General features: G+C 39.5%; 42 protein-coding genes, 1 tRNA gene and 3 pseudogenes. 34 read left to right on the top strand and 12 right to left on the bottom strand.

The features are described 5' to 3' along the window. Positions 1–218: 218 nt before the first annotated feature. Both ACFINR_RS07760 and ACFINR_RS07755 read right to left on the bottom strand, forming a co-directional pair. Positions 219–524, bottom strand: coding sequence for a BrnA antitoxin family protein (locus ACFINR_RS07760; RefSeq protein ID WP_375632570.1), 306 nt, complete (start codon positions 522–524; stop codon positions 219–221). Continuing rightward, positions 502–801, bottom strand: a pseudogene (locus tag ACFINR_RS07755) (BrnT family toxin). Before ACFINR_RS07755 ends, ACFINR_RS07760 begins: the two are co-directional and overlap by 23 nt. A 194-nt stretch (positions 802–995) precedes the next feature. Between ACFINR_RS07755 and ssb the strand changes: the two are divergent. From ssb to ACFINR_RS07735, 4 genes are all read left to right on the top strand, one after another. Next, on the top strand, positions 996–1,436 hold the full coding sequence (ssb, locus tag ACFINR_RS07750; RefSeq protein WP_375653833.1) for a single-stranded DNA-binding protein: 441 nt from the start codon (positions 996–998) through the stop codon (positions 1,434–1,436). Next, positions 1,436–1,687 carry a hypothetical protein gene (locus ACFINR_RS07745; protein WP_375653830.1) on the top strand — a complete coding sequence of 84 codons (252 nt, stop codon included), beginning with the start codon at positions 1,436–1,438 and terminating at the stop codon, positions 1,685–1,687. The genes ssb and ACFINR_RS07745 overlap by 1 nt, the downstream gene beginning before the upstream one ends. A gap of 48 nt (positions 1,688–1,735) precedes the next feature. After that, the gene (locus tag ACFINR_RS07740) at positions 1,736–2,239 is read left to right on the top strand and encodes a hypothetical protein (RefSeq protein WP_375653827.1); all 504 of its coding nucleotides are present in this window, start codon (positions 1,736–1,738) and stop codon (positions 2,237–2,239) included. A gap of 69 nt (positions 2,240–2,308) precedes the next feature. After that, entirely contained in the window at positions 2,309–2,566 is a 258-nt protein-coding gene (locus ACFINR_RS07735; RefSeq protein WP_375653824.1) for an AbrB/MazE/SpoVT family DNA-binding domain-containing protein, read from the top strand. Between the two features lie 154 nt (positions 2,567–2,720). On the opposite strand, the pseudogene ACFINR_RS07730 reads toward ACFINR_RS07735, so the two are convergent. Both ACFINR_RS07730 and ACFINR_RS07725 read right to left on the bottom strand, forming a co-directional pair. Next, positions 2,721–3,157, bottom strand: a pseudogene (locus ACFINR_RS07730) (hypothetical protein). 71 nt (positions 3,158–3,228) lie between these two features. Further along, the gene (locus tag ACFINR_RS07725) at positions 3,229–3,714 is read right to left on the bottom strand and encodes a hypothetical protein (RefSeq protein ID WP_375653821.1); all 486 of its coding nucleotides are present in this window, start codon (positions 3,712–3,714) and stop codon (positions 3,229–3,231) included. Between the two features lie 308 nt (positions 3,715–4,022). Here ACFINR_RS07725 and ACFINR_RS07720 point away from each other — a divergent pair, with 308 nt between their 5' ends. The 20 genes from ACFINR_RS07720 (at position 4,023) to ACFINR_RS07625 (ending at position 23,196) form a co-directional block, all read left to right on the top strand. After that, a complete protein-coding gene (locus ACFINR_RS07720) occupies positions 4,023–4,337 on the top strand; it encodes a hypothetical protein (protein ID WP_273724397.1) in 315 nt (104 codons plus the stop codon). Next, the gene (locus ACFINR_RS07715) at positions 4,318–5,643 is read left to right on the top strand and encodes a PBSX family phage terminase large subunit (RefSeq protein WP_375653817.1); all 1,326 of its coding nucleotides are present in this window, start codon (positions 4,318–4,320) and stop codon (positions 5,641–5,643) included. The genes ACFINR_RS07720 and ACFINR_RS07715 overlap by 20 nt, the downstream gene beginning before the upstream one ends. Next, positions 5,628–7,682: a portal protein gene (locus ACFINR_RS07710; RefSeq protein ID WP_375653814.1), complete on the top strand. Its 2,055-nt coding sequence runs from the start codon at positions 5,628–5,630 to the stop codon at positions 7,680–7,682. Before ACFINR_RS07715 ends, ACFINR_RS07710 begins: the two co-directional genes overlap by 16 nt. Positions 7,683–7,693: 11 nt before the next feature. Then, positions 7,694–8,605, top strand: a complete 912-nt coding sequence (locus tag ACFINR_RS07705; RefSeq protein WP_375613685.1) for a hypothetical protein — start codon at positions 7,694–7,696, stop codon at positions 8,603–8,605. Positions 8,606–8,702: 97 nt separating this feature from the next. Continuing rightward, positions 8,703–9,845, top strand: coding sequence for a N4-gp56 family major capsid protein (locus ACFINR_RS07700; RefSeq protein WP_375613686.1), 1,143 nt, complete (start codon positions 8,703–8,705; stop codon positions 9,843–9,845). A gap of 19 nt (positions 9,846–9,864) precedes the next feature. Then, complete coding sequence (locus ACFINR_RS07695) at positions 9,865–10,314, top strand: hypothetical protein (protein ID WP_375613687.1); 450 nt, start codon at positions 9,865–9,867, stop codon at positions 10,312–10,314. A gap of 72 nt (positions 10,315–10,386) precedes the next feature. Then, positions 10,387–11,085 (top strand): hypothetical protein, encoded by a 699-nt coding sequence (locus ACFINR_RS07690; RefSeq protein WP_375613688.1) that lies wholly within the window; start codon positions 10,387–10,389, stop codon positions 11,083–11,085. Next, the gene (locus ACFINR_RS07685) at positions 11,085–12,542 is read left to right on the top strand and encodes a hypothetical protein (protein ID WP_375613689.1); all 1,458 of its coding nucleotides are present in this window, start codon (positions 11,085–11,087) and stop codon (positions 12,540–12,542) included. Before ACFINR_RS07690 ends, ACFINR_RS07685 begins: the two co-directional genes overlap by 1 nt. A gap of 41 nt (positions 12,543–12,583) precedes the next feature. Beyond that, positions 12,584–12,967 (top strand): hypothetical protein, encoded by a 384-nt coding sequence (locus ACFINR_RS07680; RefSeq protein ID WP_375613690.1) that lies wholly within the window; start codon positions 12,584–12,586, stop codon positions 12,965–12,967. Position 12,968: 1 nt separating this feature from the next. After that, on the top strand, positions 12,969–14,024 hold the full coding sequence (locus ACFINR_RS07675) for a tail fiber domain-containing protein (RefSeq protein WP_375637033.1): 1,056 nt from the start codon (positions 12,969–12,971) through the stop codon (positions 14,022–14,024). Beyond that, positions 14,024–15,787 (top strand): hypothetical protein, encoded by a 1,764-nt coding sequence (locus ACFINR_RS07670; RefSeq protein ID WP_375637032.1) that lies wholly within the window; start codon positions 14,024–14,026, stop codon positions 15,785–15,787. Before ACFINR_RS07675 ends, ACFINR_RS07670 begins: the two co-directional genes overlap by 1 nt. Continuing rightward, positions 15,780–17,993, top strand: coding sequence for a hypothetical protein (locus ACFINR_RS07665; protein WP_375653811.1), 2,214 nt, complete (start codon positions 15,780–15,782; stop codon positions 17,991–17,993). Before ACFINR_RS07670 ends, ACFINR_RS07665 begins: the two co-directional genes overlap by 8 nt. Next, positions 17,993–18,985 (top strand): transglycosylase SLT domain-containing protein, encoded by a 993-nt coding sequence (locus ACFINR_RS07660; protein WP_375653810.1) that lies wholly within the window; start codon positions 17,993–17,995, stop codon positions 18,983–18,985. Before ACFINR_RS07665 ends, ACFINR_RS07660 begins: the two co-directional genes overlap by 1 nt. Continuing rightward, entirely contained in the window at positions 18,978–19,955 is a 978-nt protein-coding gene (locus tag ACFINR_RS07655) for a tail fiber protein (protein ID WP_375653807.1), read from the top strand. Before ACFINR_RS07660 ends, ACFINR_RS07655 begins: the two co-directional genes overlap by 8 nt. A gap of 9 nt (positions 19,956–19,964) precedes the next feature. Next, positions 19,965–20,216 carry a hypothetical protein gene (locus ACFINR_RS07650; protein ID WP_375610781.1) on the top strand — a complete coding sequence of 84 codons (252 nt, stop codon included), beginning with the start codon at positions 19,965–19,967 and terminating at the stop codon, positions 20,214–20,216. Between the two features lie 17 nt (positions 20,217–20,233). Continuing rightward, positions 20,234–21,943 (top strand): alanine-zipper protein, encoded by a 1,710-nt coding sequence (locus ACFINR_RS07645; protein WP_375613696.1) that lies wholly within the window; start codon positions 20,234–20,236, stop codon positions 21,941–21,943. A 13-nt stretch (positions 21,944–21,956) separates the two neighbouring features. After that, positions 21,957–22,622, top strand: a complete 666-nt coding sequence (locus ACFINR_RS07640; protein WP_375612619.1) for a lysozyme — start codon at positions 21,957–21,959, stop codon at positions 22,620–22,622. Further along, entirely contained in the window at positions 22,619–22,846 is a 228-nt protein-coding gene (locus tag ACFINR_RS07635; protein ID WP_375612620.1) for a hypothetical protein, read from the top strand. The genes ACFINR_RS07640 and ACFINR_RS07635 overlap by 4 nt, the downstream gene beginning before the upstream one ends. Then, a complete protein-coding gene (locus ACFINR_RS07630; RefSeq protein WP_375632560.1) occupies positions 22,779–22,985 on the top strand; it encodes a hypothetical protein in 207 nt (68 codons plus the stop codon). The genes ACFINR_RS07635 and ACFINR_RS07630 overlap by 68 nt, the downstream gene beginning before the upstream one ends. Beyond that, positions 22,978–23,196: a hypothetical protein gene (locus ACFINR_RS07625; RefSeq protein WP_375630254.1), complete on the top strand. Its 219-nt coding sequence runs from the start codon at positions 22,978–22,980 to the stop codon at positions 23,194–23,196. Before ACFINR_RS07630 ends, ACFINR_RS07625 begins: the two co-directional genes overlap by 8 nt. Before the next feature lie 61 nt (positions 23,197–23,257). Here the strand turns inward: ACFINR_RS07625 and ACFINR_RS07620 are convergent, their stop codons facing one another. After that, positions 23,258–23,539 carry a type II toxin-antitoxin system YafQ family toxin gene (locus ACFINR_RS07620; RefSeq protein WP_273787998.1) on the bottom strand — a complete coding sequence of 94 codons (282 nt, stop codon included), beginning with the start codon at positions 23,537–23,539 and terminating at the stop codon, positions 23,258–23,260. A gap of 7 nt (positions 23,540–23,546) precedes the next feature. Continuing rightward, a complete protein-coding gene (locus tag ACFINR_RS07615; RefSeq protein ID WP_015856349.1) occupies positions 23,547–23,828 on the bottom strand; it encodes a type II toxin-antitoxin system RelB/DinJ family antitoxin in 282 nt (93 codons plus the stop codon). Between the two features lie 190 nt (positions 23,829–24,018). Here ACFINR_RS07615 and ACFINR_RS07610 point away from each other — a divergent pair, with 190 nt between their 5' ends. Continuing rightward, complete coding sequence (locus ACFINR_RS07610; protein WP_273787997.1) at positions 24,019–24,387, top strand: helix-turn-helix domain-containing protein; 369 nt, start codon at positions 24,019–24,021, stop codon at positions 24,385–24,387. A gap of 101 nt (positions 24,388–24,488) precedes the next feature. Here the strand turns inward: ACFINR_RS07610 and ACFINR_RS07605 are convergent. From ACFINR_RS07605 to ACFINR_RS07590, 4 genes and pseudogenes are all read right to left on the bottom strand, one after another. Then, positions 24,489–24,578, bottom strand: a tRNA-Ser gene (locus tag ACFINR_RS07605). 936 nt (positions 24,579–25,514) lie between these two features. Next, positions 25,515–26,400 (bottom strand): annotated as a pseudogene (locus ACFINR_RS07600) (tyrosine-type recombinase/integrase). 7 nt (positions 26,401–26,407) lie between these two features. Continuing rightward, on the bottom strand, positions 26,408–26,626 hold the full coding sequence (locus ACFINR_RS07595; protein ID WP_375632587.1) for a hypothetical protein: 219 nt from the start codon (positions 26,624–26,626) through the stop codon (positions 26,408–26,410). A 77-nt stretch (positions 26,627–26,703) separates the two neighbouring features. After that, on the bottom strand, positions 26,704–27,057 hold the full coding sequence (locus ACFINR_RS07590) for a hypothetical protein (RefSeq protein WP_375632588.1): 354 nt from the start codon (positions 27,055–27,057) through the stop codon (positions 26,704–26,706). 385 nt (positions 27,058–27,442) lie between these two features. On the opposite strand from ACFINR_RS07590, the gene ACFINR_RS07585 reads away from it, so the two are divergent. The 3 genes from ACFINR_RS07585 (at position 27,443) to ACFINR_RS07575 (ending at position 33,068) form a co-directional block, all read left to right on the top strand. Next, the gene (locus ACFINR_RS07585; protein ID WP_375653803.1) at positions 27,443–29,233 is read left to right on the top strand and encodes an outer membrane beta-barrel protein; all 1,791 of its coding nucleotides are present in this window, start codon (positions 27,443–27,445) and stop codon (positions 29,231–29,233) included. A 249-nt stretch (positions 29,234–29,482) separates the two neighbouring features. Beyond that, complete coding sequence (gene ileS / locus ACFINR_RS07580) at positions 29,483–32,398, top strand: isoleucine--tRNA ligase (protein ID WP_375653800.1); 2,916 nt, start codon at positions 29,483–29,485, stop codon at positions 32,396–32,398. A gap of 178 nt (positions 32,399–32,576) precedes the next feature. Further along, on the top strand, positions 32,577–33,068 hold the full coding sequence (locus ACFINR_RS07575; protein ID WP_375612104.1) for a hypothetical protein: 492 nt from the start codon (positions 32,577–32,579) through the stop codon (positions 33,066–33,068). 658 nt (positions 33,069–33,726) lie between these two features. On the opposite strand, the gene ACFINR_RS07570 is transcribed toward ACFINR_RS07575, so the two are convergent. Then, positions 33,727–34,173, bottom strand: a complete 447-nt coding sequence (locus ACFINR_RS07570) for a nucleoside deaminase (protein ID WP_375632591.1) — start codon at positions 34,171–34,173, stop codon at positions 33,727–33,729. Between the two features lie 269 nt (positions 34,174–34,442). Here ACFINR_RS07570 and ACFINR_RS07565 point away from each other — a divergent pair, with 269 nt between their 5' ends. The 6 genes from ACFINR_RS07565 to ACFINR_RS07540 all read left to right on the top strand — a co-directional run bounded on the left by ACFINR_RS07565 (position 34,443) and on the right by ACFINR_RS07540 (position 41,516). After that, complete coding sequence (locus ACFINR_RS07565) at positions 34,443–35,843, top strand: pseudouridine synthase (protein ID WP_375632592.1); 1,401 nt, start codon at positions 34,443–34,445, stop codon at positions 35,841–35,843. Next, the gene (gene rsmD, locus ACFINR_RS07560; protein ID WP_375632593.1) at positions 35,824–36,390 is read left to right on the top strand and encodes a 16S rRNA (guanine(966)-N(2))-methyltransferase RsmD; all 567 of its coding nucleotides are present in this window, start codon (positions 35,824–35,826) and stop codon (positions 36,388–36,390) included. The genes ACFINR_RS07565 and rsmD overlap by 20 nt, the downstream gene beginning before the upstream one ends. A 544-nt stretch (positions 36,391–36,934) precedes the next feature. After that, positions 36,935–37,384 (top strand): hypothetical protein, encoded by a 450-nt coding sequence (locus ACFINR_RS07555; protein WP_375632594.1) that lies wholly within the window; start codon positions 36,935–36,937, stop codon positions 37,382–37,384. A gap of 1,715 nt (positions 37,385–39,099) precedes the next feature. Continuing rightward, entirely contained in the window at positions 39,100–40,431 is a 1,332-nt protein-coding gene (locus ACFINR_RS07550; protein WP_375612375.1) for a TldD/PmbA family protein, read from the top strand. After that, positions 40,418–41,224 (top strand): 3'(2'),5'-bisphosphate nucleotidase CysQ, encoded by an 807-nt coding sequence (locus tag ACFINR_RS07545; RefSeq protein WP_375612376.1) that lies wholly within the window; start codon positions 40,418–40,420, stop codon positions 41,222–41,224. The genes ACFINR_RS07550 and ACFINR_RS07545 overlap by 14 nt, the downstream gene beginning before the upstream one ends. Positions 41,225–41,270: 46 nt before the next feature. Beyond that, a complete protein-coding gene (locus ACFINR_RS07540) occupies positions 41,271–41,516 on the top strand; it encodes a DUF4170 domain-containing protein (protein ID WP_375612377.1) in 246 nt (81 codons plus the stop codon). 277 nt (positions 41,517–41,793) lie between these two features. On the opposite strand, the gene ACFINR_RS07535 is transcribed toward ACFINR_RS07540, so the two are convergent. After that, on the bottom strand, positions 41,794–42,018 hold a 225-nt coding region (locus tag ACFINR_RS07535; protein ID WP_375653796.1), incomplete at its 5' end, for a tyrosine-type recombinase/integrase.

The following is a 42,018-nucleotide window of genomic DNA, read 5'->3' as shown; positions in this document are numbered from 1 at the left end:
TTTTTAGTTTGTGTATTGTTTCTTATGTTACATACACGCAGTTTAATAAATATATCTATTTACACACTACAGTGCTCTGTTAAAAAGCTATAGTAAAATTTCCGATTTTATAAAACTGTTCAGATTACGTTGTTTCTTCTCAACGTTCATAGATGAGATCAACAAGGAGATAAAAAACTATCGAAAGCAGTTTGATACTCTTTGTAGCAGGAAAGAGATCAACGCATTGAACGAAGCATGGCGTCACGTAAAATTGCGTTAATCCGTGTTTGATATCCTTTCCCTTGACTTTTAAGCCACGCTAGAACGTCTGAATCCACACGTACTGTTGTGACAGTTTTGGTTGGTTTATAGAATGGATTGCGAACGGCGTTTTTCCAGAATGCATCATTGAGTGACGGAATATCACTATGATCAATTGCACTGTCCGGCATTGCAGCCAGCTTATCAACTTCAACTCTCTGTTTATCTGTCAAAGGTGATAAGTTACCTACATCAATTTCATAACGAACTTTCTTCTTCATAACGTTTCCTTTCTTTTGAGTTGGCTCGCCGCGCTGAAATAATACGGATTACTTCTATACCATCTTTATCATCATGGACAGTATGCGCCACGAGCAGCAGTAAAAAACCATCCACAAGACCCAAAGTTTGCCAACGATATTCTCCGTTTTCAATACGGTCTTGTTTAACCATGGCGAACGGGTCTGCAAAAACACGAGCAGCAATTTCAAAACTGACACGGTGCTTTCTAAGATTACTTTTCGCTTTAGCTTCATCTCATTCAAATCTTATTTTCATGCCTTATGTTAATACATTTATGTATGTATATCAAGAGTTTTAAATGAACACTGAACTATTTATGTTTTTTTGCATATTAAATATAATTTTATATGTTAAAAAACAATAATATCATTTTGAAATAATTGAAAAAATAAGCAAATCATGCTAAGATTTTCTATGTATTAAAGTACAAGTTTAAGGTAAGAAAAAACATGCTAAATAAAGTGACATTAATCGGGCGTTTAGGTGCTGATCCCGAAAGCAAAACAATGAATTCTGGAGCAGAAATAGTCAATTTTAGTATAGCGACTTCTGAGAGCTATACAGATAAAAAAACCAATCAAAAAGTAGAGAAAACTGAATGGCATTCAGTTGTGATTTTTAATCCACATTTGGCAAAAATTGCACTTCAATATCTCAACAAAGGTTCAAAAGTTTACGTAGAAGGAAAATTACAGACACGCAAATGGCAAGATAAAAATGGGCATGACCGTTACACAACAGAGATTATTTTACCGCAATTCAAAGGCGAGTTAAAGCTCTTAGACGGAAAAAATAACGATAATCAAGAGCCATTATCTTCTTATGACAGAAGTTTCCAGCAACCTCTTGATACGCCTTATACTGTTATAAATGATGAGGTTCCTTTTTGATGTTAATGAGTCAATCCAATTCTTTGCAAATAATTATACAGAATAATATGCTTATGCAACAAGCGTTGTTAGGGAATAAGGGTAATGATGTACCTGCTACTGGTTTTGAAATAGCGATCATTGTAGTTATGTTGACATTGGTTGTATTCGTTTGGGGGCTGGCTAATGATAAAATAAAGATAAGTATACTAACTATAATTATAGGTCTCTCTTTATCCACGTGGTTATTTATTTTGGATAAAGAAACATAGCATCAGATAAAACTGGGAAAGATATTAGATAGACATTTGGGGGCATAAGTGAAAAAAAATAAAAAGAAAGATGCTTACATTTCACAAGTGAAAGTACGTCAAGATCCTGTTAATCAATTGGCAATTGAAATGCGTGCTAAACGCTTTGGTTTGACGATTGAAGAGGCTAAAAATCCGCTTGCTGGTACTTATGTTGGGCGGCTTTGTTTGCAAGGTGTGCTTACTCAAGACCAGTATGATGCTGCGCAAAAATATATTGAAGTGAAAAATGACTATTTGTGTGCAAAAGGTTTACCAAGCGCTGTTTATGACGAAATACCATCATCTTCTGATGACAAAGCAAGAGAGAAATGGGTTGAATTTGCAACAGTACAGTTTTCTAATATGCAAGAGGCGATAAAAGAAACACAACATCTCTATAGACAGTATAATCTTTATGCAGCAATACAATATATTATTGTCGAAGACCAAACATTACCACATCTTGTGAATTCATTGCGGGTCGCTCTTAACGCGCTTCATAAATATTTTGACAGAAAAACTAAATGGTAAATGTTTTATTGTTCTTTTTCCATACAATATGGAAAGTTATTGAAGGATAAGTTCTAGAGAGAGCATTTTATGTATATAACAAAATTACGTAAAGTTAGAGGGTCAGTTATTCTCTCTATACCGCCGGCATTGCTTGATGTTCTTCATCTTTCTGAAAACACGCAAGTGGGTTTGGTTGTTGACAATGGACGCTTAATTGTAAAGCCACAGGTATCGCCAAATGACACTCTTGAAGAATTGTTAGCACAATGTAACCCTTCAGATGATTTTGCGGATGATGATATGGAGTGGTTTGATGCCAAGCCTGTTGACAGAGAGCTCTTGTAATGAAGAGCGGGAAAGAGAATTGCGTTATGACGATATCTATTCGATTGCCTAGTGAACCCTATGATAAGGAGCTTGTCGTGTTAGTTTTGGCTGTTGGACATAGAAAAAATATATGTAAAGGCTAAGGAAAATCTTTTATAAAATATTTTGATTCTTAATCAAGGATTAAAAGGAGTAATACCGCGAACTAATTAGAGCAGTTGTTAATAAAAAGAAATAAGCAGGAATTTTCAATTTAAAGCGCCAAAGTAAGTTAATGATGATGGACATTATACTAATAAATATGAATATTCCTGTTATAATGATGAAATCATCAAATGTTATGCGCCTCTGAGGTTTTTCATAATCAGAAACAGTGGAAAACGAAATGTTATATTGATTAATTCCACTATCTGATAAAATCTTTTTTGGGTGCTGTGCTACTATGTATTCCTTTTGCACAACTTTAAATTTTTTCATGTAAATTTTCATCAGTATTAGAAGACTGATAATGAGTAAAAATCTGTTCACTTTTGGCATAATCAGAAAGAAAAAGCACACTGATCATTACGACTAATAAGTAACTTATTTTTTTGCTGATAAATAATTCATTATTTCTTTTATGGTTGGAGTTTAAGTATATATTAAAGATTAGGGAAAACGCTTAATAAATATTTTGATCGTTAGACAATTTTCCAAATAAATTTGATCAACGCTACCAGCGCTATAAGACAAATTAATATCAATGCTATAATCGCTACGATTCCTACAATTTCATCTAAATTTTCTATTATAGTAATAAAAATACCAATAAAAATTAACACTCCTAAAAATGCTATTCCTATTACAGGATAAAATACAAAAGCTGCTGCCATAGCTGTATAGCATCCTGTTTGGAATTGGAGGGACAAGAGCTCATAAAATGTGCTGTCAATATTTTCATCTTTTAAACTTAGCTTTTCTTCTCTTGCACATGCACTTAGTATCAAAAGATACGATACAAATGCTACAAATATTGGTACAATTAATTTATCTTGTTGTTGATTGTCTAATCCGAAGGGATTAAAAGCAAGTATCATAAGACTAATTATAGCAAAGAACGGTAAAAACAAAATTAGTGTAAATGTCTTTTTAATTCTGCATAAAGCAGCTTTTTTGAAAAATAACATTAATTCCCCCCACTTTTTGCTAATCAATAACTTTGTGCTTCCGTATAATTGATTCGTTTAGAAGATACAATTGTGAGTGGTTGGTTGTTAAAGACACTAGATTTAGGTGAAAAAAATAAAAAATACACAATATAGTGATTTTTTTGTTGACAGGATATGAAAAATAGTGTTTTATGGCGTTGCTGTACTAGTCGAATTGCGTCTAGAATTACGGTAAAGGTATAACCTTTCTTATAAGTTTATATGATTGTTCAGAGCCCTGCTTTTGCGGGGTTTTTTTATTGTCTTGTTTACAAAAAGAAACACACATGAAAACCACTGAAAAACTTGCAAAAAGAACGCCCCCAAAGGCAGGTCAAGGGCGGGTAAAAGGTGTGCCAAATAAAACGACACGTATTTTGAAAGAAGCAGTGCTTAAGGCAGCAGAGCGCGCTGGTAAGAAATATGGTGATGATGGTTTGGTCTCTTATCTAGAAAAACAGGCAATCAAATGCCCCGCTGCTTATTTGGCATTGTTGGGGAAGATTTTGCCTCTTCAAGTGACAGGGGAAGATGGCGGGGCGATTAAGATGATAACGCGTGTGGAAATCGCGCCTTTAGTTCATGACAACACGACAGATTAATATTGTTCCAAAGCTTATACCGATTTTTACAGATAAGGCTTTGGTACGTGCGGCTTGGGGTGGAAGAGGGTCTGGAAAGACAAGATCATTTGCCTTGATGGCTGCTTTAAAAGGCTATCAATTTGGTAGGGAAGGGATATCAGGCACTATACTTTGTGCACGGCAGTTTCAAAACTCGCTAGCAGAAAGTTCATTAGAGGAGATTAAACGCGCCATTGAAGCGCATGACTTTTTAAAGGACTATTACAAGGTTGGGGAGTCGTCGATTAAGTCAATTGATGGTCGTATAGCCTTTCAGTTTTCTGGTCTTGACCGGAATATTGCAAGTATCAAATCTATGGGGCGTATTTTGCTTTGTTGGGTTGATGAGGCAGAGCCCGTTACAGAGACGGCTTGGCAAACGCTTATTCCAACGTTGCGAGAAGAAGGCGAGGGGTGGCGAGCAGAGTTATGGGTGACATGGAACCCGTTGCGAGAGAATGCACCCGTTGAGAAGCGGTTTCGCTTTTCAGACAATGAAGCCATTAAGCGTGTAGAGATCAATTGGTCAGACAATCCGAAGTTTCCTAAGATCTTGAATGAAGCGCGGCTTGATGATCTGAGAAACCGTCCCGAGACCTATAAGCATATATGGGAGGGGGCTTATCTTACAGCAGTTCAAGGTGCTTACTATCAGAGGGAAATGTTGGCAGCCGAGCAGGAGGGGCGGATAGGGCGTGTTGCTCGTGACCCCTTGATGCAAATACGTGCTTTTTGGGACATTGGGGGTACGGGCGCCAAGGCAGATGCAACAGCGATATGGATAGCGCAATTTGTTGGTAGAGAGATCAGAGTGCTTAATTATTACGAAGCACAGGGGCAGCCTTTATCGGAGCATATCGGTTGGTTGCGTCAAAATGGTTATGAGAAGGCGTTGATGGTTCTCCCCCATGACGGTGCGACCAGAGACCGTGTGCACAATGTGAGTTTTGAGAGTGCTTTAAATGATGCGGGCTTTGAAACACAGGTTGTTCCTAATCAAGGGGCAGGGGCGGTTAAGATGCGTATAGAGGCGGTGCGGCGTATTTTGCCGTCTGTTTGGTTTAATGAAGAGATGACGGTAGCAGGGCGCAAAGCACTGAATTGGTATCATGAGAAATGGGATGAGAAGCGCGGCATTGGTTTGGGTGCAGAGCATGATTGGTCGAGCCATGGGGCGGATGCCTTTGGTTTAATGTGCATTGTCTATGAAGCACCCAGTGTCAAACCCAAGCAAGAGCGTTATTGCACTATGGAAAGAGAAGCGGCATCATGGATGGCATTCTAGATCAAGACTTTCAAAAAACGACAATCCTTGATGAATATGAACTCTATAAGCGTTTAAAGTCTTGGTACGCAGAAGATGTTGAACATGTTAATGAATGGCGTGAACAGGCGCGTGAAGATTTTGATTTTTATAATGGTCGTCAATGGGCAGAGGAAGATCTTGCGGTTTTAAAAGAGCAACGCCGTCCTGTCATGACTTTTAACCGCATTGCACCCCTTGTGAATGCTATTGTTGGGGCGGAGCGTAATAATAAGCGCGAAGTACAGTTTCAACCACGGCAAATGGGAGCGGCAATACCCAATGAATTGCTTACTGGAGCAGCAGAATGGTTTCGTGATGAGGCGGAGGCGGAATATGCCGATACCGATGCTTTTCAGGATATGGTTATTTGCGGTATGGGCTGGACAGATACGCGGCTTGATTATGATACAGATCCCGAAGGGATACCTGCTGTTCAACGTTTAGATCCCTTAAAAATGGTTTGGGATGCCAATGCTGTAAGACCAAATCTCATTGACGCACAGCGTATGTGGTATGTTGATCGCAAATCCGTTGAGGATGCTAAAAGTCTTTTTCCTGATGTTGCTGTTGAAGATCTTAACGCCGATTGGGCTATCGATAGTACAACCGCTTCTGAGGATTCTCATGTGTCGCTTGATGCGTATCAAGATGACTCCAATGCGACTTCTCTCTCAGATCCGTATTCTGGGAAACGCTATGTTACGCTGGTTGAATGCCGTTGGTTTGAATATGAGACCACTTACAAGGCGCCTGATCTTCAAACCGGACAGATGCGCAACTATAGCAAACAGGAGTTTGAACAGCTTCAAAGGGTAATGCCACAATTACAAGGGGTGTGTTTTAATAAAAAAGTGGTGAGACGCGCTTTTCTGGGACGACGTCTTTTAGCAAAGCCCGATAAGCCATTAGCACCTGATGGGCAACTTGGGTGGGAGTGTATCACGGGCACGCTGGATAAGCTTAAAAACCAGTTTTACGGGATTGTTCGCCCCGCAAAAGATCCACAAAAATGGTCGAATAAATATTTTAGCCAAGTGATGTATATCCTTAATAGCCAGTCTAAGGGCGGCTTGATGGCAGAACGAGGCGCTTTCGATGATGATCGCCAAGCCATGGAAAGCTGGGCGCGAACGGATACGATTACTTGGGTTAAAAATGGCGCGCTTACAGGAGGGAAAATTCAACCAAAGCCAAGTGCACAATTTCCCAATGGATTTTTCCAGCTGTTTAATGAATCGCGTGAAGCGATAACGCATGTAACAGGGTTATCGGCTGAGTTTATCGGAACACGGGAGGTCAACCAAGCCAATGTGCTGGAAAATACACGCCGGCAATCAACGCTTAATTTGCTTGCGGGGCTGTTTGATAATCTCAAGCTTTATCGGTGTAGGCAGGGAAAGATTATCCTTTATCTCATTCAGAATTATCTCTCTGATGGGCGTCTGGTACGTATTTCTGGACAAGAAAATGCGCAGTATGTTCCATTAACACGTGAAGCTGTCACAACGCTTGAATACGACATTATTGTTGATGATTCACCGACAAGCCCCAATGAAAAAGAGAAAACTTTTGCGACAATTACGCAGATGTTGCCATTGCTTGGTGGGTTCTTAACACCGGAGATGATTCCAGATCTTTTAAAGCTTTCCCCACTACCGGCAACATTGGTAGCAAATTTAACGGCAAAAGCACAGCAGGCACAACAAGAACAACAGCAACAGCAGATGATGCAACAAAGCCAAGGGGCGCAATTAACTCCAGAGCAACAAGCAAAGATTGCTGTTTTACAGCAAGAAGCGCAAGCAAAGAGCACACTCTATCAACTTGATGCGCAGCAGAAACAAGCGGCATTGCAGCAGAAAAATATCGAACTTTTCTTGAAACAAGAACAAGCGCGCATGCAGCTCGAACTTCAACAGGCAAAAAATGAGATAGCGCAGCGTGATTTAGAACGCAAAGCTTTACAGACACAGTTGGAACACTATCGAGTTTTGACAAAAAATATAATAGCACATTGAAGGGACAGAATATGGAAGAAGAGTTTACGCCAGAAGAACAAGCAATCTATGATGAACATTTTGCCAGTGATAATGTTGTTGAGTTGGTCGAGCCAGAACAAGTTGAGGAAGTTTTTGATGCAGAGGAAAGTTCTGAACAGCCAGCTGTAGAACCACTTCAAGAGCAGCCAAATTCTGATGTAATAGAATCTGATAAACTAGAGCAAGAGCGGCAAGCACGACAAAAGGCAGAACAAAGCGCCATTGAAGCGCGTGAATTGGCTATTGAACTTGCGCAAAAATATGCCGCAATGCAGGAAGAAATCACGCGCCGCCGTGAGGAAAATATTCCCTCCCTAGAAGACGACCCAAAAGCACATTTTGCATGGCTTAGTCATAAGGTACAAGAACAACAGAAATTGCTTGATGAGTTTTCTCATATGAGAGAGAGCCAAGAGCGCATGAGTCAAGAGGAATATGAACGCCAAAAGTTGGGGGATTATTTCGAGGAAGCCAAAGCGCAAGTACAAGATAAATATCCAGATTTAGACAGTATCACGGACTATCTCTATGAAAGAGCAGACAGTGTTTTACAAGCGCAAGCAAGCCTTTATCCGCAATGGAAAGACCCAGAGGCACGGCAACAACAAATTGGTGCTGAATTGCGCCAAATATGCCAGCAGTGTCAGAAAGCTGGTATAAACCCAATTGAGGTGCTGGTGCAAAAAGCAAAAGCTTTTGGGTATAGTGGCGCGCCCGTTAAGGACGAAGTAGGAGCTCTTCAAGAGCGTTCTCAAGCAGCGCGGACGCTTACAGCGCGCGGCGGACAAGTTCCAACAGGCGGTATGGATGTGAGAACGCTCTTTTCCATGCCAGAAGCCGAATTTGCTGTATGGGTTGAGAAAAATCCCGAAAAATTTGAACAAATTATGAGCAGAGCGTGAGATGTGCGTGGTGACGCAACAGAGAGAACCAAGTGATTTTTATCGTTTGGTTATGCCGCAAGGCGAGTTTTAAAAACCAAGAAAGGCATTGATTGAAATGGCAGTAACACAGGTAAATCTTAATGACCCATTAGCCGTTGGCGTTTGGGCTAAGATGCTAAACACAGAAACTTCAAAAGCGTTGCCCATTGCACCGCTGATGGGAAAAGGAAAAAACAGCATTATTCAAGTATTGGATATGCTAGGAAAATCCGCTGGTGACTCTGTGACGAGCGGATTAAGAGTCCAACTTATGGGGGATGGCGTTAGCGAGGGACAAACGCTAGAAGGCAATGAAGAAGCACTCCAATTTATGAATGAAACGGTGCGTATTAACGAGCTTTCTCATGCTGTACGCGTAAAATATGAAGGCACCATTGATCAACAACGTGTTTTATTTAATTTACGAACAGAAGCAAAAGATGGGCTTGTTGATTGGTATGCAGATCGCTTAAGTTTGATGTTCTTCATTCAGGCAGCAGGTTATACAGCACCATGGATTCACTTCGAGGGACGCACCATAACCCTTAAACCCGTACACTATGGTTTTAATGCTCCATTAGAGCCAAGCAAATTGCGTATTATTCGTGCCAATAAGAAAAAGACTGATGAAGAACTTACAAAAGACGATGTTTTTACATTAGATCTTATAGATCAGGCTGTTGAACGCGCAAAACTTGCTAATCCACGTTTGCGCCCTGTTCGTGTTGATGGAAAATCGGCATATGTGATGTATCTCCACCCAACACAGGTGACCCAATTGCGTACCAATACAAAGAGCGGGCAATGGTTAGACATTACCAAGGCAGCTTATGATGGCTCTGGAGCTAAGAACCCAATTTTTAATGGTTCTTTGGGGATGTATAACGGTGTCATTTTGCGTGAAGCTGAACATGTCCCCAATGGTATCAATTCAAAGACACAAGAGCCTGTAACATCTGTTCGCCGTGCTGTGTTGCTTGGTGCGCAAAGTGTTATCATGGCTTATGGGCGCGTTGGCAATGGAGCAACAGGAGGCGATGGGAAAGGGGGAACACGCTATAAACTTGTTGAAGAACTGTTTGATTATCAACGTGAATTTGGGGTTGCAGCTAAAACCATTATCGGCATGAAAAAATCACGCTATACCTTGCCGCATTCTGATCAAGGGGGGCAGGATTTTGGTACGATTGTTATCCCTTCTTTTGCCGAAGCAAGCTAATTATTAAAGGATGACAATTATGGCAGAAAAATCGCTAATTACACAGGAACCTGTTGAGACCGTTGAGACTGTTGAAACCGTTGGCATAATAGATGAGGGATTGCCACCTGTTTTGCAAGGACGCAACAACTCTACGCAGCAGGTTAGTTTTTTACGGGCGCGTGTTAAATGTACAGATCAAGGGTTGATAACAAAAATTGGCGTTCTACCCCGAGGGGCTTTTATAAAAAGTATTACAGCTTATACCATGGAGGATTTTGAAGATGTAACAGCTACATTTGGAAAAGAGCCTCATGGTAATGATTATGGAGATGTAGGGCTTCGGCAATCTACCGATGGCAATCTGTACCTCCCTATGGAGGAACGAGATGTTCCATTAGAAGCTGAAAGTACGATTTACATGACACGAGACAAGAAAAGCACCAAAGGTGATGCTGAGGTGATTGTTGAGTTTTACACTAATCGTTAAAGGCAAGGGGGCGTTTATTGCTTGCGTCCCCCTCCTATACAAGATGCCCCAAGACATTTGGAAGAGGCTGATATGACAATAATAGTACAGACAGGTGGTCCGATTGGAGACAAACAGACCATTGCTCCTTGGGATAAAAATTTTATCCAGATGTTAAATGATATTCAGGATGAAATAGATGATCAAACAGATGAGTATGTTGATCAAGTGCAAAGGGCGATATTTTCGGCTATTCGCTTTTGTGAACGATTGCCTTTTTATTTCAATGAAAGCCGCGAAGTTGTTTTTACCACTCTAAAGGGCAAAAGCCGTTATGGCGCCGAGGCACATCCCTCTATAACAGGGGCTGTTCGCATTGTTGATGCTTATATTTATGAAGATAATCACAGCAAAGCAAAGCTTTTGCAGGTAGATCCGCTTGTTATTGAGAGCCTTGAGGATGATTGTAGCCATGGCATGCCTACACGCTATGCTTATTTTGAACAAAAGCTTGTCTTGTATCCAACACCAGAGCGCGTTTATTCTATCAGGCTTATTCTTGACCCTGTAAGAATAAAAGATATTGAGAGTGCACAAGAAGCGTCCATATGGTTTTTAGAAGCCTATGAACTGATCAAAACGCGTGCAAAATATGAAATTTATACCAATATTATTAAAGAACCACAGATGGCAGCGGCAGCTTTTGCCATGTTTCAAGAACAACTCGATGCGCTTCAAATTGAAACATCACGGCGCAAGAATTTGTTAAAAATTCAACACACGGATTTCTGATGACCTTTATTCCTATTGCTGAGTATAGACCAGATGTTGCATTTATTAATAGTGGTTATTCTAGTGAGATCGTGAACGTTTTACCTGCACCAAATTCGTATATTCCGTTTCCCATTGTGGCGCCGGTCTCAGATCCTTTTCCGGATGTGATTTTGGGGGTCTATGCGGTGCGCTCATTGGGTGGTGTGCGCATCATTGTGGGGGCACCAACAAAACTTTATGAATATGACAACAGCACGCGCGGCTGGAAAGACATTAGCAAACCTCACACACAATATCACGCCAATGAGACTGCACTTTGGTCTTTTGCCTCCTTTGGTGATCATATCATTGCTGTTAATAGCAATGACCCACCACAAATGCTTTCGTTAAAAACGGATGAAAGGTTTTGTGATTTGAGCGGTAATCCCCCGCGTGCTGGACTTGTGCGTGTGTGGGGTGATTTTGTTTGCCTGATGCAATTAACAGATAAGCCAAACCGTGTTCAGTGGTCCGGTTTGAATGATGCGACACATTGGACGGTTGGGGAGAAAAGTTGCGATTATCAAGATTTTCCCGATGGAGAATATGTTCAAGGGTCTACGGAATCAACAAATCCACTTATTTTTATGCGCTCCGCCATTTATCACGCAACCTTTGTACCAGGCTCTAAAATTATATTCAGTTTTGCAAAAATAAAAGACAAAATAGGGGCGAAAAGCAGCACAGCAATTGCAAGCCGTGGAGACTGTACTTTCTTTGTCTCTGATGATGGTTTTTATCAAATCAACAGTGCTGGTGAAATGCTCCCTATAGGCTTTGGTAAAGTCGATAAAACCATCTTCACACTTTACAATAATTTTGCCATTGATGAGATGAGAGCATGTATTGATCCGGTCTATTCTCGTGTTTATTTTTCTATCAATGATAACACTGAAGGGATGCATATTTATGTTTATGATTGGCTTTTGCAAATATGGAGTGTCATTAAGGGGCAAAACCTTCTCTTATTTCCCCTTTTTGCAGCCGGTTATACATTAGAAGGCTTAGACGAAGTACAAGAGAGCTTGAAAGATTTACCAGCTTCTCTTGATAGTAAAATGTGGCAAAATGGTGCGCCTGTTTTGGGAGCTTTTACGCCAGACAACACATTTGGTTTTTTTGCGGGTCCTCCGATGGAAGCAGTTATTGCTTCACAAATTGTGGGGGATACGGGCAGGCAAATCAACCTGATGAGTGAGGCTTTTGTTCAAGCGGATACAACAAAAGGTTTTTTAAGTGTTGGGGCGGCATTTATCATTGATAACAAGAACCAATTAAATTGGGCTAAAGAGCGTTATGCCGGCTATAATATTGGGATGTATAATATCCGCTCACGGGCGCGTTATCACGCTTTGCGTCTGAGAATACCAGAAGGCACGCCATGGACACATATAACAGGCTTTGATGTAACGCTGAAACCCGCGGGCGTAAGATGAGTTTTAAGATCTATAATACAGAAAAATGGAGCGCTGAACAAATGGCGCCCTATTTTGACAATGTCATAAAATCGATAGCTTATTTTAATCAAAAATTCCCTGATGATTATAATACAGAGACCATTTTAAACGATATTTTGAAGGGAGAAAAAGTTCTTTGGATTATCGTTGATGCGCATGAAAACTTTATGGCGCATGTCACAACACAGTTACAAGAACTCGTCACTGGAGCATTAAGGGCGGTTGTTGTCACGCTTGGTGGAAAGGGAGGAGCACCCTTAACAAAGCTTATCACTCAGATTGAAGCTTATTACAAGGAAAAAGGGGCAAAAGAGCTTGTCATCATAGGCAGGCGAGGGTGGGAAAAATCTCTTAAATCGCATGGATATCTCGTTAATCTTTTAGAATATAGAAAGCAGCTTTAATATGGGAAAAAGTTCTAAACCAATCCAGAATACCCAAAACACGACGCAAACAAATGAACCCCCTGCATGGGCAAAAGGTATTTTTGAACACGCAGCTCAAGATGCCATGACTTTTTATAACCAAGGCAGCGGAAAAGCCGTTTATGACGGGCAGCGTGTTGCGGGTTTAAGTGATCAAACAAAGAATGCGATTAATGGGCTTAGCAATAATACGCATAACTATGATAACAATTATTTAAATGGATTAGCCACAGGGCAAAATTCAACAAGCCAAAACTTAAAGAACATGGCTTCAGGGCAACAAATAGGCAATAACCCTTACTTTAATGAAGCACTTCAAAACGCATTAAATAAAGCAACAAGCTCTATTAATAGTTCATTGGCAGGTGCTGGGCGTTATGGTTCGGGTGCGCATACCGGCGTTTTGGCTGATGAATTGGGGGGCATAGCAACACAAGCTTTATCACAGCAATATAACCAAGATGTCAACAACATGATGCAAGCTAATGGAATGATTGACCAAGCAAACCAAAATCAGTTGGCGGGCGCCAATAACTTCTTTCAAGGTCAAGGTCAGGTAAATCTTAATGCGTTGACGGGAGGGAGTGTACTTGATGCCAATCATCAACGGCAATTAGATGAAGAGCGGCAAAAATGGGAGCAGCAGAACAATCTTGATTGGGACCAGTTAAGTAAGTTGCTTACAGCTGGTGGGGCTGTTGCTGGAAATTATGGAACGCGAACAGGACAAATGACGACATTGACTCCACAGCCAAAACCTAATCCGTGGGAGATTGTTGGAAATGTTGGAACTATCCTTGGTACTTTTGCTGGGCTTAGTGATATCAGAGCAAAAGAAAACATCAGAGAAGCTGGGCAGAGAAATGGCTATAAACTCTATGAATACAACTACAAGGGGCACCCAGAGCGCTATCGCGGGGTGATGGCACAGGATGTTTTGAAGTCAAAGCCAGAAGCTGTTTTCTTGCATAAGGCGACAGGTTTTTTGCATGTGGATTATAGCAAGCTTGGCTTTGAGATGGAAAGGGTGCAGTGATGTTTTGGCGAGAAGAATTAAATGCATTAGAGCGTGAAAAAGCTTATAGAAAGCGTAAAGCGTTGGAACTTGCTGCTTTTAGCACAGACCCTTTTGATGCGAGCAATGGGGCTGATACTCCACAAAAATTGAGTCCTACAGAGCTTATTCGTGGTTCTCAAACAGGGACAGAACAAGCTGGGAAAAAAACGCCCGCAGAATTGATTATGTCTACAGATGATTTAAAGCGCCAAATGCCTCCATTACCGGATGCTTCAAAGGATACTGTTAAGATACAAGAGGCGCCAGAGCAACAAAAGCATGACTTCTCAGAGCAGGGAGGTGTTGCATCAATGATTCCTCAATCTCCACTTGTTGGGAACATTGATCAGTATAGTGGGGATGAAGCTGGGCGACAGCAAAAAGATGTGATGGATTATATTGCTCAACTTAATGAGAAATCTATAGCGGCAAACTCTTTGAAAAACGATTCTGGAAATGATGAGGAAAAGCTTTTTGATGCACCTATAGGAGAAGAAAAACATTTGAATGCACACTTACCAGAAGAGGAGCATTTAAAAGCAAATGATATGCCAGAACAGGCAACCGATTATGTAAACGCCGTTGGGAACTTTATTCATAAAGATGCAAATCCAAGCAGCTTATGGGAGCGTTTTAGAAAATCAGAATTTTCCGAGCATCTCATGGATTTTTTTGCGGGGTTAGCATCAGGAAAAACACCGCAAGAAAGCTTTTCAAATGCGGCGCTTGTTATGCGGCAGGGCAATAATGTACGTGCTCAAAATAGACCAATTTTTGAGTTTTTACGCTCTAAAGGATACGATGATAAAGACGCACAAGCAATCATGCAATATCCAGATCTTGCCATGAAAGTTATAGGCAACACGTTAAGCCCTCAAGAAGGCTATAGAACATTGACATCAGAAGAAAAGGCAGAGCAGGGATTGCCTGAGGATATGACTTTTCAAGTCTCAACAAGCACAGGGAAAATTATACCTGTCCAAGGAGGACAGCGTTCCACTACTTCTGGATTAGGGGGGAATACCGATGGCATGCTGTCAAAGCCTGAATCAGGTTATATGTATGTTAAGGATGAAAATGCACTTGGTGGCATACGTGCGGTGCCAATTGCAGGCAGTGGTTCAGAACATAAATTAATTCAAGAACAGAAGGAGGAGGAGCGTAAAAACCAACAAATGCAAATGCGAATTCTGGAAACAGCAGACAGGTCAAATCGTATACTCTCAGCATCTAAAGAATTGCTAAAAACTATTGAGGAACACCCGCATGTTGTTGGTTTCACTGGTCCTATAATGTCGTTCCTTCCTAATTCTAAGGCAAAAGATTTTGGGCATATGCTCGATTCATTGAAGGCAAGTATCGGGCTTGATGCCTTGAGAAAAGCAAAAGCATTTTCACCAAATGGCGCATCTGGCTTTGGGAATTTGTCTAATATGGAATTGCAAGCATTGCAAAACTCTGTAGCGGCGTTGTATCAAGATCTTTCTGCAGAGCAAATGAAGAAATCTTTAAAAACAGTTATTGACACTTTCAATAAATCCAATGCAGCAACGCGCGCAATTCTTTTTGGTGGTGCAGAAGCAACAAACGAGCTCGTTCGAGCCGCCTATGGGCAAGATGCTTATAAGGGAAATCATGCACAGTCAAATGATCCACTAGAAAAACAGATAGAAGCATTGCCGGAAGGCATGTTGTTCGTTGATAGAGATGGACGCATTAAGGAGAAACAAACCAATGGCTGAAGTAATCCCCCCTCTTATTAATCGTAAAAACACAAGAGTCATTGGGCACATAAGTGACTATACACCAGAACAGCTTCAAGAGCTTTTCGCGAAGAATAAGGAAAGGCTAAGTGGTTCTGTTACAGGAAATAATGGTGCAACAGAGGAAACAGAAGAAGATGGTCCACATCCAAGTGTTGCGGGTGCTTTTGGATGGGGAGCTCTTCATGGGTTAACTATGGGCTATGATGATGAAATAGCCGGAATATCAGAAGCGGGTCCTATTGCTTATTGGATGGGAGATAAAGAGGCAGTCAAAAAGTATAATGAAGTGACAAAGCGATGGCGTGATTATCAAAGAGCGGCGAACCGAGATCATTTTTATGCATCTCTTGCGGGGAATTTAACGGGTGCTGCGGCACCCGTAATTGCTTCTGCCCTCTTTCCACCCGCGGCAGGGGCTACTGCTGCTGCTCGTGCGGCAATTGGGGCTGATGTTGTGCTGGGAGGAAGAGCTGGTGTTGCAGGAGCACAAATAACCAGTAAAGCTTTAGCAGCAGGAGAAAGGGCGGTGCAATCTGCTTTAGCTGAGGGTGCGGAACGGGCAGCGGCAAAAGCTGCAGGTGAAGCAGCAATGAAAGCAGTAGCAAGTAAAGAGGCGGCAAAATTTAGCTTGGGGCGTGCAGCAAAAACTGGAGCCATTTATGGTGGAATAGCAGGCAGTGGTGAAGGGGAAGGGCTTGCAGATACTCTAGTGTCTGCTGGGTTTGGTGCAGGGTTAGGCGTTGCAACACCATTTGTTGCCAGTGGCGTATCAAAAGTGACACCTTTTGTGACAAAATCACTTAAAGCAGCATTGAGAGGACCTATAAGCCCAGCTGAAATGGCAGCAAAAGCAGCGCTAATGCCAGAAAAAGAAGCATTTCAGGTAAGCGATAGAGCGCTTAGGGATGTAAGCCAAACTTTAGGGGATGAAGGTGTTGATAAGCTTGAAAGGGCATTAAAACAGCGAGGTCCTGATTCAATGATTATTGATCTTCATGATGGGCTTGCTACAAGAGCTTTTAAGGCAGCAAAAAAAGACCATGATACATATTCGCTCATAAGTAATCGTTTGAATGAAAGGCAAGATGCGAGTGCACTGCGGGTAAAGGATGCGTTGACAGATGTGATGGGTCCAAAAGTAGATACGCTTAATTTAAAGCAAGAGATTATCAAACAAGCACAGAACAAGGCTGAACCATTTTATGAGAGGGCGAAAGCTTCTCCTATTTCTAATGCTGTCAGTAAAGATTTATCGCGGTTGCAAGAAACTCCTGCCTTCCAAAAAGCCTATAAAAAAGCAATTGCGCGAATGCCAAATGAAGCGGATGCAACAGTTATAGGGAGCAATGGATATCCAAAGCTGAATATGCGAATTTTACATAAGATGAAAGAGGTTTTGGATGATCAAATTAATTCTGCGCGCATCAAAGGAAAATGGGGATATGCTCGAGATTTGACTGATTTCAAACAACGCATTCTGGACGTTTTGGATACATCATCTCCAGATTATGCTAAAGCACGGAAAATTTATTATGACGAGCGTACTATCGGTAATGCTTTGGAGCAAGGAAAAAAAGCACTGAATAAGAGTGTTGATCTTGATACAATCAACAGTCAACTTTCAGATTTGGGGTTGATGGAAAAAGAGGCTTTTCAAAAAGGGATGCGGTCACAAATAGAAACTGCGGCAGGCAATGCACAGAATTTTGAACACAGTCTTTTGAGTTTGTTTGACACAAAAAATGGTCAAGAAAAATTGCAGCGGAGTTATGGTGAGGATAAAGCAAAACAGCTTATGAAAATGTTGCGACCAGAAGTGGAAAGAACAAAGCTTTTTGCACGATTGCCAAACCATATAGGTGAAGTGGAAGAGAGGGGGGCACAACAGACTATGGGTATAGGAAAGATTGCTTTCATCAAGGCAGTTGTAAAAAATTTCGCAAGAGAATTTGGACGCAAATTCTCAAGCGTCCATAAAGATACTGAGAGAGATATTGCAGCGCTTATAACAGCGCGGGAAAAAGGAAATTTTGGGTTAGCAAGGGAAAAAGCTGTTGAATTAATTAAGAAGTTTCATGAAGCAGAAAAGAAACGCTTAATAACCAAAGAAGACCACACAAAATTCTTCAATTTTCTTGGCATTCTTTTGAATAGCAGTGCTGATAGAACGGTTATAAACTAATGATCAATTTTCATCCCAATGTGAAGCGTGCTATCTCACAGGCAGCACAAAAATATGGTTTACCAGAAAGCTTTCTTGAACGTGTTGCTATGATAGAAAGTAATGGTAATCCAAATGCAAGAAATAAGAACAGCAGTGCAGGGGGGCTGTATCAATTTCTCGATTCAACAGCAAAACACTATCAACTGAATGACAAGTTTGATCCCTTTCAAGCAACTGATGCTATGGCACGGTTAACGAAGGATAATACGCGTTATTTAGCCACAGCATTAGGCAGAGAGCCATCAGAGGCAGAGCTTTACCTCGCACACCAACAAGGACCAGCAGGGGCAGTAAAACTTATCAAAAATCCACATATTCCAGCAAGCCAGCTTTTAGGTCGACAGGCAGTCACACTCAACGGTGGCAACATGGAAGCTACAGCAAGGGATTTTATGAATCATATTTATGGACTTTATAATAAAACGGGAGATGCTTTGAAGAAAACGATACAGCAAAACCAAAGCAATGGACAAGCAGCACCAAACGAGGTGGGGCCTTTGCGTGGGTTTGAGAGGCTTCAAAAGACAATTCAAGGTAATCAAGTGGGGCAAGGTGATCAAGGGGGCAACCAATTGATGGCATATGACACGCCATTCCCAAACAGAATGATGGCACCTGAAAGCAGAGACAATTTAACAGGACAGGTTATGGAAACCACACCATTACAAGCACAAGGTATTGATGCAGGTGCTCTTAAAAAGGGCTTTTCCGGTTTGCTTCATTTAATGAGAGAGAATGGAGAAAGACAAAAACAGCAGGCACAGATGGTACAACAACAAATGTTGCAGCAACCAGTCATGGCGGGTTTCTCACAATCGACTGGGAGCCCGACAGATTTAACACCTCTCATTGATCCCTCTAGGCGGCAATCTGTTGGTTCCTATGGGCGGCAAAAAGAAGAGCAATTGCGCGAAGAGCTATTAAGAAGAACGGGGGCTTATCATGTCTGATATTTATGACTGGTCACTCACAGCTGATCAAAATGCCAATTCCGATAGTATCATTAATTGGGCAGAAGGGCAGCCGCCTAGTTCTGTTAATGATAGTGCGCGGGTCATGATGCAGCGTATACGTGAATATCTTGCCGATAATGGTGGTTCTCTTGACTCAAAGTTTATTGTGAATGGAAAGGAACAAACAACATCAATTACGTTGACGACGGTTTCTCCAATAGCAAAATATAAAAACGATATCATTATCCGCTTTAAGGCGTGTGGTATAAATATTGGTACGACAACAATAAACATGAATAATATAGGAGCAAAGCCACTCTATAAAGCCACCAGCACGGGAATAGTACCATTGACAGGTGGTGAGTTACAAACAAATGGTATTTATGAAATAGTCTATAATGATGGCGTATCAACAAAAGGTCTTGATGGCTGGTATCTTTTAAACCCTACCCCCATTCCACCACCGAAGGTCGAAACCTTTCCTTGTGGTTTTATTGCGACCTTTGCTATGCAAGAAGTCCCAAACGGCTGGCTTTTATGTGATGGCGCTACTTATGAACGCAAAGATTATCCGCAATTATTCAAGGCGATAGGGGATAAATGGGGAAAAAACAGTGATACAACCTTTAAAGTTCCAGACTTTAGAGGAATGTTTTTGCGCGGCTTTGATAATGGGCGCGGTTTAGATCAAAATAGAGACTTCGCAGAGGTGCAAAAAGACAGCATTAAATCGCATACACATGCTTGTACCATTGAAGAGGCAGGTCAACATACGCATAAGCATGATTATTCTATGGTTACAAGAGTTGGTCAAATAGGTGGCAGAAATCCTGCTTTTGGTAATTCATATTATACAAAAGATACACAACCTGCTGGAGTGCACACGCATAAGGTAACGATTTCTTCAACGGGCGAGGCAGAAACACGCCCTGTTAATGTACCGGTTGTTTATGCCATAAAATCGTGAGTTTTTCAAATGATCAATAATCCGTCTGCTATTGATGATATTGCGGACGCGGAGCAAATCCGCGTCCTTTTTTATGCAAGCAATCGAATGGTTCATGCACCCTTAAATAAGGTACTTGATCTTGTCAAAAGCGACATACAGCATGATCTTTTAAGCGCTTTGGCAGAATATAAAGAAGCGACAGATCAACGCATAGAGATCATGCAAAAACTGATTGATGAATTGCAGTCCTCTCTCTCACACAACAAGACAACGAACTGATTAAGGAATGAAACGCGATGCCATTACCCTATCACACACATATATTTAAGCTTGAACCAGCAACAAAAGAAGAAGTCAAAGAAGGTGTTTTAGATAGTAAGGCTCTTGCACCTGTTTCAGTGGGGAGTGCAGCAGCTTATGAGGTAGAATATTTTGCAACCGCTGCTCAAGGAAAAAAGGCTGATGATGCTATTGCAAAGAGAGATATTGGAGCTCTTGCTTACAAAAATAAGGTCACAATTCACGATATTGAAGCAAGTGGTGAAGCGCATGAGAATGCGATTTTATCAGGCGCTGGCTGGGTAAAAATATCGCCTTTAGGGATTGGCGATATGAAGGCTGCTACATATGATCCCGACAATGTGGGGACAAATGCATTTTCTATGGAAAATATGAACGAGGGTCCTACCAAAAAGATCTTAACCACAGAGGAAAGATCAAAGCTACGATGGTTGAGTTCTACGCAGCCAACGATGGAAAAATGGCGGAGGGGAGATGAAGGTGTTTATTATCCCATATCTCCGGTAGATCTCAAAAATACCATTCGTTATTTTGTAGGCTCAAAGTCTGTTGGTATGTCAAAATCAGTTTATGATCCAGATAAAATAGAAAAAGATGCCTTTGATATGGAGAATATGAAAGAGGGGAATACGCATCTTATTTTAACCCCTCAAGAACGTGCACAGGTTGCAAAAATTGATAAAGTTGAAGATGTTGCACAACAAGGGATTCACGTTGCAAGTGAAGCGAAGAACGTTGCAGATAGTGCATTAAGAACAGCAAATGATGCAAAAGCTTATGCAGTAGATGCAAAAAAAACGGCTGAGACAGCACAAAAAACGGGAGACAGTGCAAAAGCTGAGGCAAATATTGCGCAAACAGCAGCCGATAAAGCGCAAGATACAGCACATAGTGTACAGAAAAAAGTTGATCTCATTCAACCTCTTGCCAAACAAGACTGGATTGATGGCACAAAAACAGTGGATGCACTTATCTCACCAGCCAAACTGATGGCTTCAATCAAAGCAAATAGTAGCAATAGCAGCGGCGGTAGTAGCGGCAACAATGATGGCGGGGTTAGAAAACCTGTTGAAATTCTGATGACAGAAAGCGGAGATATTCCATTGCCTGATGGTATTACTGCTGACACCGATATCGAAGTATGGGCTTGGGGCGGTGGAGGTGGTGGCGTTAAGGATGGCGGCGGCGGCGGCGGTCAATGTGTGCATGTTAAAATGAAAGGTTCTGATTTAGATAAATTAAAAACAGCTTACATTGGTCGTGGTGGTAAAGGTAATGACAGTAACATTTTGTGCAATGGTGGTAGAACAATGATCAAAGGGCTTGTTACAGCAGAAGGAGGATATTCCGTTTCCATGACTCTCGTTAACTTTGGAGGGAAAGGCGGCGATGGAGGAGGAAACAGAGAGGGCAGCAGTGGCGAAAGCTTTATTTTTTCTGGTGGTAATGGTGGAGGGAGTGGAATAGACGGCAAGAGAGCTGGTACTGGTGGAAGTTCTTTTCTTGGCGGCGGCGGCGGCGGCGGCGGTAAATGTAAGGGTTCTATCATGGGGCAGGGTGGTGAGAGTTACAAAGGTGGTAACGGTGGTAGAGGTGGTAAAGAATGTGGCGGCGGCGGCGGTGGATATTTTGATGGGAAACACGGAAGCGACAAAATTGGCGGCGACGGCGGTGATGGAGCAGTACTCATAAAGGTATATTTATAAGGTGAATTGAACAATGGCACGGAAAATAAGTAAAGACTGTTTATACTGTTTAAAAAAGTGGGAAGGTTTGCGCTTGCAGGCTTATCAAGATGCTTCTGGCATATGGACGATTGGTTATGGTCATACGAAAAAAGCCGGTCAACCAACAGTTGTTGAGGGTATGGTGATTACAGAAAAAAAAGCTGAAAACATGCTTTTAGCAGATTTGCGGCAATATGAGAGGGCGGTAGAAAAAGCAGTTTGTGTGAATTTAAGCGACGAGCAGTTCGGCGCTCTTGTTTCCTTTTGTTATAATGTGGGTATTGCAGCTTTCCAAAACTCTACATTGCTTAAAAGGCTTAATCGGGGGGATTATGAAGCGGTACCAACCGAATTGCAGAAATGGACCAAAGCGGGAGGCAAACGTTTACAAGGTCTCGTACACCGGCGTGTAGCAGAGGCAGGGCTATGGGCGAAAGGGGCTTATGTTTCTTCTAATTATCAAACAGTAGAAACGAAACAACCAACAGGGTTTCTCAAAGCAGAAGCATTGGCACCGATTATTGGTTCTTTCTCAGGTCTTGGTGGGTTTTTAGCGGGCAATGGACCAATCCAATGGGCTTTAGCCGCCATTATGGTTTTAGCGGCATGTACTGGCATTTTCTTTGTTGCTAAACGCTTTCAGGAGCACCGCCTATGATCTTATGGATGAAAAGAAACTTGATGGTAACAGGTGCGGCTTTAGCCGCTTTTTTTATTGCCTTAGCAAAAGCTTTTACTCTTGGGAAAAAAGTAGAGCAACAAAAGCAAACAGAAAAAGCTTTAAAAGCAGCCACAACACGGCTTGAGGTGGAAAGTGAAGTTAATCAAAAAAGTGATGCTGATATGCGTGCTGCTCTCTCTCACTGGTTGCGCGACAAATAAATATGCTTCTTCTTGTGTTGGCTGGTTGCCAATTTATTTAGACAAGAAAGATCTGAACGCCATCAGTTCCAATTTAGCAAGAGAGATCTTAAAGCACAATAATCTAGGTGAACGCTTGTGTGGGTGGAAACATGGTTAGAAAAAAATCCAAAAAACACACAGAGCTTACAGAATCAGAAAAAGAAATGCTTCAAGAAATGATCATCACCTATCAAAGCGTGAAAATGATGTCTCGCTTGATGAAGTGGATAGCATTTTTTCTTTTTTTGCTTATCCTCGATTTTGCACGCCTCATGGACGCGCTAGATAATGTCATTGCACATTTAAAGCAGTGGTTTTCAAAGAACTGAACAACTGTCATAAAAGAAAAAATTTCGTAAAATTCTTTATTACTATGAATTGGAGATCCAATTATAAACGCAGTTCAGAATGGGAACCAAGTCGTAAAAGCTCTAGTGTTTTGGCATCTGGCTTTCGATAGATCAAAACTAAATCCGGCTTTATGTGACAATCACGACAATTGCGCCACTGACCTGTTAGTGCATGATCTCTCCAATGCGCCTTTAGCGGTTCATTCTCCGCTAACGCTTTGACCACAAGCAGCAAATCCTCCTCTAGTGCATTAGCATATTTACCTTTGCTTTCACGTTTAAGGTCACGGCGGAATGAACGCGTATAGACAATTTCCCGCATAGCAAGCTTAGGTTTGCTTTTCAGATTTACGTGCTTCGGTTCTATCTGAGCGTATCATGGTCCTTAAGCCGTCTAATGATGTACGTTCGACGCGTCCCATTTCGGCATCCTCGATAGCTTGTAATGTTTCCGGATTTGGTTGGAATAGATCAAGTGGTAATGCTCTATCTCTAGCAATGCGGGTCATAAACATGCGCACTGCATCCGATATAGTTAAACCCGTAGACTTAATAACTGCACTTGCAATTTCTTGAACTTCATCAGGTATGCGGGCTTGAATTTTTCCCATTACTAAACCTCCTACTTAATTGTACTACAATGTACTACATTTCAAACCTATGTCAAGAGATTTATCCGTCATGCTATACAACCTTGTGTATTAAGGAGGGTAGGAAGTCAATTTTTAAAAGGAGCTAACCAAAACCTGAGAATTTCTGCTAGAATCACGAGAGAGCTTCTTTTTTAATAGGATTTTTTAGATGCCAACACCATTTGGTAAAACCTTACGCAAACTTCGCATTGATCATTCAGAACGCCTTTTAGATATGGCTAAAAAATTAGATATATCTGTAGCATTTTTATCATCTGTAGAAATTGGCAAAAGATCTGTTCCTGTAGGATTAGAGGAAAAGATAATTGAACTCTATACTTTAGATCAAGAGGTAGCAGAAATTTTGAGAAGAGAATCGGATGCTTGTCGTAAAAGCTTCACTATAAAGCCTTCTAATCCGTTGAGTCGTGAAATTGTTGGCATGTTTGTTAGAAATTTACATAATCTTTCACAACAGGATTTAGCAGAATTTAAAAAATTATTAGAGAAAGTTAGCAAACAAGCATGCGCTTCGTAGAAGCATGTTCGAGAATCCTATTCCCGAACCTTTATTTACGAATCCCGCACCTTGAAAAAACACACATGAAATCAATAAGTTATAGCACCATAAAAGTGCTGTGGCGGAGGGGGTGGGATTCGAACCCACGGTACAGTCTCCTGCACGCCGGTTTTCAAGACCGGTGCCTTAAACCGCTCGGCCACCCCTCCAAACTAGATATGCTTTTTGACAAATTTCTTGTAAAAGGTCAATCATTTTAATACGCATTTTAAAGCGTTCTTTGTAAAACTATTTAAGTTTCAATTAAAATAATTCTTCATAAGTTAATTCTTTGAGTGTGTTATCTAAGAGTTTCATTTTTAAACATGATAGTTTTTTCTGAAAAATGAAAGGTAATTATGATATTTATCATTTTTTTCCTGTTTAAAAATTTTTTACAAAGCAATATTTTTTAAGTTCTAATGGTCGTTTTCGTAATAATAAGAAATGTTCAGTTGAAAATGTTTGATAAATTATATTAAATTTCGGTCGTGTATTTTTAAATTATTTTACCTTTCCAGATATTTATTCTATTTAGATCGGTCATATCTGCGAAAAGAAAATGTTATTGCTTTGACAGTTTATGAGCGATAAATTTGTAAGAATGACATATATATTCAAGCAAAATTTTTATTGAGTTTAAATAAGTACAATTCAATAAGAAAGCTCTTTAAAAGATTTTTATTTTTTAAATAAAAATATTCAGATATTTAATGCGTCTAAAGGGTATCTTGGAGGAAAGGGCTGATTTACACTATTTGAATAAAACGTTGTATAAGATTTGCATCGACAGTTTAAAACCTTTTCCAGATATGACTGAAAATTAGGTATATTTATAATGCTTTTTTCTTTAGGATAAGCAAAAAGGTAATTTGAATGGAAGAAAAGATTATTGAACGCTTAGATCAATAAATAGTTTGTTAAGGTCTTGCATAGTTTTTCAAGAATAGAACTTAAAAACGCTAAATTATGCAGAGGCAAAGAGCATAAACTTTAACAGACAAGGTTTTAAAAGCCGTTTCATTCACAAGTATGTGTAAAATAAAATATTTATGTCTAATATGAGAGAATAGGTTGTTCCTGATTCTATTGAGTTTTATTTGCCTCTATTCCTCATCTTTTTGAAGCTTTTTTATGGCTTCAAGAGCAAGTTTTTACGGTCTGCGCTCTTTGTGTAAAGAGATGCCATAGTGTCGTCTGTCCAGCCAAAAATTGCTTTGAGTTGCGAGACTGTTGCACCTAAATTAGCAGCGCGTGTTGCTGCTAATTTTCTTAAACCATGCGCGCGCTGATTTTTTAATGCCTACTGTATTACAAGCCTATCTAAATGTATCGCCAAAGCTTTCTTTGGAGAGTTTTTGATTAACTTGACCACAAATGAATGTTTCTTCTCCAATAGGACCAATTTAAAGGGTTTTGGCTAGTTCAGACAAAATTGGCAGAAAAACATCTGTTTGGAATTTACTTTTTTCTGTTTTGACTGGAAATCCGTCTTCGTTTTTGAGAGGAGGTCTTTTGATTCCTAAAGCTGGATTATTTTCCAAAAGACCCTGTTCAATGGCCCATTTAAAAAGTCCGTTTAGACCTTTCAGAAAGTCTCTAGCCATTCCAAGTGTTTATTTACGATGTTCAACACCGGCTATAATATGTTTCTTTTCGATTGCTTGGTATGAAATGTAACCTATAGAATCACACACCTTCATCAGGATGAGTTCTTTTTGTGACTTTAGAGAAGCTATGCCAATTGATACTGTTAAAATACTGTTTAAGTAGCCATGCAAATAACCTTTCAACAAGTTTACCGGTTTTGGATTTTGGAAGTATAAGCCCTTGTAATTCAGCAAGCGCACTTTGGTAGTTGTCAACAAACTCTTGCGTTCCATAGGTTCCACGTACTCTAATGCGTTGACCACGACCAATACGCACATACCATATAATTTTACCATGGCGTGTGATTTCTTTGACAAGATGAGGGGGGCGTGGTTTTGGCATAGCAACTTCACATCTTAGAGAGTGAAGATTCATAATCTTCATTCGTTGACAAATCTAATAACTTTTTTGGAAGACTAGCTTGGTTTGGTATTGGGATGTCTGCTTTAAGATAAATAAGCAGTTCACCTGTAGGCTTTATTTCTATTAATTCACACCCTTGTTTTTTAGCTTCTCGTACAGCACGAGCAATAGCTGGTTGCGTAATAGTAGGTGGACGGTGTCCCATGTTTGTTCGCCTTGATTTTAGATGTAATTCACATGTGGCGTGAATCACGCTGGTGTTAAAAGGTTAGTTTTTTGGTGTTAGAAAGGAATGTCGTCTTTTGTTGAAGGGACACCGTTCTGGGCGGTCATAGTTTTGTTACAAGCTTCTGAATTATCATAAATTTTTGCGTTTCCAAAAATCTGTGCATTATAAGCAACTTGTGCGTTATCAAAAATCTTAGCGCTATCGTAAATATTGGTAAAGGAATACGCCTTGGCATCATTATAAATCCAACAATCGTTTTCATGACTTAAACTGTCTTCATCCTCTATAAAGCTGTCAAGATTACCTGCCTTTTCATCTCTAAAGTCTCTCAATTCATGGATACGGTAAAGCGTAATGTATCCATCAAACTCTATTGTTTCATCAGTCAATTCGTATTTTTTCCCCATGATTTATTTCCTTGATTTGGCACAATCCACCCGTAGCGTGAATCATGCATTACTTAAAAGTTGTTAGGAATGAGTAGGGGTGTGCTAGGTGACATATGGACACTCCCATTTTTTTAAAATATGCAAATTTATTTTTTAGATGTGCTTAATTTCATAATTCCAATCAGGCAATTGAGTGAGAGCTAATGCGAGTTGTCCTCTATGACACATGCATACATTGGCTTCAAAACAGGTGATTGCAACGCGCTTTTTGTTTAAAAAATTTGATATAATTTGTTTATTGCACAAAAATTCTTTATTTTTTTGTGAGTGTGTCATTTTTGCTACAGATATTTCAGAAAAGATGCTCTATATGAATTTCATTTTGGATATTTGGAGAGATTTTATGAATACAAAACGTTTAATAACAGCGTCTATTTTTTCTTTAATTTCAGCGTCTACAGCACTAGCTGCTGATGTTATGATTCCTCATCAGCCAGCATCATCGACTGCTTCTACCATTGTTGCACCTACTTTTTCATGGACAGGTCTTTATTTAGGTGTCCAAGCTGGTGGTTTTTCGAGCAAAGCTGATATGGCTCTTGTTGGTCAAGAAAAGAGTTTACCACTGGATAAAGAGTTCTCTCCTAAACTTTCAGGTTTTGCAGGTGGTTTTTATGCAGGTTCTAATATTGATCTCGGTGACAACTTTATTTTTGGCATCGATACGGATTTAATGGTATCTGGAAAAAAACACACAAAGACCATTACCATAGGAGCAGCTGATAACACTACAGTAGAAAATGCAGTTGTAAGATCCCGCAGATCAGCAAACCCATTAACATCTCAAGTCCCACAAGGAACAGCATTAACAGGAGCACAAACGCAAAAAGACACCTCAAGAGCACCTGCAGGTACAGGAACTACAACAGGAGAGACTCCAATAGCAGGATCCGCGTCAGAACAATCTGTTGTAACGCAATCCAGTCAAGCACTAGCTAAATCAGTAAATGCAGTTCAACAACCACAAGTAGGAGCAACACAATCAAATCAAGCAGCAACAACTAGAAGTTCTGGTAATGTTAGTTCAACAGCAGAAAAAACAGTGGTAGTGGGAAGGGAAAATCTAGGAGTTCCAACACCACCATTAAAAACGCCATCTGCATCGTCAATAACACAATCAGCATCCTCTAGACAGACGGTGAGTTCAGTGCAATCGCCATCGTCCTCATTGGAAAGATCAGGTACAGGACCGACATTGGTAAGCAGGGTAAATGGATTAAAATCACCTGCACTTAAATCAATATCCTCTACTACAGGAGCAAGCTCACCAGAGCGGTCAACGCTCTTATTGGCAAGATTATCTCAAGGAGATCAATCATCAAGAGTAGGGTCAGATGGAGCAACAGAATCTGCTAAGTCAGAGTCTGCAAAAGCGGTTGAAAAAGCACCAGTATCTTCTAGCTCATCAACAGTATCAGGCGCAAGTCAGCCAGCAGCAAAAACACCTATATCGGTACAACCATCAGCAGTAGAAAAAACAGTATCGAGCGCACCACTTGTACTCGCGAGATCAGGATCATCCTCTGGTTCAGATACAAAGACTTCCAATGGAACAAGCGGGGGTCATCATGGTGCCCATGGTAGCGGAAATGCTCATCCGAATGGTACTAATCCACATGCTTCTCGTTCTCATGGTGGACAGAATATGTCTGGACACGGTGCACAAAGTACACAAGCGGTGGATAAGAACGCTTCCAGTGTATATGGTATAGAACAAATAAAAAAGATGGCTTCTGAACTTGGTCTTGATCAAGAGGATGCAGTTGAAACTTTAAGTCATACTTTCAAACAAAATTGGGGTGGTGCTACACGGGTACGTATTGGTTTTGCTGCTGATCGCTTTATGCCTTATCTTGCTGGTGGTATTGCTTATGGGCAATTCCAAGACACTGTATCAATATCTGTTAAGGATGAGGATGGAAGAGTCGTTTCTTCTAAGAACTTAGCTGATGAAACAAAAACCATGATTGGTTACACACTTGGTGGTGGCGTTGATTTCTCGCTTCTAGATAATGTGATTGTACGTGCTGAATATCGTTACTCTGATTTTGGTAAAAAGAAATTTGCAAAGGAAAAACTTGAAGTTAACTACAAAACCAATGATTTCCGTGTTGGTGTAGCTTATAAATTCTAATTTTTTAAAGAGTAAATTTCTAAAAGGCTCCACTGTCAGTGGAGCCTTTATTTTTTTTTAAGATCACTTTTTGGTTTCTTTTCTTGTGAATTTCATGATAAAGCCCATAGATTGTGATGATATATTTTCTTGATCGCTGCTTAATACGAATGATAAGCTCGGATTTCCCTATAGATAAAAACCAGAGTTGCAGGGTTCAGGGAAGTTATGCAAAAATGAAATCGTAAAAGTGGACAGGGATATTTCACAATGACTGTGAAAAATGAAACAATAGATTATTCAAAAACTCTTTATCTCCCACAGACAAATTTTCCTATGCGTGCAGGGCTTCCGCAAAAAGAGCTTGAATTGATGGCGCGTTGGGAAGATATGGGGCTTTATGCGCAATTGCGCCAACAAGCAAAAGATCGTCCATTTTATATTCTTCATGATGGTCCGCCTTATGCAAATGGTCATATTCATATTGGGCATGCTTTAAACAAAGTTCTAAAGGATGTGGTTGTTCGTTCATTCCAAATGCGCGGTTTTAATGCAAATTATGTACCTGGTTGGGATTGCCATGGGCTTCCAATTGAATGGAAAATTGAAGAAAAATATCGAGCACAAGGAAAAAATAAGGATGAGGTACCTCTTAACGAGTTTCGTCAAGAATGCCGTGAATTTGCACAGCATTGGGTAACTATTCAAAGTGAAGAATTTAAACGCCTTGGTGTTGTGGGAGATTTTAACACGCCTTATACTACAATGGCTTTTCATGCAGAAGCACGCATTGCCAGTGAATTGATAAAATTTGCTATGTCAGATCAGATTTATCGTGGTTCCAAGCCAGTGATGTGGTCTGTTGTGGAACGTACGGCTTTGGCAGAGGCTGAGATTGAATATCATGATCATGAATCAGAGGTGCTTTGGGTTAAGTTTCCTGTTTTTGAAGCAAATTCTGATGATTTATATGGTGCTCATGTCGTCATTTGGACAACAACACCGTGGACGATTCCAAGCAATCGTGCAGTGAGTTATTCTTCGCAAATTTCTTATAGTATTTACGAAGTTGAAAGTGCTGAAAATGATTTTGGTCCTCAAGTGGGAGAAAAGCTTCTCTTTGCAGACGCTTTAGCGATGAGTTGTGGAGAAAAAGCCAAACTTGTTTTGAAGCATTTGCGTGTTATTTCTTCTGAAGAGTTGAAAGCTCTTGTTCTTTCTCATCCACTCAAAGGTTTAGCTGGAGGGTATAATTATAAAATTCCATTGCTTGATGGTTCGCACGTAACAGAGAGTGCTGGTACAGGTTTTGTCCATACAGCACCAAGCCATGGGCGTGAGGACTTTGAAATTTGGAATGATTATAAGTCCTTACTGGAGCAAGCGGGGATTGATTCATCTATACCGTTTCCTGTTGATGATGCAGGGTTCTATACGAAAGATGTTCCAGGTTTAGGACCAGATCGTGAAGGAGGACCTGCACGTGTTATTGATGATAATGGAAAAATGGGTGATGCCAATAAAGAGGTCATTAATGCTTTAATTAAAGCAGATCGATTGTTTGCACGGGGGCGTTTAAAGCATTCCTATCCCCATAGTTGGCGTTCAAAAAAACCCGTTATTTTTCGCAATACACCGCAATGGTTTATTTCAATGGATAAAGATTTTGGGGATGGTTCAACTTTACGTAGTCGGGCTTTGGAAGCTGTTTCAAAAACGCGTTTTGTGCCATCTTCTGGACAAAACCGCCTAGCTTCTATGATAGAAGATCGTCCTGATTGGGTTCTTTCTCGTCAGCGTTCTTGGGGTGTTCCTATTTGTATTTTTGCAAATGAGGATGGTGTTATTCTAAAAGATGAAGGTGTGAACGAGCGTATTTTACGGGCTTTTGAAGCAGAAGGGGCAGATGCATGGTTTGCTGAAGGAGCACGTGAACGTTTTTTAGGTGAGCGTGCACATGAGCCTTGGGTACAGGTTTATGATATTTTGGATGTTTGGTTTGATTCTGGAGCCAGCCATAGCTTTGTGTTAGAAGATCGGGCTGATTTGAAATGGCCTGCTGATGTTTATTTTGAAGGTTCAGATCAACATCGCGGATGGTTCCAATCTTCTCTTTTGGAAAGCTGTGGTACGCGTGCTTGTTCTCCCTATAAGTCCGTGATCACACACGGTTTTACTTTGGATGAGAATGGTAAGAAAATGTCTAAATCTTTAGGCAATACGGTTGTTCCGCAAGAAATCATTAAAACATCTGGAGCTGATATTTTTCGTCTCTGGGTTATGACAGCCGATTATTGGGAAGATCAGCGTTTAGGCAAAAAAATACTTCAAACAAATGTGGATTCATATCGTAAACTACGCAATGCAATTCGTTGGATGCTAGGAACTTTAGCACATGATGATGGAGAAGAAGTATCTTATGGTGCACTGCCGGATCTTGAAAAATTTATATTGCATAGGCTTTTTGAACTTGATCAGTTGATTAATCGCGCTTACGATGAATTTGATTTTAAAAAGATTATGCGTGCATTATTGGATTTTTCAATCATTGAGTTATCGGCATTTTATTTTGATATCCGCAAGGATTCTCTTTATTGTGATGCGCCTTCATCAAAAAAACGCAAGGCCTCCTTGCAGGTTGTCCGTGAGATTTTTGAGCGTATGGTCACATGGCTTGCTCCAATGTTGCCTTTTACTATGGAGGAAGCTTGGTTAGAGCGTTATCCAGAAAGCCAATCGGTGCATTTGGAACAATTTCGCTCTGTACCAGAAGAATGGCAAAACCAATCTTTGGCTGAGCGTTGGAAAAAAATTCGGCAGGTCCGTAAAGTTGTGACAGGTGCTTTAGAGCTTGAACGTGCTAATAAGCGTATTGGATCCTCTTTGGAAGCTGCGCCTATTGTTTTTATTTCCAATCTGGTTTTACGAGAGGCATTAGAAAATGTGGATATGGCGGAGATCTGTATTACCAGTGCACTCACAATTACGCAGGACACGATACCTTCTGATGCTTTTACTTTGAATGATGTTGAAGGTGTTGGTGTATATCCAGAGAAGGCATTAGGAAAAAAATGTGCTCGATCATGGCGTTATACACAAGATGTTGGAAGTGATCCAGCTTATCCGGATGTATCTGCTCGTGATGCAGCTGCTTTGCGGGAATTGCAGATTCTTGGCAAGATTTAAAGTTTTAGATCAAAGGAAAGAAATGCAAGTAAATTTCTCATATTGATGAATATAGTTTTTTGTGGTACGAAAAAAATTCCGTTGTTTTATCTGCAGGGGGGGAAATTTGTGTATGGACCGTTCTCTCATAAATAACGGGAATATTAATCAGCCATACACCTAGGAAATGGAATAGGCAGTGAGAAAACGTGAAATAAAAATATTTCCAATAGGAATTTTAGGGATGTGCTTTGTTTTAACGGGATGCAATTTATCCGCTCCTACCTATGGTACCAATAAACCAGTTTCAATACAGTTTTTTGAAGATGTTGCTAATATCACTTCATTAACACCAACAAATAACAGCAGCCAGATTGTTATGAAACCTCATCCAAAACTTGTAATACCAAGCCCTAGTTCACGCAGATTTTTGCCGGTACCACAACAAGATAGATCTGTCAATGAAATGGCAGCATCGAAGAAGCATCAAGGAAATACTCCTTTTCCTCACAAAGGATCGTCAGTTAATGGCGTTGGTTCAGAAAATCCTTCACAGTTGAATGCGAAGCAACGACAGGAATATTTACGTCGTCAGAGAGCACAAGTTGGAAGTTCAAAATACCGTCGCTATCTCACTGAACCACCTTTAAGTTATCGCCAACCGGCAAAAACCGCACCTATTGGTCGATAGGGAAAAGACAAAACATTTAAAGTAAAGTATTTTTCCAATTACTTATGATACCAAGCTCTCATTCGCGCGCAGTTATAATGCTGCTGTAGGAGGGGGGTATTCTCATGAAATAGCAATATGACAACAGCATCGAGAGATTCCTTATGCGTTTCCTTAACACGAAACATTTCTCAAGCTCATTTTACAACATTGCTCATGTGGCTAGTATAACGTAAAATCTATTGTGCTCCAATACTTTATGCTTAGGAAGGAGAAAGTGGATACCATCATTTTATTTTACAGACTCCAATGTTGCGATAATTCTTGCATTTGAGAGCTTTCATAAGAGACATTTTTAGTCTTTTCTAAAACGTTCTTTATCCAGACGATAATTCCGCTTATGATGTGCAAGAAAGTGATTTTTACTGTTTCAATGTAATTTGAAATGAGAGCATATCTACGATATTTTGGACTTTATATTTTATATACAAAATAATGAATTATTCTTTTGAATGAATGTATCATCTAATAGAAACAATATGCAGAATTAAAAGAGAGAAAAAATGCTTCGAAATAGCTTTTGCTATATATATATATATATATATCAGAAGAATTAACAGTCTTTTTTGAGAAGTAGGATAGTTTTTAAAGAGTGAAAGTTATGGAAGAAGAATTATTTTTAGTATCGCTTTTGTATAAAAAAGTCTTTAAGTAATTGAGCTGCTTCTTTTTCCTTGAAACCAGAATAAATTTCAGGTTTGTGATGGCAGGTTGGTTGCTGATAAAAACGTGGGCCATTTTCTATAGCACCTCCTTTGGGATCATTTGTTGCATAATAGAGACGTCGTATGCGTGCAAATGAAATGGCAGCGGCACACATAGCACAAGGTTCAAGTGTTACATAAAGATCGCAATCAGGAAGCCTTTCGTTTTGCAATGTTTCGCAAGCCATACGGATTGCGCGTATTTCTGCGTGTCCTGTAGGGTCATATGCAGATTTTATAAAGTTACCAGCGCGTGCAATGATAGCTTTTCCACGTGTAATGACAGCACCTACGGGAACTTCATCTTTTTTTGCAGCCTCTTGCGCTTCTAAAAGGGCTATTTCCATGGGCGTCAAAGTCATAATATTCTTTCTACTGAAGGTATAGAAAATCTAAAGGTTATCTCGATAAGGAATGCTATGGAATGAATAATTTATTACGCTTTTATAATGAAAAGAATACCTCTATTTTTTTAAGAGTTTAAAACAAACTTGCAAGTCGACAGATACATTATTGTCGTTAAAGGATAGAAAATGATAAATGATTATGCTACTTCCTTTTTCAGGATAAGCGGTATGGTGCATGTGAATAATTTTCTGAACATACTTGCAAAGATTGGTTTGAAACGCAAATGAATGAAAATAATGAGAGTGAACGAATTGCTAAAAGGTTAGCGCGTGCTGGTATTGCTTCGCGTCGAGATGCAGAAATGATGATTGTTGCAGGTCGTATTTCTGTGAATGGTAAAGTCGTGACAACGCCTGCTTTTAATGTTAGCCGCTCTGATGTTATTAAAGTTGATGGCAAACCTTTACCTCCTATAGAACGAACGCGTTTATGGCTTTACCATAAGCCAGCAGGTCTTGTCACCACGAACCGTGATCCTGAAGGCAGACCTACAGTTTTTAGTAATTTACCAAAAGGAATGCCGCGTGTTCTTTCTGTTGGAAGGCTTGACATTAACACGGAAGGGCTTTTGCTTTTAACCAATGATGGTGGCTTAGCGCGTGTATTAGAGCTTCCTGTAACGGGGTGGGTCCGCAAATATCGTGTCCGTGCTCATGGAAGAGTCAAGCAGAGCGCGTTGGATAACCTTAAAAATGGTATTGCGATTAATGGTATTTTTTATGGTTCGATTGAAGCATCAATTGAACGCGAACAAGGGTCGAATGTATGGCTTTCTGTCGCTTTGCGAGAAGGAAAAAATCGTGAAATAAAGAATGTTTTAGGGGCATTGGGATTATCAGTTAATCGATTAATACGTGTATCTTATGGTCCATTTCATCTCTCTGATTTAGAAGAAGGAGCCGTGCAAGAGTTAAAAGGGCGGATGTTACGAGATCAGTTGGGGGAGCGTTTGATTATGCAAGCCAATGCAGATTTTGATGCTCCTATTCTTAAGCCATTTTCAAATTCTGCAGTTGTTGCAGAAAAGCAAAGCCAGAAAGATCTTTCTATTGCAAATGATGGTTGGGTTTTCTCAAGTGAAAGGGCAATACGACGCCGACCAAGAGATGGTTCTGTTGAACATAGTCGCGCACGATTAAGTACAAAGTCTCATGAGAATGTAAAGAAGGAGAAAAGTGAAGAAGGAAAAGCAGAGCGTTTTCTACCGCGTTCTCGCCGTGCTAATGTTTGGATGGCTCCTGGTGCACGTCCGCAAAGTGCACGTAGAAAGCCTTCTTATAGTGAGGAGAAATCGCATGGTCATAAGAGCGATTTGGATGGTAGAAAATCATTTCATCGAGGCAAGGAAAAACTAAAAGAAAATCCGTCATACAAAGAGAAGAGGGAAAGTTTTGTTCAAAAACATGGCAAAATATCTTATGACGAGACGCATCCCTTTGGTAAGAAAGATGGCTTTTTAAAGGATAAAGAGAAAATGATAAAAGGTGGTCATGATGAGCATTCTTTTGAGAGAAAGAAAAAGGTAAAATCGTTTGGTGGTGCTATGAAAAAATCTAAACCACATAGGGACGCTGCAAAAACTTCGAAGCGATTTGGAGGTCCACGTGCGGATCATAGGCGGTAAATTTGCTGGGCGTGTTTTGTTTTCGCCTGTTAATCAGTCGATTCGCCCAACGAGTGATCGTACACGTGAAAGCCTTTTTAATATTCTTTCTAGCCGTGAAGAACAATTTTGGACCAATAAACGCATCCTTGATCTTTTTGCTGGGACTGGTGCTTTAGGCATCGAAGCACTTTCACGTGGAGCAAAGGCTGCTGTTTTTGTTGAAAACTCGGTTGAGGGGCGTGGGGTAATTCAAAAAAATATCGAAGCCTTTGAATTACAGTCGATAGGACGGATTTTGCGTCGTGATGCGACCAAACTTGGCAATATTGGCACAATGCTGCCATTTGATGTTATCTGCGCTGATCCTCCCTATAGCCGTTGTTTAGGTGAACGTGCTTTTGTAGAAGCTTTGCGAGGAGGGTGGGCAAAAGCTGATACACTCTTCATACTTGAAGAAAAGAAAGATACAATGATTTATTTACCTAACGTCTTTTATCTAGACGATGAGCGTTTTTATGGTGAGACAGCAATACGTCTCTATAAATTACGATCGCTTACATCTTGAGAAAGTTCTTGTTTTTATCCGATAGGATGAAAAAATGCTTTTACACAGTTTTCTTCATTTTATATGGTTTTTAAAAGGTCAAGTAGAAAATCAATAAAAGATTCTAATGTTAAAGGAATTGATGAATTTTTATTAGCTTTACTACAGAAGGATGTTTTTTCTCCAATAGGATATATATTCCTCGATAATAGTTATGATCTTTTTTGTTTAATTTTTTTCTGCTATACCTTAATCATCACATTTCATCAGCAGTTGAAAGCTTTAAGCTGTGCAGTTTGCATTTATATCTTATATGATGCGTAACTTCTATTTTTGTTATTGTATAAATTTAAAAAAGATATTTTGTTTAGTATTGAAAATATTGTTCATTTATCCTGAGTATTTGTCTGTTTAGTTTAGTAGTATCCCTTGTTGATTTAATCATTACATATTAAGTAAATCTGAGAGTATTAAGTATCTTATCGTTGTGCAGCTTTAAGGGTACTTTTTTATAATACTCTTTATCACTAAAGATAAGTGATTTGTAAAAAAGAGGGAGATTATCGTGTTTAATTGGATATATAGTGAAGAGATTAGTACAGAAGCAAGTGCTGAGCAAATTTGGGCTATATGGGAAGATGTGGCATCATGGCCTTCTTGGGATCACGAACTTGAGTGGGTAGAACTTTCTGGTCCTTTCAAAGAAGGCGCTATAGGACGCATGAAACCTAAAAAGGGACCTACAGTAACTTTTACACTTGATAAAGTTATAAAAAATGTTTGTTTTTCTGATTATGCTAAACTTCCTTTTACACGTATGAGTTTTAATCATGAATATATTTGTTCAACAAAATCGGGTTCTTCAAATAACAAAATTCGTCATACTGTAACCATGTCTGGTTTACTTGCTCCTTTATTTGGAATGATTATTGGATCAAAAATTAAGTTACATCTTCGGGATGCAATGATTGAAATGAGTAGACGTGCTCTTACTGAAAACAAAAGCATTTTGTAAGAGGATGCATTTATAAAGAAGTTAATACCTTAAAAAAGGTACAGAACTCTTAGCCTTGTTAGAATGAAATCAGTTATGAGTATATAGCAAATTGATGAGCGAGCTATGATTTGGTTTTAGTTAGCTGTTGAAATCGAGTTAAATCATCTGAGAAAATTAATTTTGCACCAAAGATCTTATGAAATTCATTGAATTTTTTTATATATAAAAGCTTATAAGATGCTTTCTTCATTGAAAATGAGAAAGGTTCAGAAGTTCATTACTTCTCTTATGATGTAGGTCCATATCGTCATAATATTTGCCTGTTTCTAATGTTGCAATATTTTTTGCATTTAAAATCTTCATAAGAGGCATTTTGATTTCTTCTTAAATAGTTTTCATTCATACGCCCCTTACTTATGATTTGCTCGCAAATAGTTGTGATTGACTCAACATGAATAGGTTCGAAACAGAGAGAATTTTATGATATTAGGCTTTTTTATACAAATTACAAAACAATAAATTATAAGTATAAATCAAACTGTTAATTTTATTGAAAGATTACAAGATAATTTCTTGATTACTTTTCTAGAGAGTGCAGTTCTAAAAGGCTCTAGATGATAAAATAAAACCTCCCTTAATTTTCGTAAAAATTAATCTCGTATCGTTGTATGTATTTGGTTTAAATGTTTAAAAAGCGATTTTTTAAAATGCGCACAGATATCCCAGTTTCTGCAAATATTTTTGTATCTATTAAAACAATTATGAGCGATAAACTTGCCCAAATTAATTGGAAGAATATGCTTATTGTAGATTGAATTGAACAATAGATACAACATTGAGTTTTATATAAAAGTTTTATTGATTATCGTTTTATAACAATATTACGCTTCTTTATTTTTTAATGGAAGGAAAAGAGGAAGGAGTGTAGTTCTTAAATCAAAATCTATCCAGTATTTTGGAATTTTTGTTTCAGGAAAAAGAAGTCTATTAAGTTATATCTGTTTAATAACAAAGTAACCGATTAAGGATGAGGCATAAAAAAAGATGAGATGCTCTTGATTAGACGCATTAGAAACGAGAGAGAATATTATGATTATAACTTATTTCTGATAAATATAAAAAATGAGTTATTTGTAATATCACGCCTATGAGAATAAAGAAGCGTATGACTGCTCATTTTGTTGAAGCAATAACGCAAGAAAAATTTTTTATTCCGTTTATATTTTTTTGTTTACAAGATTGCCATCTTATTATGAGAGAGTTTATAGAAGCAAAGAAGTATACACAAATATAAGGCATTTTCTTGATTCTTGCTTGGAAATTAAAGAATGCTATAGGAATGAAGGAAGTTATTTGACTATCCAGAGGACATAAGGCTTGTGACTTAAGTCATTTTATACTTTTCGAATTTTTGAGGATTTTGGCTTAAATTCAAGTGTTATAGCTAAGACTTTTGTTAATTGCCAATTGTTCTGTTGATTTGATTGTCAGTGGAGATTTGGCTCCTAAAATGATAAGGGCCCATGAGAAATCTTGAAACTAAAGAGATTTTACGGCATATTACGTTTTTTCATAAAGAAGCTAAAAGGGAAATGATTTAATGCATTAAAAGAAAAAGAATGCATGAATGTGCATAATCTTATGAATCAATACACAAGAGTTATATTCTGATTTGTATAAATTTGTCAGAATGCTTATCAATGTAAATAATAAAATATTTTAGGGAGTCTATAATGACTGACAAAAACCAGATTGAGAAAGCTGTTTCGCTGGTTGAAGCAGCAAAGCGTTCTGGAGCAGATGCTGCTGATGCTGTTATTGTTCATGCTCATTCTACCAGTGTATCAGTTCGTTTTGGGAAAGTCGAATCGACAGAAGCAGCAGAGAGCAATGATTTTACTCTAAGGGTTTTTGTTGGAAAAAAAGTAGCAAGTGTTTCTGCTAATTTAGGATCTTATCCGCAAGAACTTGCGGAACGTGCTGTTGCGATGGCTAAAGCTTCTCCCGATAGTTTATTTGAAGGTTTGGCAGATAAAGAGTGTTTGGTTAAGTATCCTAAAGATCTTGATCTTTTTGATGATTTTGTACCCAGCAGTCATTTTTTAACAGAAGATGCTTTAAAAACGGAGGCAGCAGCTCTTGATGTTAAAGGTGTAAGCAATTCTGGTGGCGCTGCAACAGCTTATGGCCGTAGTGGGTTTATTCTTGTGACCAGCGATGGTTTTTGTGGAGCCTATCGCTCAAGTTGTTTTTCACGTTCTTGTAGTGCTCTTGCAGGTGAAGGAACACAGATGGAGCGGGATTATGATTATACAACAGCCTTACATTTTTCTGATTTAGAGGCAGCAGAAACTGTGGGAAAGAATGCAGGGCTTGGTGCTGTTCGACGTTTGGGTGCAGTTCGTGCGGCGACTGGGAGCGTTGATGTTATTTTTAATCCGCGTACGGCTCGTGGAATTGCAGGGCATATCGCATCTATGGTCAATGGAGCCTCTGTGGCTCGAAAAACGAGTCTTTTACAGAATTTCCTAGGCAAGGAAGTGATGAAGCCTAATGTTAATGTAACCGATCAACCTTTGCGATTACGTGGAAATGCTTCTCATCCTTTTGATGGAGAAGGGGTAGAGGGGCAAACACTCAATATTATTGAAAATGGTATTTTAAAAAATTGGCTTCTTTCATCATCTACAGCACGTGAATTGGGACTTAAAACAAATGGACACGGTATGCGTTCGGCATCATTAGTGCAGCCGACCAGTACAAATTTTGCTATTGAACCGGGTTTAGTATCACCTTGCGATATGATAAAAGATTTGCGAAATGGATTTTATGTGACCGAATTATTCGGTCATGGCATTGATTTTATTACTGGTCAGTATAGTCGTGGGGCTTCCGGTTTTTGGATTGAAAATGGTGAAATTGCTTATCCGGTAAGTGAAGTAACGCTAGGTTCTGATTTGCTTCATATGTTAGCACATTTAACACCTGCCAATGATATTGATCGGCGTTATAGTACAGCTGCTCCAACATTGTTAATTGAAGGGATGACACTTGCAGGAAAATAACACGCATCATTCTTCTGATTTAAATCTTTTGCGTGATGTTTGTCGAGAGGCAGGAGATTTAGCAATGCGGTATTTTGGATGCACGTTGGATGTCTGGATTAAAGAAGGTAATTCCCCGGTTAGTGAAGCAGATTTTGCTGTTGATCATTTCTTGAAAGAGAGGCTTCTTGGAGCTCGTCCAAATTATGGATGGATTTCAGAAGAAACAAAAGATAATCGAGAAAAACAAGATTATTATGAGCGCTCTTTTGTTGTTGATCCTATTGATGGAACGCGTGGTTTTCTTTCTGGCAATCCTTATTGGTGTATTTCGGTTGCCATTATTGAGAATGGGCGTCCTATTGTGGGCGTTCTACAATGTCCGGCTCAAGGAGATGTTTATACAGCTGTAACAGGTGGAGGGGCAACATTAAATGGGATAAAACTTCCTCGTTTAGCCTTTGAGGTTCATCGAAAATATAAAATTTCACTTGATAAATCGCTCGCACAAAAATTACCAGATGATTTTCTCAATCAAGTCAGTCTTTACCATTATCTTCCTTCTCTTGCTTATCGTATTGTTCTTGTTGCTCAAGATGAAATTGATATCGTATTAGTTCGTCCAAATTGTCATGAATGGGATATTGCCGCTGCTGATCTTATTTTGCAGGAGTGTGGAGGGTGTTTTTTATCGCTTGATGCCCCTTTACTATCTTATGGAATTGAACCTTACCAGTATGGACTTTTAATTGCTGGTAAAAATAATTGCTGTCAAGATATGATAGATGTTGTTCGTCAAACAAAGTTAGTTTAATCACGTAAAAGCGCGCTAAGATAATCTAAATGATATGGAGGCACATATGACTGAAACCAAAGAAAAAAAACAATATTTACATCTTGTATTTGGTGGGGAATTAAAAAATCTTAACAGTAATCAATTTAAGAATCCTGATGAGTTAGATGTGGTTGGTATTTTCTCAGATTATCAATCCGCTCAAGAAGCATGGCAGGCAAAAGCACAAAGCAGTGTAGATAATGCATTACAACGTTATTACATTGTAGATTTGCATCAGTTTCTTGATGCTGAGTTAGGCGATGCAGAATAAAGCTTGAATATTTGGTCATTATAACCTGTAGATTGCTTCATGCTTTTGTTTAGTCGTCCTTTTCATAGGTACGTTCTTCGGGTAAAATAGAATGCCGTAAAAAAGAATATGCTTGTTGTTTAAAATTCATATGTCTTTTTAAGAAACATCTCCCAAAGCACCCAAGCCCATTTCATAATAGTGTCCGTGCAAGGCAAATAAAAAGCAAGTAAAATAAAATAGTTATGTCTAATATAAGGGAATAGGTGAATCTTGATTCTATTGAGTTTTTTTGCCTCTATCCCTCATCTTTTTGAAGCTTTTTTATGGCTTCAAGAGCGAGTTTTTTACGATCTGCGCTCTTTGTGTAAAGAGATGCCATAGCATCATTTGTCCAGCCAAAAATTGCTTTGAGTTGTGATACTGTTGTTCCAGAATTAGCTGCGCGTGTTGCGGCTAATTTTCTTAATCCATGCGCCGATTTTTTAATGCCAGCCGCATTACAAGCGTCTCTAAATCCATT

The organism is Bartonella sp. AP19HLJMH (genome assembly GCF_042196245.1).
Lineage (GTDB): Bacteria > Pseudomonadota > Alphaproteobacteria > Rhizobiales > Rhizobiaceae > Bartonella.
This window is presented reverse-complemented; position numbering and strand designations above follow the sequence as displayed.

What these genes read in the sequence shown, in the direction of transcription:
- ACFINR_RS07655 (WP_375653807.1), top strand. Translation starts at nt 18,978, where the DNA reads ATGTCTGATATTTATGACTGGTCACTCACAGCTGATCAAAATGCCAAT.
- ACFINR_RS07760 (WP_375632570.1), bottom strand. Translation starts at nt 524, where the DNA reads ATGAAGAAGAAAGTTCGTTATGAAATTGATGTAGGTAACTTATCACCT.
- ACFINR_RS07675 (WP_375637033.1), top strand. Translation starts at nt 12,969, where the DNA reads ATGGGAAAAAGTTCTAAACCAATCCAGAATACCCAAAACACGACGCAA.
- ACFINR_RS07670 (WP_375637032.1), top strand. Translation starts at nt 14,024, where the DNA reads ATGTTTTGGCGAGAAGAATTAAATGCATTAGAGCGTGAAAAAGCTTAT.
- ACFINR_RS07710 (WP_375653814.1), top strand. Translation starts at nt 5,628, where the DNA reads ATGGATGGCATTCTAGATCAAGACTTTCAAAAAACGACAATCCTTGAT.
- ACFINR_RS07650 (WP_375610781.1), top strand. Translation starts at nt 19,965, where the DNA reads ATGATCAATAATCCGTCTGCTATTGATGATATTGCGGACGCGGAGCAA.
- ACFINR_RS07585 (WP_375653803.1), top strand. Translation starts at nt 27,443, where the DNA reads ATGAATACAAAACGTTTAATAACAGCGTCTATTTTTTCTTTAATTTCA.
- ACFINR_RS07745 (WP_375653830.1), top strand. Translation starts at nt 1,436, where the DNA reads ATGTTAATGAGTCAATCCAATTCTTTGCAAATAATTATACAGAATAAT.
- ACFINR_RS07570 (WP_375632591.1), bottom strand. Translation starts at nt 34,173, where the DNA reads ATGACTTTGACGCCCATGGAAATAGCCCTTTTAGAAGCGCAAGAGGCT.
- ACFINR_RS07685 (WP_375613689.1), top strand. Translation starts at nt 11,085, where the DNA reads ATGACCTTTATTCCTATTGCTGAGTATAGACCAGATGTTGCATTTATT.
- ACFINR_RS07725 (WP_375653821.1), bottom strand. Translation starts at nt 3,714, where the DNA reads ATGTTATTTTTCAAAAAAGCTGCTTTATGCAGAATTAAAAAGACATTT.
- ACFINR_RS07695 (WP_375613687.1), top strand. Translation starts at nt 9,865, where the DNA reads ATGGCAGAAAAATCGCTAATTACACAGGAACCTGTTGAGACCGTTGAG.
- ACFINR_RS07565 (WP_375632592.1), top strand. Translation starts at nt 34,443, where the DNA reads ATGAATGAAAATAATGAGAGTGAACGAATTGCTAAAAGGTTAGCGCGT.
- ACFINR_RS07680 (WP_375613690.1), top strand. Translation starts at nt 12,584, where the DNA reads ATGGCGCCCTATTTTGACAATGTCATAAAATCGATAGCTTATTTTAAT.
- ACFINR_RS07540 (WP_375612377.1), top strand. Translation starts at nt 41,271, where the DNA reads ATGACTGAAACCAAAGAAAAAAAACAATATTTACATCTTGTATTTGGT.
- ssb (WP_375653833.1), top strand. Translation starts at nt 996, where the DNA reads ATGCTAAATAAAGTGACATTAATCGGGCGTTTAGGTGCTGATCCCGAA.
- ACFINR_RS07625 (WP_375630254.1), top strand. Translation starts at nt 22,978, where the DNA reads ATGGTTAGAAAAAAATCCAAAAAACACACAGAGCTTACAGAATCAGAA.
- ACFINR_RS07645 (WP_375613696.1), top strand. Translation starts at nt 20,234, where the DNA reads ATGCCATTACCCTATCACACACATATATTTAAGCTTGAACCAGCAACA.
- ACFINR_RS07665 (WP_375653811.1), top strand. Translation starts at nt 15,780, where the DNA reads ATGGCTGAAGTAATCCCCCCTCTTATTAATCGTAAAAACACAAGAGTC.
- ACFINR_RS07590 (WP_375632588.1), bottom strand. Translation starts at nt 27,057, where the DNA reads ATGGGGAAAAAATACGAATTGACTGATGAAACAATAGAGTTTGATGGA.
- ACFINR_RS07615 (WP_015856349.1), bottom strand. Translation starts at nt 23,828, where the DNA reads ATGGGAAAAATTCAAGCCCGCATACCTGATGAAGTTCAAGAAATTGCA.
- ACFINR_RS07660 (WP_375653810.1), top strand. Translation starts at nt 17,993, where the DNA reads ATGATCAATTTTCATCCCAATGTGAAGCGTGCTATCTCACAGGCAGCA.
- ACFINR_RS07595 (WP_375632587.1), bottom strand. Translation starts at nt 26,626, where the DNA reads ATGGGACACCGTCCACCTACTATTACGCAACCAGCTATTGCTCGTGCT.
- ACFINR_RS07620 (WP_273787998.1), bottom strand. Translation starts at nt 23,539, where the DNA reads ATGCGGGAAATTGTCTATACGCGTTCATTCCGCCGTGACCTTAAACGT.
- ACFINR_RS07700 (WP_375613686.1), top strand. Translation starts at nt 8,703, where the DNA reads ATGGCAGTAACACAGGTAAATCTTAATGACCCATTAGCCGTTGGCGTT.
- ACFINR_RS07705 (WP_375613685.1), top strand. Translation starts at nt 7,694, where the DNA reads ATGGAAGAAGAGTTTACGCCAGAAGAACAAGCAATCTATGATGAACAT.
- ACFINR_RS07735 (WP_375653824.1), top strand. Translation starts at nt 2,309, where the DNA reads ATGTATATAACAAAATTACGTAAAGTTAGAGGGTCAGTTATTCTCTCT.
- ACFINR_RS07720 (WP_273724397.1), top strand. Translation starts at nt 4,023, where the DNA reads ATGAAAACCACTGAAAAACTTGCAAAAAGAACGCCCCCAAAGGCAGGT.
- ileS (WP_375653800.1), top strand. Translation starts at nt 29,483, where the DNA reads ATGACTGTGAAAAATGAAACAATAGATTATTCAAAAACTCTTTATCTC.
- ACFINR_RS07715 (WP_375653817.1), top strand. Translation starts at nt 4,318, where the DNA reads ATGACAACACGACAGATTAATATTGTTCCAAAGCTTATACCGATTTTT.
- ACFINR_RS07550 (WP_375612375.1), top strand. Translation starts at nt 39,100, where the DNA reads ATGACTGACAAAAACCAGATTGAGAAAGCTGTTTCGCTGGTTGAAGCA.
- ACFINR_RS07640 (WP_375612619.1), top strand. Translation starts at nt 21,957, where the DNA reads ATGGCACGGAAAATAAGTAAAGACTGTTTATACTGTTTAAAAAAGTGG.
- ACFINR_RS07690 (WP_375613688.1), top strand. Translation starts at nt 10,387, where the DNA reads ATGACAATAATAGTACAGACAGGTGGTCCGATTGGAGACAAACAGACC.
- ACFINR_RS07610 (WP_273787997.1), top strand. Translation starts at nt 24,019, where the DNA reads ATGCCAACACCATTTGGTAAAACCTTACGCAAACTTCGCATTGATCAT.
- ACFINR_RS07635 (WP_375612620.1), top strand. Translation starts at nt 22,619, where the DNA reads ATGATCTTATGGATGAAAAGAAACTTGATGGTAACAGGTGCGGCTTTA.